This window comes from Amycolatopsis sp. (genome assembly GCF_036008905.1).
Taxonomy (GTDB): domain Bacteria; phylum Actinomycetota; class Actinomycetes; order Mycobacteriales; family Pseudonocardiaceae; genus Amycolatopsis.
The window spans coordinates 1-55,968 of record NZ_DASYMU010000024.1 but is presented as its reverse complement, the minus strand read 5'-3'; the positions used below and the strand labels follow the sequence as shown (position 1 = coordinate 55,968).

The following is a 55,968-nucleotide window of genomic DNA, read 5'->3' as shown; positions in this document are numbered from 1 at the left end:
CGACCAGTCAGCCGGTGAGCGCACTGCACGCGTTCGAAGTCTTCGAGGATCTCGCGCCGGGCACCACTCCGGAGGCGAGCGCGCTGTGCGACTGGCTGGGGGCGATCACGTTGCCTGACGGCGGCCTGCCTTTCGGGCTCCCCGTTCCCGACCCGGCCGGGTGCGCGCCCTTCTTCCTCGACGTCGACCCGAAGCAGTCGTCACTGCACATGACGAGCATGCTCGCGGCGATCGCCCACCGCGTCGGGCGGCACGACAAGACCGTGCGCGACCACGAATGGCTGGCCACGGCCAGCGACTACTCGCTGCGCCGGATCCGCGCCATCGACGGGCCCGGCCACGCACTCGAATTCCGGTATGCCCTCCAACTGCTCGACACCGTGCACGACCTGGTCCCCGGTGCGGACGCCGAACTGCGGCGGCTCGGCGGGTACATCCCGGCGTCCGGCTCGATGGCGGTGGAAGGCGGTACTGAGGGCGAAGCCATGAACCCGCTCGACTTCGCGCCGGAACCGGGCAGGCTCATCCGGGAGCTCTTCCCCGAGGCCGCCATCAAGGCGGAATTGGCTCGCCTCGCCGCCGAGCAGCGCGACGACGGCGGCTGGACCGTCGACTGGGGATCGTTCTCCGCCGCCGGCGAATTCGAGTGGCGTGGCTGGGCGACGGTCCGCGCGTGCAAGATCCTCGAGGTGAACGGTCAGTTCGGTGGCGAAGCGCGCCGCTGAGCGCGGAGCTCGCGGTACTCCCGCAGGACGAGCACGATGATCACCAGGTCGAGCGCGGCGAAGAACGGCAACGCGATCGAGTGGGTGTGCACCGCGCGGATGACCTCGTAGACCACGAAAGCGCCGAGCACCACCGCCGCCACCGGGTACGCCCGCACGATCTTGCGGCCCAGCGCGATCACCAGGCCCAGCTTGATCAGGCCGTGCGCGAGGAGGTACACCACGGCGAACGTCTTCGTGCTGCCGTCGGCGAAGTTCTCCGCGGCGGTCTGCAGATGCCGGGCCAGCACGCTGCTGGGATCACCGAGCAGGTCGCGCGTGATCACCGCGTGCGCCAGCCCGGTGATCGCCGAGGACGGCACGATCACCAGTAGCAGCGCGCCGAGCACCTGGGCGGCGCCGTCGATCCCCTTCAGGGCGATCGCGACGCGGAACAGCTTCTCGGTCCTGTCCGCCATGGCCTGGCCCCTTTCGATCGAGACCCAGCTTGCCCCACACTCCGCTTCCGCGCGAAAGAACGGTATCGTCGGCCGGGTGCGCGAGTACCGGTGTGACGTCGTGGCCCCGATCTACGGGGACCACTCCTACCGGTGCGATTTCCACGGTTAGCGACTGATTTCCGCTTCTTCCAAGAAAACGCGCGGGCTTTCGCCCGCGCGGGAATCGTCGCGCCGAACCAGAGGAATCAGTCATGACCACCGAAACACCCAAGAACATCACCGGCCACGCCGCGACCAACTGGGCACTCAAGCACATGCCGCTGACAGCTCAGGCTGTCGCGGAGTCGGCCCCGCTGCTCGACGGCAAAAGCCTGGCGATGTGCCTGCACGTCGAGCCCAAGACGGCCGCGCTCGTCGCGTTGCTGGCGCGGGCCGGGATGCGGATCACGCTCACCGGCTCGCCGGGCACGACCCACGACGACGCGGCCGACGCCCTGCGCGCGCTCGGCGTCACCGTGCACAGCAAGCGGGCCGACAGCGAAACCGATCACGCGGAGAACATCCGGCGGGTACTGGAAAGTGATCCCGATCTGACGCTGGACAACGGCGCCGACCTGACCACGGCGTTGCTGGCGGACGGCGTTTCCCCGCACTATCTGGGCGGAACCGAGGAAACGACCACCGGTGGGCTGAGGCTGCGCGCAGGTGCCACCCAGCCGGGCAAGCCGGTGGTCGTGATCAACGACTCGTACCTGAAACTGTTGGTGGAGAACGAGTTCGGCGTCGGCCAGAGCGTCGTGCAGGGTTTCATGAACGCCACCAACCTGATGGTCCCCGGGATGAACGCCGCCGTCCTCGGCTACGGCCCGTGTGGCAAGGGTGTCGCCGACACGCTGGCCCGGCTCGGCGCCCGTGTCTCGGTGGCGGACCTCGATCCGATGCGGATGCTCCAAGCGGTGATGAACGGCCACCGGGTCGGTTCGGTGACCGACGTACTCGCGGGCGCACAGCTCGTCTTCACCGCCACCGGGCACGAAGGCGTGCTGGGTGCGGACGAACTGGCCGCGCTCGCCGACGGCGCCGTGCTGGCGGGAGTCGGGCATTTCGCGTGGGAGATCGATCGCGCCGCGCTCGCCGCGATGACCACCGGCACCACCGAGTACGGCGATCCGGCTCGGCGGACTGGATACACCCTGACGGACGGGCGCGAGATCGTCATTCTCGAGCAGGGCCGCATGATCAACCTGACCGCCGCCAACGGCAATCCCATCCAGGCGATGGATCTCGGGCTGACGCTGCAGGTCCGCAGCCTGGCCGCGGTCTGCGCGGGAGGACTGGCCGCCGGTGTGCAGGCGGTGCCCACCGACATCGAGCACCGCATCGCCACCGATCTGGTCGCCCTGCTCAGCCGCTGACCGCTACCACCGCGCGGTTCCCCTGGCCGGTGGGAGCCGCGCGGTGGGCTAGCAGGGGTCCTTTGTGGACTTGTCCTCGGCGAGACGGCCGAGCACCCGATCGAAGACCGTGCTCAGGATTTCCTGTTCCTTCACCGACAACACGTCGAAGAAGTACCGGCGGACGTGCTCGACATGGGAAGGCGCGGCGGCTTCGATGGCCGCCCGGCCCTCGGGGGTGAGCCGGATCATCGAGCCGCGCGCGTCGGCCTCGCACTCCTCGCGGCTGACGAGCCCCCGTTTTTCCATGCGCCTGATCTGGTGGGAGAGCCGGCTGCGGTCCCAGTCGAGCTCCAGGCCGAGTTCGCGGGCGCGCAGCAGGCCGTCTTCGGCGTCGGACAGGGGCACGAGTACGGCGTATTCGGCACCGGAGAGGCCGGAATCACGGAAGTTCTGACGCTCCAACGCACCCAGTAACTCCCGCTGGGTGTCGACGTATCGTCGCCAGACGAGCGCTTCGCGTTCGTCGAGCCATCGTGGTCCGGCCATAGTGGTCAGTATACCGACTTTGTTGACGAATCAGCAAACTGATTTCGCAGGTCAGCGCGAGGATTTGAGATGACACGTCAACGCACCGGTACGATGCCGACCGTGACCGACGACCCGTGGCTCGGCGAAACCGAACAGCTCGCGTGGCGTAAGTACCTGCGGATGCACCGGCTGCTGTTCGCCCATCTCGTCCAGCACCAGCAACGGGAATTCGGTCTCTCCGCCGCCGACTACGAAATCATGGTCAACCTGTCCGAGGCGCCGCATGCGCGCCTTCGAACTCGGCGAATCGACGCTATGGGAGAAAAGCCGGCTGTCCCACCATCTCAAGCGGATGGAGCAGCGCGGGCTCGTCTGCCGTGAAGCCACCGGCAACAGTCGTTCGCCGGATATTTTGCTGACCGACGCGGGGCGCGCGGCCATTACCGAGGCCGCTCCGGCCCATGCCTCTCATGTCCGTGCCTGGTTCACCGAGGTGCTCGGCCCGGAGCGGCTCGCCGTACTCGCCGAAAGCTCCGACGCGGTGCTCGCGGCCCTGGAAAGCCACGACTGCCCGCTATCCGATTAGCGGCTTCGCCGGGAAAGTGTCGACGTTTTCCCGCAGGGTGGTCAGGTGGGGGTCGTGAGTGGCAACAAGTGTTCTAACACTCGTAAACACTCACGAGTTGGTTGGTCTGGAGCTTTCCGGCGGTGGATCCGTCGCGGGAAAGGCCCAGCAGTACCCCTGCCGGGAATCGAACCTGGATAACGGCGTGTGGCCGCGCTCTACCCGGTGAGCTACAAGGGTTTGTTGCGAAAAGCGTAAGGGGGAAGGGGAAGGCGGGGCAAATTCTTTTCGAGAATGGCGTGGGTCACAGAGCTGCGCAAGCATGTCGAAGAGCTGCTTTTCGCCGTCATCGCCGATCCCGCCAAGCGGTTGTATGCCGAGTTTGGTGTCGAGGCCGCGCCGCGCGCGGGCGTGAGCGGCTGGCGTCGAGAAATCCGCGCGGCGGCAGACTTGGCCTCCCGCCGACTTCCTGATCGGAAGCGGCGGTCGCGTCCTCGTCGCCAAGTACGGCGAGCACGCCTACGACCAGTGGCCGGTCGACGAACTCCTGCGGCTGGTGTCCCGCGTCGAAACGCGTTGACACGGATCGCGATGGGTATCTATCGTTGGGGTTGCCAATATTGGTGAGACCAACGGAGTTTGTCATGATCACGCCCTTCCGTATCGACATCCCGCAGGCGGACCTGGACTACCTGACCGAGCGGCTGACCCGCACGCGCTGGCCCGACGAACTACCCGGCGCGGGCTGGGACTACGGCATCCCGCTCGGGCGGGTACAGGAGCTGGCGGAGTACTGGCGCACGGCCTACGACTGGCGGAAGCAGGAAGCCGAACTCAACGCGTTTCCCCAGTACACCACCGAAATCGACGGTCAGAACGTGCACTTCCTGCATGTGCGGTCCGCCGACCCGGACGCGTTGGCGCTGATCCTCACGCACGGCTGACCCGGTTCGGTGGTGGAGTTCCTCGACGTCATCGGCCCGTTGTCCGAGCAGTTCCACCTCGTCATCCCGTCGATCCCCGGGTTCGGGTTCTCCGGCCCCACCCGGGAGCGCGGCTGGGACATCCGCCGCGTCGCCCGCGCCTGGGCCGAGCTGATGCGCCGACTCGGTTACGACCGGTACGGCGCCCAGGGCGGCGACCTCGGTTCGAACATCTCGCGTGCGCTGGGTGCCGCCGCGCCGGACAACATCGTCGGCGTGCACCTCAACTACATTCCTTTGCTGCCGCCCGAGGACGGGGAAGCCGATCTGTCCGAAAAGGACACCGCGAGACTGGCGGGCATCAAGCGGCACGTCGCCCACCGGCCCGGATACCAGATACTGCAGGCCACCCGGCCGCAGTTGTTGGCGTACGCGCTGACCGATTCCCGGGCCGGGCAACTGGCCTGGATCGCGGACAGGTTCGCCGGCTGGGTCGACCCGCGCTCCGAGATCACCACGGACCGGTTGCTCACCAACGTCATGCTCTACTGGCTCACCGGCACCGCGGGTTCCTCCGCGCGCCTCTCCCGCGAAACCGCCCCCGGGCAGGTCCCGTGCCCGGCGCCGGTGGGCGTGGCCGTCTTCCCGCACGACATCACCTTGCCCGTCCGCGCCTTCGTCGAGCGGGCGTACAGGGTCACCCACTGGACCGAATTCGAGCGTGGCGGCCACTTCGCGGCGATGGAGGTGCCGGACCTGTTCGCCGACGACGTGCGCGCGTTCTTCCGGGACCTGCGCTGACCTCGCCGCGCGTGCCGGGCGCCACGAGATGTCGGCATCACGTGATAGCCGTCGCCATCTGTCGACAGATGGCGAAGGTGTTGACGCCCGTTCACGAGAAAGCGTTGACGCCGGTGAGTTCGGCCGAGAGTGCCCACAGGCGCGCGGCCTGTTCGGGGTCGGTCGCGTAGTCGCGCACCCCGGCGCGCACGGTGCCGTCGGAGGGTTCGGCGATGTCGCAGTCCTCGCAGTAGACGCCGCCCATTTCCGCCAGCTGCGGGGAAGTCGCGGCCCAAGTCTGCGTCGCGGCGCCTTGTTCGGGCGTCTTGATGGAGTCGTTGACCTGGTTGCCCGCTTCGTCGATCCAGCCGATGGCGATCATCTCCTCTTTCGGGAGGTGCCGCTGCAACGGCGTGAGGATGCCGCCGGGGTGCAGCGAGAACGCCCGGACGCCGGCGTCGCGGGCGAGCGTGTCGAGGTGCAGGGCGAACAGCGCGTTGGCGGTCTTCGCCTGCCCGTAGGCCTGCCACTTGTCGTAGCCGCGCTCGAAACCCAGGTCGTCCCAGCGGATTCCGGAGTAGTGGTGCCCGGCGGAGGACACGGACACGACACGCGCTCCGGGTTTGATCGCCGGCCAGAGCCGGTTGACAAGGGCGTAGTGGCCGAGGTGGTTGGTCGCGAACTGCGCTTCCCAGCCCGGGCCGACGCGGGTTTCGGGGCAGGCCATGACCGCCGCGTTGTTGACGACGAAGTCGACGCCGCGGCCCGAAGCGACGAACCGCCCGGCGAACTTGCGGACGCTGTCGAGATCGGCGAGATCAAGGCTCGCGACCTCGACGCCGTCGAACTCCGCGAGCGCGGCTTGCGCTGTTTCGGGCCGCCTGGCCGGGACGACGACGTGCGCGCCGGCGCGGGTGAACGCACGCGTGGTTTCCAGGCCAAGGCCCGAGTAGCCACCGGTGATGATCGCGAGCGTTCCCGAAAGGTCGGTTCCCCGCAGGATTTCGTCCGCGGTGCTCCGCTCACCGAACCCCGAGCCGATCTTGTGCTGTGGCGTTGTCATGGTTCGCACGCTAAATGCTGGAGTGCGGTCCAGGTCAACTCCGGGACGCCGCGTCGAGCTTCCGCCGGATGGCCTCGACGCTGTGCGCGCGGTGCTGGGCCTGGTAAAGCTCGAGCGCCTGCTGCCAGGCTTCGCGTGCTTCGCCGTGTCGGCCGAGTGCGTGCTGGGCCTCGCCCATGTTGTCCAGGATGCCCGCTTCGTCATAGGTGTCATCGGTTTCGCGGGCCAGTTCGAGCGCGTCGCGGTAGTAGCCCAGCGCGCGGGCGTGGTCGCCGTGCCGTTGCGCGATGAAACCGAGGCTGTCCAGCGTGACGACCTCGCCGCGATGGTGATCGTGCTCGCGGCACAGGACCAGTGCCCGTTCGCAGTCGGCGACGGCCTGCGCATGGTGGCCGAGCCGGGCGTGCAGCCAGCCCGCCGAATTGAGCGCGTCGGCTTCCCGCATGGGGTTGCCCGTCGCGCGGAAGAGCCGGAGCGCGTGCTGGGTGTGGTTCAACGCCCGCTCGACGTCGCCATCCTGTTCCAGCGTCCAGCCGAGCGCGCGATGGACGTCGGCCAGCACGGTCACGGCTTCCGCCCGCTCCGCCAGTGAAAGGGCCCGGCGCAGGTGGTCCACGGCTTCGGTGTGGTCGCCGACCCGTGTGCAGGCGTCGCCAAGGAACATCTGCGCGACGGCCTGGGCGACGGGTTCGTCGAGCTTCCGCGTCGCCGCGACCCCCGCACGCCAGGCGGCGAGGTCGTCGCGCACGTGTCCCCGCATGACGTGGAACGCGCTGAGGGTCCAGGCCAGTTTCCACGTCGAGTCGTGCCAGTCGTTCCGGGCGGCGGCGTCCAGTGTCGCGAGCAGGCAGGCGTGTTCGTCGGTGAACCACACCGCGGCCACCGCCCGGTGCTCGAGCGGGAGCGGGGTACAGCCGGGCATCGTCGGGAGCAGCTCGATCGGCTGACGCTCGGGGCGCAGCAGATGCGCGGCGGCGCGCGCGGTGTGGAGATAGAAGTCGGTCAGCCGGCGCAGTCCTGACCGCTCGTCGCCGGCGAGTTCGGTGGCGTAAAGCCGGAGCAGGTCGTCCATCCGGTAGCGGCCGGGGACGTACTCCTGGAGGAGATGCGCGTCCACCAGCACCCGCAGCACCGCGCGCACGCGGGAGCCGCTGAGCCCGGTGAGGGCCGCGGCGGCGGGCAGGCTGATGTCCGGCCCCGGTGCCGGGCCGAGCAGCAGGAACACCTGCGCCGGCTCGCGGTCGAGGGCGCGGTACGACCAGGAGAACACCGCGCGGAGGTTCGCGTTCAGGTCGCCGGCGTCGAGCGCGTCGAGCCTCGCCGAGGAATCCCGCAACTCCTTCGCCAGCACGTCCAGCGGGAACCCGGGCTGGGTCGCGGCCCGCGACGCCACGATGCTGAGCGCCAGCGGCAGCCCGGCACACCAGTGGACGAGGGCGGCGACGGCGCGGGGTTCCTCGGCGATCCGCTGGGCGCCGATGTGGTGGGTCAGCAGTTCGCGCGCGTCTTCGTCGGCGAGGACGTCGAGGTGCAGCAGTTGCGCCCCGCGAACTCCCAGGCCGCCCAACCGGTTGCGGCTGGTCACGAGCACGGTGCAGGTCTCGCTCCCCGGTAGCAACGGCTCGATCTGACCGGCGTCACGCGCGTTGTCCAGCATCACGAGCAGGCGTTTGCCCGCGACCAGGCTGCGGTAGAGCGCGACCTGGCTGTCTTCGTCGGCGGGGATCGCGGCGGGGGCGACGCCCAGCGCGTCGAGGAACCGGCGGATGGCCACCGCGGGCGGCATCGGCGCCCCTGACGGGTCGAAACCGCGCAGGTCGACGTGCAGCTGCCCGTCCGGAAACCGGGTGACCCCGCGATGGGCCCACTTGAGCGCGAGCGAGGTCTTGCCGATCCCGCCCGGCCCGGCGATCGCGGAGACCATCACCGTGCCGCCCTGGGTGTCCATCGCTTCGGTGAGTGCGGCCAGTTCACTGTCCCGCCCGACGAACCACCGTGGTGGCGCCGGGAGCTGGCGTGGCACCGTGCCCTCGCTCGACAGCTCCAGGTCGGCGTCGGTGACCAGGATCTTCTGGTGCAGTTCGCGCAGCGCGGGCCCGGGATCCGCGCCGAATTCGTCGGCGAGCCGCAACCGGGTGCGCTGATAGTGGTCGAGGGCGTCGGCCTGCCTGCCGGCGCGGTACAGCGCGAGCATCAGCTGACCGGCCATCCGCTCGTCGAACGGCGAGGCCGCGGCACGGGCGGCGACCCCGGCCAGCACCGAGTTGTGCGCGCCGAGCCGCAGCGCGATGTCGGTCCGGTCGAGTTCCGCCGCCACCCGTTCGGCGTCCAGGGTCTGCCGCATCGCGTCGCACCACTGCGTGTCCACCCCGGCGAACGCCTCGCCGCGCCACAGGTCCAGTGCCTGGTCGAACAGTCCCAGTGACTGCCGCTCGCGGGCACGCGCGACCAGGGTCCGGAATCGGTGCAGGTCAATGGCTTCCGGGTCGACCCGGATCAGATAGCCGCCCGCTCCGCGCAGGATGTCGACGTCGTCGGCTCCGGCCAGCGCGCGGCGCAGACGGGACAGATAACTGGCGATCGAGCGAGGTGCCCGGTGTGGCGGGCGGTCCGCCCACACCCGCTCGGTGAGCTGGTCGATCGATACCGGGCGGTTGGCGTCGGCCAGCAGTGCCGCCAGCACACTCCGTTGCCGGGCATGCCCGAGCTCGATCGGTCGGCCATCGACAAAAGCCTCGATGGTGCCGAAAAGAACGAACCGGACAGCCAAGGTGCCCCCTTTGCCCCTTTGCCCGCCCAGTGTGCCAGTGCATTCACCAACTGTTCAATATTCCGCCCGATCAAGCCTCTGACCTGCGGATTCAACAAGTGCGCAGCTTTTGCTCATCGCCTCGCTCCTACCGTTGAACCCGATCCACCGAGATCCACGAACCCAGCGAGGAGCACCACGATGAAGAGGATCGTTTCCGGCGCACTGGCCGCCGCGGCGGTACTGGCGGGCCTCACGGCCATGGCTTCCCCGGCGTCCGCCGTGGGCAGCTGTGACAGCGGCAAGTTCTGCCTGTTCGAGAACAACGACTTCAACCAGGGCAACACCAACCACTGGCTCGACCTGACGCGCGACGACTTCGACCTCCGGAACAACTACTGGACCGGCAGCAACGACAGCATCGACAACGAGACCAGCTCGGTGAAGAACCGCATCGGCTGCAACGTGCAGCTCTGGCAGGACGTCGGCGGCACCGGCGCGCACACCAAGTCGATCAGCGGCACCGACGACGGTTTCCTGGCGAACAACGCCATCGGCGACAACAGGTTGAGCGCCGTGGACATCTGCGCCTGACGACTACCGCAGGTGGCGCCCCGGCCGATTCCGGGGCGCCACCTGGAAAGGCTCCTCCCATGGCATCTCCCAGCCGAGGCCTCGCCGCGGCCGCCCTGCTGCTCACCCTCGCCGCCTGCGGCACCACGGCGGAAGCCGGCCCCACCGGCCCGGTCGCGACCGAACTCGCCCTGCCCTTCGACGTCTACCGGCTCGGCCACGCCGACGAGTCTCGGATCAAGCAGGCGCAGAGCCTGCTGGTCCAGCGCTGTATGCGAAGCCGTGGCCTGGAAATGAGCCTGCCGGACAGCGTCACCGCGCCGGGCCCGCTCGACCTCTCCCCGAACATGCGGCGCTACGGCGTGCTCGACGACGCCACAGCGCTGCGCTACGGCTACCACTTCCCGAAAACCGCGGACGAAGCCGCGAGCTCACGGGAAATCCAGAACTGGTCGTCGAAACTGACCGACCAGCAGCGCGCGGCGTTGTACAGCGAGGACGGGAAACCGGGCTGCGCCGACCAAGCCGACACCGACATCGCCAAAGGCGTTCCCGACGGTGACGGCGATTTCCTGACCTCGCAGGACTTCGACTCCTTGGACGAGTCGGCGAAGAACGCGGATGTCGTGCGGGCAAAGGCTTCTTGGCAGGAGTGCATGGCGTCGGCCGGTTTCCGCTACGCCGACCCGAAAGCCGCGATTTCGGACCCGCAGTGGGATCTCGACTCGGCCACCGTCCCGCGCGCCGAGGTCGACACCGCGCGAGCCGACGTCCGCTGCAAGGAGTCCTCCCGGTTGGTCGGTGTCTGGCACGATGTCGAAGTTTCCCTGCAACACCAGGTCGTCGAGCGCGAGGCCGCGCAGTTCCAGCGGCTCGAAACGGACAAGCGGACGCGCCTCGCGAACGCCGACCGAATCCTGGCGCCCTAGGTCGTGTCTGGCCCTCCCCGGGGGATATGTCGACACTTTCCCCAGGGACGAGTTCTAGGTTCCCGACGCGCCGAATGCGCCGGTGTTCAACGCGGGAACGGCCGAAGCCGAGGAGTATGTCCGCCGGGTCGCGCGGGCCTACCGGCGCTCGCCGGTGGTCGCGGCGGTGCTCGCCGAGACCACCCCGGTTACGGTCTAGTCCTGGTTGCGCGGCGGCAGGCCCTCGAGCTTGCGGACCTGCGCGATCATGCCGCCGATCGAGTCCAGGCTTTCGCTCGACAGCCCGGCCGCGCGCAACGCCACGGCCCGACCCCCGCGTCCTGCAACGCGGTGAGCAGGGCGAGTTCCGCTTCCACCCGCTCGCCGGTCGGCTCGTCGACGAAGTACGCGGTGGGCACGCCGAAGAACTTCGCCAGGGCGTTGAGATGCTTGATGGTGGGGTTGTCCCGCTGCCCGGTGCGCAGGTACCAGATGTAGGAGGCGGAGATCGCCTCCTTTTGGTCGCGCGCGATCGCGGTGGCGACGTCCTCGTAGCTGTATTCGCGCTGGCCGGGCCGGCGCACCGTCTGGAACAGGTAGTCCAGCTTCTCGGCCAGCGTTTTCCGGACGGTGGCGGGAGCGTCGTCGGGCATCGGTGCACCTCGTGTCAACTGCGATGAATGCACTGGGGTCTGTTCATCACAGTTGACATGGAGACGTCGGTGCCGGGGCTGTTCGGCCCCGGCACGTCGGACCCGGTCACAAACTGAAGGCGACCGACCGCAGGATCAGTACCACGACGAACACCACCGTGAACGCCAGATCCAGCCCCACCGCGCCGAACCGCACGGGCGGCAGCAGCCGCCGCACCGGCGCGATGATCGGTTCGGTCGCGGCATGGGTCACCACGCGCGCCCTGCCTGTCCACCGGGGACGGTTGGCGAGCATCGTCGTCCAGTCGAGCACCATCCGGGCGATAAGCACCACTAAGAACACCGTCAAGACGTAGCCGAGAAGCGTTCCGATCAGGCTCATGGCGAACTCCTCCGTGACGGCCACTTCGGCCGTCTTACCCGTACCAACGCTCGAAGCCGGGTCGGAAGTGTCGCGTTCGCCCGGGTTCTCAGCCGATTATCAGATCTTTCGCTGTCCGTGTTCGGTGACGGCTCCGCTCACGACGGACACGACCACATTCAGGGCGATGATGACCTCGGCCCACAGGAAGGCCGCGTAGTCCAACAGCGAGCCGATCGGCGGCAGTCCCGGGGCCAGATTGCGGAAGCCCGCCAAGGCGAACAGCGTCGCCGCCATGAAGCCGAACGCGGGCCAGACCAGCCCGCTCGAGCCGTCGGCGCCGATGATCGAGTACGCGAACAGACTGTCCACTTTGTCCACCGTGAGCAGCACCGGCACCTGCACGCCGCCCTGCGCCGCCGCGAACTGCACGCTCACCTGGTAGCTGTCGAACGGATAGTCGGTCACCGTGCCGCCGGACAGCGCTATCGGCAGATCGATACTCGAAATACGCTGGTGTGCCGGGAAAACCTGGTCCCCGCGGAGGCTGGAGGAGTTCAGCAGTCTCAACTCGGCGGCCGGCGCGAGCCCGCCGTCCTCACCGAGCTCGCCGCGCGGCGTGACCAGCACCCGCAGTACGCCCGCAGTACGACCTCCCGCGCGCCCGCGTCGACCCGCTGAACCGACGCGGGCACCTCGATCCGGTCCGGGTCGTCGGTGCCGACCGAATGCCAGGTGTCGCCCGCCGTCCGGTCCGCCGCGTGCAGCAGCACTCCCACCCCGGCCGCGAGCGCCACCAGGACGAGGACCGCGACGGTCTTGACCGGACGCGCCGATCTGATCCTCGACGGACAGGCTGGAAGGTCCGGGTGGGTGGGTGCCACTCACGACCCACCCACCCAAGCCGACCTGTTCGCCTACCCGTTCGCCTTTGCCCGTCGCTAGACGACGCCGGCGGCGATCAGCTGTTGCCAGATTTCGCCCTGGTCGACGACGTCGACGCCGAGTTTCTCGGCCTTGGTGAGCTTGCTCGCGCCGACACCCGCGCCGGTGATGAGCAGGTCGGTGCTCGCCGAGACCGACGACGCGGCTGTCGCCCCGGCCTTCTCGCACAACCGCTGGAAGGTCGGGCGGGCGACCTTCTCGCCGGAGCGCGGGTCGCTGATCGCGCCGGTGATCACCACCGTCTTGCCCGCCAGTGGCGCGCCGGCCGCGACGACCGGCGGGAGGTCCTCTTCGCGCACGTCCAGGGAGACGCCGCGCTGCCGCAGTCTCTCGAGTTCGGGCCGCAGCCGGGTGAGGTGCTCGATGAGCGAGGCGGCGACCTTCGGCCCGATGTCCTCTACGGCCACCAGCCCGTCGACGTCCGCGTCGGCGACCTGTTCCAGTGAGGCGAATCCCGCCCGGCACAGGCGTGCGGCGGTGCCCTCCGAGGCCATCGGGATCGCGAGCCCGATCAGCGCCCGGCGCAGGCCGACTTGGCGGCTGGCGTCGATCGACTCGATCATGCGCGCGGCCGAGATCTCACCGATGCGGTCGAACTCCAGCAGTCGTTCTTTGGTGAGCTGGTAGAAGTCCGACGGGTGCTCCAGGATCCCCGCCTCGGCCAGTCGTTCGATCCACACCCCGCCGATGGCGTCGATATCCGCCGCCGCGCGCGAGGCCCAGTGGATCAACCGCCGCACGGTTTGGGCGGGGCAGGCGACGTTGGTGCAGAACAGTTCGCGGCTGTTTCCCTGCTCGGTCAACGGCTGCTCGCACGACGGGCACACAGTGGGCGGCACGATCTCCCGCTCCGCGCCCGTGCGCTTCGAGGCGTCGAGCACGCCGGCGACGAACGGGATCACGTCGCCGGCGCGGCGCACGAGCACCGTGTCGCCGATCCTGATGCCGCGGGCGCGGATCACCTCCTGGTTGGCCAGCGTCGCGCGGGTGACCGTCGTGCCGCCCACGAACACCGGCTCCAACCAGGCGACCGGGGCGATCTTGCCCGTCTTGCCGACGTCCCAGACCACATCGGACAGCACCGTGGTCTTCTCCTCCGCGGCGAACTTGAACGCCAGCGCGCCACGGGGTGAGCTCGACCGGGTTCCGGCGGCGGCGTAGGCGTCGCGATCGGCCAGCCGCAGCACGGCGCCGTCCAGGTCGTAGTCCAGGTCGTTGCGCCGCTGCTCGATCGCCGTGATCACCGTCTGCGCCGCGTCCGCGTCGGCGCAGTGACGCATGTCGGCGGCGGCGAACCCGAGTGTCCGCAGCGCGCGGTCCAGGTCGGTCTCCGCGCTGTCGGGGTCGGTGTCCAGATCGAAGGCGAAGAACTGCAGGCGTCGTTCGGCGACGGTGGCCGGGTCCTTGGCCCGCAGGGTGCCCGCGGCGGCGTTGCGCGGGTTGATCAGCGGCTTGTCCGGGTGCGCGAGGTTGTAGGCGGCGAAGGTGGAGCGCAACATGACCGCCTCGCCGCGCACCTCGACCCGGCCCGGCGCGTCGACCCGCTCCGGGATCCCGTCGATCAGCGCCCGCACCAGCATGGTCACGTCGTCGCCGGTCGTCCCGTCCCCGCGGGTGATCGCCCGTGCCAGCCGCCCGTTGTCGTAGACCAAGGCCAGCGACAGGCCGTCCAGCTTCGGCATGACCACCACCGGCTGGCCGGGAAAGCGGTCGAAGAACGCCGCGACCTGCTCGGGCCGGGTCGCCTTCTCCAGTGAAAGCATCGGGCGCGAGTGCCTGATCGGCGCGTGCAGCACCGCGGGCGCGCCCACCTGCTCCAGCGGATTCGGGTCGGGCGCCAGCTCCGGGTTCGCCTCGATCAGCCCTCGTAACTCGTCCTCGATCGCGTCGTACTCGGCGTCCGCCACCGACGGTGAACCCCGGTAGTAGGCGTCGCGCAGCACGACGATCTGGTCGGCGAGTTCCTGGATGCGTTCCCGTGCGTTCACGGCACAGGACGTTACCCGTGCTCACCGACACAAACCGACATCCGGCGAACCCCTGCCTCGCTCGCCGGTTCAATTCGGTTCACTATCCACTCGGGATTCATTACACTGCCCAAGAACCACGTGCCGCCACGACATCCGCGGCGCGCCGCGACGAGTGAGGGAGCCCGGCCATGCGCAGTCGCAACGCCGTCGTTGTTCCCCGGTCGCGATATGAGGTCCTTCTGGTGTCTTCGTACGCCCGGTGAAAGCCGCGCGGTTTTCACCGGAATCCGTGACGTACAGCTGATCTTCGCCGCCGAGCCGACTGGCCGGTCCCGTTCCTCTCGAGGCCATGGGACGGCCGGAGGTTTCCGCCTGCGCGGAAGGTGAGCCGTCCGTCCCGTGCATCGCGCAGCCATATTCTTCGGATCACCCCGAAAGGGACCTGTGCCGTGCGTACCGACCTGCACCTACCGCTGACCGGCGTTCGAAACCTGGGCATCCTCGCCCATGTCGATGCCGGCAAAACCACTGTCACCGAACGGATTCTCTATGCCACTGGAACCATCCACCGGCGGGGCGAAGTCCACGACGGGACGACTGTCACCGACTTCGACTCCCAGGAACGCGACCGCGGGATCACCATTTTCGCCGCGGCCGTCAGCTGTACCTGGGACGGCCACCGGATCAACCTGATCGACACTCCCGGTCACGTCGACTTCTCCGACGAGGTCGAGCGTTCGCTGCGTGTTCTCGACGGCGCCGTCGTCGTGTTCGACGCCGTGGCCGGGGTCGAGTCCCAGAGCGAATCGGTGTGGCGGCAGGCCGATCGCCACCGGGTGCCCCGGATCGCCTTCGTCAACAAGCTCGACCGCGCCGGTGCGGAACTGGACAAGGCCGTGGCGTCGATCCGGGATCGGCTGCACCCGGCGCCGCTCGTCGTCCAGCTGCCGATCGGTGCGGAGAACGCGTTCACCGGACTGGTCGACCTGGTGCGGATGCGGTCGCTGGTCTGGGCCGGCGACAGCGAAACGTTCGAGGCGGGACCGGTGCCCGGTGCGCTGCTGGAAGAGGCGCGGCGACGACGTCGGCAGCTGGAAGAGGCTGTCGCCGAACTGCATCCGTTGGCACTGGAGGAGTTCTGCGCGGAGTCGGCCGTTTCCGCGCCGACGCTGGCCTCCGCTCTGCGCGACCTGACCCGCACCGGCGAGGGACTGGTGGTGCTGTGCGGTTCGGCTTACCGGAACCGCGGGATCGAGCCGTTGCTCGACGCCGTCGTGGCCTACCTGCCGTCGCCGCTGGACGTGCCCGCGGTGCGTGGCGTTCAGGACGGCGAGGAGCACGAACGGATCGCCGATCCGTCGGCGCCGTTCGCCGCGCTGGTGTTCAAGGTGGTTTCGGCCAGCACCGGCAGGCTGGTCTATCTGCGGGTGTACTCGGGAACGATCCGGAAAGGGGAGGAGGTGGTGGACGTGGGTCCGAGGCGCACCGAACGGATCTCGCGGATCCTGCTGGTCCAGGCGGACCGGCACACCGAGCTGGACCAGGCGGTGGCCGGGGACATCGTCGCGGTGATCGGGGTGAAGTCCGCCCGTGTCGGGGCCACCCTTTGCACGCCGGCGGCCCCGGTACTTCTCGAGCCGCCGCCGGTGGCCGCTCCGGTCGTCTCCGTCGCCGTCGAAGCTCGCCGGACCACCGATACCGAACGGCTGGTGTCGGCGTTGACGCGGCTGGTCGAGGAAGATCCTTCGCTGGTGGTCAGGAACGACCCCCAGACCGGTCAGCTCGTGCTGTCGGGGATGGGCGAGCTGCATTTGGAGGTGGCGGTGGAGAAGATCCGCCGCAGCCGTGGACTGGATGTCGCCCTCGGCCGGCCGAAGGTGTCCTACCGGGAGACAGTCGGCCGTGGTGTCTCGGGGCTGCTGTACCGGCACGTCAAGCAGGACGGCGGCGCCGGTCAGTTCGCCCACGTCGTTCTCGACGTCGAGCCGCTGGAAGCCGTGGCGGACTTCGTGTTCCGTTCGGCCGTCGTCGGTGGCCGGATGCCACGCGACTACGTCCGCGCGGTCGAGGCCGGTTGCCGTGACGCGCTGTCCGAGGGGCCGCTCGGTGGTCACCCGGTGACCGGGCTGCGGGTCACGTTGACCGACGGCGTCACCCATTCGAAGGATTCGTCGGAAATGGCGTTCCGGACGGCGGGCCGGCTCGGGCTCCGGGAAGCATTGCGCGCCAGCGTGATGGTGCTGCTGGAACCGGTGGCCGAGGTCGCCATCACGGTCCCCGAGAACGCGATGGGCGGCGTGCTCGGTGACCTGGCGGCACGGCGTGGCCGGGTTTCGGCGTCGGTCGCGACGGCGGGCACGGTGGTGCTCACCGCCGCCGTGCCACTGGCCGAGTTGTTCGGTTACTCGGACCAGCTGCGCAGCCGGACCCAGGGCCGGGGGATCTTCACCACCCGGCCGACGGGTTACGCCCCGGTGCCTGCCGGGGCGCGTTCCCGGTAGGCACCACGATGGCCCCGCCGTTCGCGGCGGGGCCATCTCCGGGTGTCCGGGCAGGGCCGAACTTCGACCTCATCTTTGCCCAGTCCAGACGCGTATGGTCATCGGCGCGCCTGTGGGGGTCCGCAGAAGTCGGCGCGATGGAGGTGCACCGTGGTTTGTCTTGCTGACCTCGGTTGCGATGTTTTCCGATGAGCGGCGACCGGACTTCGCCTGAGCGGATGGGCTCCGTGCGTACGGCGGTGATGTCCGCGTTGCGTCAGGACATCAGCGGGGTCGAAGCGCTGGCACAGGTGTGCCGGGCGTGTGTGGATCTCGTCCGGGTCGACGGCGCTTCGGTGTCCCTGATGAGCGATTCCATGCATCAGCACACCTTGTACACCAGTGACGGCGTCAGTGCCCGGATCGAAGCGCTGCAGTTCAGCCTGGGGGAAGGGCCGTGCTTCGAAGCGTTCGAGACGCACGGGCCGGTGCTGGTCCCGGACCTGTCGGAGACCGTCACGGAGTCGTGGCCGGTGTTCGCGACGGAGATCGTCACCATGGCGGTGGGCGCGATCTTCGCGTTCCCGTTGCAGAGCGGTGCCATCCGGCTCGGCGCGATCGACCTCTACCGGGTCCGGCCCGGCTGGCTTTCGCCGGCGGAACTGGCCGCCGCACTGGAGATCGTCGAGCTGGCGACGCTGGTCCTCCTGGGGGTCCAGTCCGGCTGGCTGTCCGCGATGCACCGGGATCGTGAGCGGGTGCACCAGGCCACGGGGATGCTGCTCGTCGAGTTCGAAGTTTCGGCGGAACAAGCCTTGGCCCTGTTGCGGGGTTACGCGTTTTCGGCGGGCCGGTTGGTCGACGATGTCGCCCGCGATCTTGTGGCACGCCGGATCCTGCCGTCGGAACTGGGACCATGAGCGGTGGGCTTACCCTCGTCAGGAGAAGGCAGGAGTGTGCTGATGAACGACGACACGTCACCGGATGCCGTGCGGGAACCCCAATTGCTGCAGGCGTTCGTCCAGATGGCTGACACCCTGGTCGACGACTACGACGTCGTCGACGTACTCCACCAGCTCGTCGAACACAGCCTCCAGTTGTTGCCCGTCGCCGCGGCCGGGATCATGCTCTCGGACCAGCGAGGACATCTGCAGGTGCTGGCGTCTTCGACCGAGCAGGCCCGGCTGCTGGAACTGTTCCAGGTGCAGAACGACGAAGGTCCGTGTCTCGACTGTGTCCGCACCAGGGAATCGGTACTCGTCGCGGATCTGTCCGAGACGGCGTCGAGGTGGCCGCGATTCGCGCCCCAGGCGCTCCGGGAGGGGTTTTCCGCGGTGCACGCGGTGCCCCTGCGCCTGCGTCGCGAAACCATCGGCGCGTTGAACCTCTTCGGCCGCGAACCCGGCCTTCTCGGTGAGCGAGACCTTCAGGTGGCCCGCGCGCTCGCGGACATCGCGACCATCGGGATTCTGCAGGAACGCGCGATCCGGCGTGGCGAGGTGCTCACCGAGCAGCTGCAGACGGCGTTGAACAGTCGTGTCGCCATCGAGCAGGCCAAAGGCGCACTCGCCCACGCCGGGAACCTGGATATGGATCAGGCTTTCGCGGTGTTGCGGTTCTACGCACGGAAGAACAACGCCAGGCTCAGCGAAGTCGCCCACCAGATCGTCACCGGGGCACTTCGCCTGCGGAACGTCCTCGATCCCCAGCACATCTCTGGTTGCTGAGACACCAGCGCACCGAGCAGAGTGATGCCGATCAGCTGTCGTCGCGCCCCGGAGCGGAGGAGCCCGCCTGATCGGAGGAGTCGTGGGCCCGTTCCGGCAACGCCCTGGCCGTGACCCGAGCCAGGTCGATGAGCTCGTCGACCGGGCGACCGGTCGTCTCTGCCAGCGCCCGGACCTCCCGGTACTCCGGCTGGACCGTCACCACCCGCCCGCCCAGCAGGCCCCGTTTCACCGGGACCGTACCCAGCCCGATGTCAACGGTGACCTCGTCCCGGTGCAGGGCGCGTCGCTCGATCTCGGAAACCCGCACGCCGAGCGTCGGCGTCGTCTCGGCGATGCGCACGACGACGGCGTCGACCAGTGCCGGAGGCACCAGCACGGTGAGGACGTGCCCCGGCCTGCCCTTGCGCATGAGGACCGGTGTCAACCAGACATCGAGCGCTCCGACGTGCTGGAGGCTCTCCAGCACGTCGGGCCATTGGCGGGGATCGAGATCGTCGATCGTGCTCTCGACGACGCACAGCGCGTCGCGTCGCCACAGTTGCGCACTGCTGGTCGCCGCTGGCCTGCTCGACGCCGAGACCCCCGCCGGTGACCTGCTCGACGCCTGGAGCGCCGGCCACGACTTCCTCCACCAAGGCTCCGCCATGCTCGCCGCACTGAGCCGCGCCGGCTCGGATCTGACCACGGTGGCCACGGCCATGCTGTGGCGCTTGGTCGACGGCCGCGGCGGTGCCTGGACCGAGCCAGCCACCCGCGCCCCCGACGCCCTCAACGCCATCCGCCAAGCCGAGGAACGCCGCATCGCCGCTGACACGCTCCCCCCAGTCGGCCTTCTCGCGTCCATCCGCCGATGATGCCGCGTGCGTTCGACGTCGCATCCATCATGGCGCGGCAGCCGCTACATGATCAAAGACTCCGCCTGGCGCTGCGGGGCCGCTGTCCTGTCCAGCGAACCTTGCGGTGTCCGGATCTACGGCAGAGCCGGCCCGCATTTCCGCAAGGTTTCGCTCGAACGGACAAATTCCGGCGATGAGCGGCCGACGATCTTCTTGCCTGTGGAACGTCGGGTGACACCTATCTCGGCCAGCTGGTGACAGCCATCGTGGCCACCGTGGCGAAAGATCGTGCTCACGGGGCTCGTCGCTGGATACCTGATCGATGTATCCGGCAAAACAGGCTTGGCCCGGGTTGTCGAGATACGGTCGGCCTGTTCGTCATCCTTTCGACCGACATGGCTACCGGTGAGTGGAGGATCTTGTGCAGTACATGCTGCTGATCTACAACTGCGAGCGGCCCGGCCCCGCTGACCAGGGGTTCGCCGAGGCGCTGGCCGCGGTGAACGCCTTCGCCGACGAGTGCCGCCGCCGGGGAGCGCTCGTGGGAGGCGCCCCGCTGCAGCCGGAAAGCACCGCGACCACCCTCAGCGTCCGGGATGGCCGGACGCTGATCACCGACGGCCCTTTCGTGGAAACCCATGAACACCTCGGTGGCTACTACGTCCTGGACTGCCCGAGTCTGGACGAGGCGCTCGAGCTGGCGGCGTTGTGCCCGATGGCAGCGGTGGGCTCGATCGAGGTGCGGCCGCTCGCGGGAGTGCCGGGCCTGGACCACAGGCCCGTGGATTTGGCGACCACCGGCGAATGACCGTCTCACCCGCACCTGTGGTGGAGCGGGTGTACCGCGAACATCGGGCACGGATGCTCGCGGCGCTGGTGCGTGCGCTCGGCGATTTCGAGCTGGCCGAGGACGCGTTGCAAGACGCGTGCGCGATGGCGCTGCGCCGGTGGGGCGACCTGGTCCCCGACGACCCGGTCGCCTGGCTGCTGACGGTGGCCCGCAACCAGGCGATCGACCGGCTCCGGCGCGCACGCCTGGGCCGGGACAAGCAGGAGCAGATCGAGCAGGGGCCCCGCGCGGACACGGTGACGACGATGACCGACTTCGGCGAGGAAAGCCTGCTCACCGTGGGCGACGAACGCTTGAGCCTGATCTTCACCTGCTGCCACCCCGCCCTGGCCGAACAGGCACGGGTGGCGCTGACGCTGCAAGCCGTCGCCGGGCTGACCGCGGGACAGATCGCGCGGATGTTCCTGGTCGGGGAAACCACGCTGGCGCAACGTCTGGTGCGCGCCAAACGAAAGATCCGCGACGCCGGCATCAGCCTCGAAGTCCCGGCCGATCACCTCCTGCCCGAACGGCTTTCCGGCGTGCTGGCGGTGGTGTACCTGATCTTCACCCAGGGCTACACAGCCACCCCCGAGCACCACACACTGCGCCAGGAAGCGATCCGGCTCGGCAAGCTCGTCGCCACCCTCATGCCCGACGAACCCGAAGCGCTCGGACTGGTCGCGTTGCTGCTGCTGCACGACTCGCGGACCGCCGCCCGTCACACCACCACCGGTGACGTGATCCTCCTGGATGACCAAGACCGCACGCGGTGGGACCGAACCGAAATCACCGAAGCGGTCGGGTTGCTGGGCCGAGCGTTGCGCCATGGGACGCCCGGGCCGTACCAGCTCCAGGCCACGATCGCCGCGCTGCACGCCCAGGCCGCGACACCCGGCCAGACAGACTGGCCCCGTATCGCGACCGTGTACGCCGAGTTGCTCATGGTGGCGCCGTCGCCGGTGATCGCGCTGAACCACGCGGTCGCCGTCGCCATGGCCAGGACACCCGCCGACGGGCTGGCGCTGATCGACCGGATCGACGGGCTCGAGCAGTACCACCTGCTCCACGCCGCACGGGCCGACCTGCTGCGCCGCCTCGACCGGCCGGAGGAGGCCGCGGTCGCCTACCGGCGCGCTCACGAACTCGCCGCCAACCCGGCGGACCGCCGATTCCTCGCCGGGCGACTGCTCGCCCTCGATACCCCGGAGTCCACATGAGACTGTCCATCCTCGACGACGGCCACCGCCGCCGTGCGAAGCTGTTCCTCACCGCCACCTCCGCTCTGTCCCGTGTGGACAGTCCGGACATCGTGAAGATGCTGCTGTACCGGCCTGACTTCTTCGCGCGCCCGCTACTGGTCATCACGGCCGATGCCATGCGCGGGCCGTCGTACTGGACGGCGGGGGAGCGTGAGTACCTGGCGATGAGTACCGCGCAACTGCACGAGTGCCCGTTCTGTGTCGTCACCCATGCCGAGCTCGTCCGGATCGCCGGCCACGGTGAAATCGATCCGGACGATCCCGCCTCGGCTCGCCCCGAACTGCGCCAGGTGCGTGACTTTCTCGGCACGGTTTCCCGGACACCGGATCACGTCGACGGCAGTGGTGTCGCGGACCTTCCCGAGCAGGCACTGTTGGAGGCGCTGCGCGTCAATCTCGTGTGGAATGTGGTCAACCGCCTGGCCAACGCGTTCGGTTTCGTGTTGCGTGACGGCCAATTGCACAGTGGTACCCGTTCCCTGCACCGGTTCGGCTACCGGTTCCCCGGTTTCCTGCTCGCCGGCGGGGACGGCACCGACAGCGGTGACGTCGTCGAGAACCTGCGGCATGCGGTGCTCGACGCACCCGCGGCCACCGAACCCGCTCTGCGCGCGGCCGCCGCGTCCGGAGGCTCGCTCCCCGAACCCTGGAAGTCCTACACCGCGACGGTCCGCGACACGTCGTACCGGGTGACCGACGCCGACATCGACCGCCTCACCGCGGAACACTCCGAGGAGGAGATCTTCGAGATCACCGTCGCGGCCGCTGTCGGCGCCGCGCTGCGCAGTCACGATGCCGGACTGCGCGCCGTCCGAAACAAAAGCGCGGACTGATCCCGGGAACCTGTCGAGAACAGGCGCGGTTGTTCGTCCTTCGTGTGTCAGCCGACAACTACCGAAAGGATCTCCGCCATGCCTGGACAGATCAACTGGTTCGAGCTACCCGCCGCCGACACCGCACAGGCCCGCACCTTCTACGGACAGTTGTTCGGGTGGGGCACCAGTGAATTCGGCGGCGACTATCACGTGATCGAGAACGGCCCCGCCGGCGCGATCGCGCCCCGCGAAGAAGGTTTCACCCACCCGCGGGTCTACTTCGCCACCGACGACATCGACGCCTCGGTCAAGCGCCTCCACGAGCTCGGCGGCACCAGCGAGGAGGTCCAGATCGTGCCCGGCATCGGGCGGATCGCGCACTGCCAGGACAACCAGCACACCCCGTTCAGCCTCTACGAACCCGCCTCGCGCGACTGAACCACCGGTTGTGGGAGATGCGCCGCGCGGGCGCCTCCCACACCGCAGGTCGCACCGCAACTGGCCACGCGGCCGACGTTCGCCAATGGGGTCGAAGACGAGTGGTCTGCTGTGCCCGCTGCGGGAGCAACAGGGATCTCGACCCCCTGATCCCTGGCGGTGGTCACCGCGGTGGTGGCGATCCTGGTCCTGGTGAACCGGCCGGACACGCCGCCCGCCGCCGCCTCGGCCGGTCCCGAGGGCGGGCAGCCCCGCGGTGCCCTCGTCGGTTTTGGTGCGCCTGGACAGTCACCGCTTGTCGACTGCCGCCGACGGCAAGGTGACCGTGGTGGAGTTCCTCGACCTGGAATGCGAGGCGTGCGGAGCGGCATTCCCCGGCGTGGAGCAGCTGCGCCGAATACGGCGACAAAGTCACCCATGTACCGCAGGATGTACGAAACTCAGTCGCAGTGGGGCGACCAGGACGTGTCCCACGCCGAGACGTTCCGCGGGTTCGCCCGTGAGCTCGGTCTGGACATGGCCAGGTTCGAGGCGGCGTGGAATGACCCGGCCACCACCGCCCGAGTTGTCGCTGACCGCACGGACACCTGCCGGTTCCGGCGTCCTGGCGACCCGGTGTCCAGCTCCTCGTCAGGTACCACACCGTCGTCCTGATTGTGGTACCTGGCTGTCGCACTGGCCGCCCTGCAAGCGTTCTGGACGTACTGGATCACTGTCCTCTGAGTGATCGCATGCCTTAACGACAACGCGGCCCCCACCCCGCGGAAACACCCAGCGGACCCCCGGGAACGCCGTGAAGGCCTCCTTCGCAGCGTCTGACGCCGTGAAGGGGGCCTTCATAACCTCGGGCGCCAAGCCGAGCGGCACTTTCTCACCAAAGTGCGAAACTTCGCTTCCGAGCGACGCCACCTTTGACCTTCCCATCAATACTTGTCGGCGGGTGATCGGCCGCGGCTGCCGAGAACCGCGCCGAATGCCACCACCGCGAGGATCCCTACAGCGATGAGGATCCATGCCCAGGCCGGCAGGCCGCCGCTACCGCCGGCATCGGAAGCCGGTGCCGCCACCGCTGGCGACGAACTGTTCACAGGCAGGGCACTGGGTTGCGAGGACGGCGCGGTGGACGGAGGCGGGGACGTCGTGCTGGGAGCGACCGGTGCGGTGAGGGTGAACGCGACAGTGCCGGTGATCGTGTCGCCGTCGTCGGCGGTCACCTTGTACTTGATCGAGTACTCACCCGCAGGGCCCGCGGGTGTCACCGGTGCGGTGATGACGGCTCCGGCTGCGGACGCCTTCCCGACGGCCCAGGCGGTGCCGTCCGGGCCCTGGACCGTGATCGGATCCGCGGGCAGGCCCACGGCCTCATTGAACGTCAGCTCGATCTGCGTCGGAGCGGCCGCGAGCGAGGCACCCTTCGCCGGGTTGCTGCTTTTCAGTGAGGTATGCGCCGACGCCGGTGCGGCGGTGGTCACCAGCGCCACACCGGCCAGCAGCAGTGCGGCGGACAAACGTCGGAAAGTCATTCTGGAACCCATCGTCGTGAGCTGATACAGCTCATAAGTCGCGTTCCGCGAACAGAAAGTTCCCGCACGCTAATCTGAGCAGGTACTCGCGTTCGTCACGGGACAGATCGGGGAGGGTGATGTACGGGCTCGGTGATCTCGAAACCGCGGTGATGGGGGTGCTGTGGGACTCGGCGGAGCCGGCCAAGGTCCGCGACGTGCTCGATCGGTTGCGGACACCGAAACAGCTCGCCTACACCACCGTCATGACCGTGCTCGACAACCTGCATCGCAAAGGCTGGGTACGACGCGAGCTCGACGGCAAGGCCTACCGTTACGAACCTGAGATCAGCCGTGAGGCCGCGGCGGCGCGCGCGTTGCGAGAAGTGCTGGAGTCGTCTGGAAATCCCGAAGGTGTGCTGTTGCACTTCGCCCGGTCCGCTTCGGACGAGGAATCCGAACTCCTGCGCAAAGGCTTACGTGCCAAGGGACGTCGGCGATGATCGTGGCCTTGGGCTTGCTCGCGGGAGCCGCCGCCGCTGCCTGGGTGATTCCCCGTGGACTGGGCGCCGCGGACACCCGGTGGTGGGATCCGGTCGTGCTGATCGTGTGCTGGCTGCTCTCGATGCTCGGCGTCGTGGTCGCCGCCGTGACCGGTGTCGCCTTGTTGCTGACGCCGACCCACGGCGTGCTGGGAACCATGCTGATCGCGGCGCACGACTGCCTGGATTCCCTGCAGCACGGAGCGGTACCGAGCGCCGAGGAAACCGGGGGAGTTCTCGGCGTCGTCGTCCTGCTCGCACTCGGGACAAGGCTGGCTGTCGTCGGAGTCCGGGGAATGCGCGGCCGGTCGCGGGTCCGGCGGCGGCATCTGTCCGCGCTCCGGATCGCCGGCCGTCAGGACGCCACGTCACCGACGACGCTCTGGCTCGCGCATGATCGACCACTTGCGTTCAGTATGGCGGGCAACCCCGGCCTGGTGGTGGCTACCGATGGGCTCACCCGCCATCTCGATCCCGCCGGGGTGGCCGCGGTGCTGGCGCATGAGCGTGCGCACCTCAATGGCCGTCACCATCAGTTGGTCTCATCGGTGAGCGCGCTGCGGACCGTGCTGGCGTTCCTGCCGCTCTTCGAGCGCGCCCCGGCCGCGATCCGCGAACTCGTCGAACTCGCGGCCGACGTGAGCGCTGTGCGCCGGCACGGGGTTTCGGCGGTGCGGACGGCGTTGCTGGGTGTATCCGGCTCCGGCGTTCCGGATACGGGGCTGGCCATGGGCCGGGACGCCGTCGACGTGCGGCTCGAACGACTGGACTACGGCACGCCTGTCCCGATGGGTCCGCGCCGGGTGTTGTCGTGTGCCGCTGCCGGGCTCACCGCGGCGGTACTCCCGCTCGCGACCGGCGCGACGATGCTGTTCGCGTTCGGTTCGATCGTGTGCGTGGCCGCCGGTTTCTGATCGGCGGGCCGTCAATCCTGGCCGACGGCGTCGACCGGTTTGACCGCGGCGACACGTTCGACAGTGCCAGCCTTCAGCCGTTCCTGCCGTCGCACCACCAGTCCGGCCTGTTCGAGCAGCAGTGACGTGCCGCCCGGCCGCAGCACCCGGTGCCTGAGCGTCTGCTTCCCGCAGAATCACCTCATGCCCCAGTTCGGCGGAGCGCCGACGGGCGATCTCCAGCGTGGCTGGGCTGAAATCGATCCCGGTCAACGGTAAGGCTCGGACCCTTCTCGGAGCTTGAACGTCCGGCTGTGACCCAGCACCCCACAGCGCACCCGCGAACGACATCCGGCGCAGGGCTGAGGCCTGGGGTAAGGATCAGGCGACCAGTCCACTGATCGGTGCCGATCAATATTCGTACGGATCTGCTGGAACGGGGATGGGCTGGGCGGTCTGGACCCGCACGAGCGGGGTGCAGCGGTTGGCTTCGGTCGCGGTGTACGGCTCGACCTTGCCGGTCACGGTCATCGGTGGTGCTCTCCTTCGTCAGGCTGTTTGCCCAAACATATCAACGCCCGTTAGATTGTTGGTATGAGTGACGACCGCTGTGACCTGCTGTGCATCGACTTCGACCACGCCGAGGCCCTGCGCGCGGCGCTGCCGTCGGCCGAGGAGATCGTCCTGCGCGCGGAACGACTGCGGGCGCTGGGCGACCAGACCCGTTTGCGGATCGCGCATGCCCTGCACGTTGGGGACGAGCTGTGCGTCTGTGACCTGGCGTGGATCGTCGGGTCCTCCCAGGGGCTCGTCTCCCATCACCTGCGCCAGCTGCGCTCGGCCGGGCTGGTCGACTCGCGCCGCGACGGCAAGCTCGTCATGTACCGGCTCAACCCGACCGGCCACCAGCTGCTCGCCGCCGCCGTCGGCGCCACCGCGAACGGAGAACTCGCGTGAGCGACGCCTGCTGCGGCCCCGGCCATGACGACCACCACGACGACGACACTTCGCTGAGGCTCTGGCAGGTACGGGAACTGCAGTTCGCCGCCGTCGCCGGGATCCTGCTCGCAGCGGGCTTCCTCGCCCAGCTCGCGGGTTCGGCCACCACCAGCGTCGTCCTGCACCTCGTGGCCGCCGCGATCGGCGGGTGGACCTTCGTCCCCGGCACCCTGCGCTCGCTGGCACGCCGCCGCATCGGCGTCGGCACCCTGATGACCATCGCACTGGTCGGTGCCCTCGTCCTCGGCCAGTTCGCCGAAGCCGCCGCGCTCGCCTTCCTCTTCTCCATCAGCGAAGCCCTCGAGGACTACTCGCTGACCCGCACCCGCCGCGGCCTGCGCGCACTTCTGGCGCTGGTCCCGACGCAGGTGACCATCCTGCGCGGCGGCCTCCAGACCGTCATCGCCGCGGCCGAACTGCGCGTCGGCGACCGGATGCTGGTGCGCGCCGGGGAACGTGTCGCCAGCGACGGCATTGTTCTCGACGGACAATCCTCTGTGGACACATCGGCGATCACCGGCGAGTCGATGCCCGTCGAAACCGGCCCAGGGGACACTGTTTTCGCCGGATCCATCAACGCCAACGGCGTGCTCACCATCCAAGCCACCGCGACCGTCGAGGACAACTCGCTGGCCAAGGTCGTACGCATCGTCGAAGACGCCCAGCAACGCAAAGGCACCCGCCAGCGCCTCGCCGACCGCATCGCCCGCCCGCTGGTGCCCGCGATCATGGTCCTCGCGGCGCTGATCGCCGGACTCGGCGCCCTCCTGGGCGACCCGGCGACCTGGATCGAACGGGCACTGGTCGTACTGGTGGCCGCCGCGCCGTGCGCGCTGGCGATCTCCGTGCCGGTCACCGTCGTCGCCGCGGTCGGCGCGGCCACCCGGCTCGGTGTCCTCGTCAAGGGTGGTGCGGCACTGGAAACCCTCGGTGCCGTCCGGGTCGTCGCACTGGACAAGACCGGGACCCTGACTCGCAACCAGCCCGTCGTCACCGGCATCGTCCCCGCCGGCGGCACGACCGCACCGCAGGTCCTCGCTGTCGCCGCCGCACTGGAAGCCCGCAGCGAACACCCGCTGGCCGCCGCGATCCTCGCCGCCGCACCGGAATCCCGCCACGCGGACGACGTGTCCACTGTGCCCGGTGCCGGACTGGAAGGCACCGTCGACGGCGCTCCCGCGCGGCTGGGCAAGCCGGGCTGGATCGACGCGGGATCACTGCGCGACGACGTGACCCGCCTGCAGGACGCCGGCGCGACCGTCGCCGTCATCGAACACCGCGGAACCGTGCTCGGCATCATCGGCATCCGCGACGAACTGCGCCCCGAAGCCGCCGAAACCGTCAGCGCGCTGCGTGCGTCCGGGGTCTCGGTCAGCATGCTCACCGGCGACAACATCCGCACCGCCACCGCGCTGGCCGCCCGGGCCGGCATCACCGACGTCCACGCCGAACTGCTCCCCACCGACAAAGCCGCCCTCGTCGAGAAGCTCCGCGCACAGCGCCGCGGCGCGGTCGCGATGGTCGGCGACGGCGTCAACGACGCCCCCGCGCTGGCCACCGCCGACGTCGGTATCGCCATGGGAGCCATGGGCACCGACGTCGCGATCGAAGCCGCCGACGTCGCGCTGATGGGCACCGACCTGCGCCACTTGCCCCAAGCGCTCGCGCACGCGCGCCGTGCCCGCGTCATCATGCTGCAGAACATCGGGCTGTCGGCGTTGATCGTGCTCTCTCTGGTTCCCTTGGCCGCCTTCGGCATCCTCGGCCTCGCCACGGTCGTGCTGATCCACGAAGTCGCCGAGGTCTTCGTCATCGGCAACGGTGTCCGCGCGGGACGACTCCGCCCGCTGGCCGGTTCGGCCAAGCCCGAACCCGTTGCCCTGCAGCAGATCCCGCTCGCGCCGGTGACGACCGTGGTAGAGGAAGGATGCGCATGCTGTGCTCCTGCCGCGAAACCCCTTACGCACACGGCGCGCACGACGACATCACTGCCGCTCACGGCCCGCAAACCCTGACAATGCCTCGGCGTCGCTGACGCAGAGCAACGACGTGATTGCTTTGCGGTAGCAGGGAAACAGTCCTCTGGTCTCACGTCTTGTTGTGACGAAACCTACTATCTGCCACGTACTAGGCTGGATAGTAGACACGGCTGGAGATTTTCCTTACCCTGGCGCAATCCGACAGGTCACGAACCCGCAACGGCGGGTTTCAGAGGAGATATTGCACTCGTGCGCCCGAACCACTCTCGCATTCTGATCAAGGCACTTGCCACCTGCGCTGTCCTGACCATCGCACTGGGAGGGACGCCGAGCATCGCTCAGCCTTCGCCACCGGGCGGCACCAGCGACCCGATGCAGCGCTACCTGGAGCTGGGAACGCAGGCCGCCAAAGCAGACGAAGACTTCCTGCAAGCGCAGGACACTGTGACGAAAAGCCAAGCCGCTCGGCGGCGAGCCGATGCCGACGTCTCCGCCGCGGTCAAGGTGCTGGAACAAGCCAAAGGCGCCGAACAGCGGTTTCAGGGTCAAGTGGACGCTTTGGCCGGCGCCGCGTTCACTGGCGCACAATTCGCCAGGGTAGGCGCGATGCTCACGAGCGAGTCGAGCCAGGCGTTCCTGGAACGGATGGCCATGCTCGGCGTCGTCGCGAGCAACAACGCCGACTCGATGGGCAAACTCCGAAGCGCTTCGGGCGACGCCGATGCGGCGCGGAATATCGCTGCGGAGACACAAAAACGCGCCTTCGAGGCAGCTGACGCGGCCCAGCGTGCGGTTGACGACGTACGCACCCGCAAGACCGATCTCGAAGCGCAGATCAAGGAAGTCAGGAAGGCGATCAACCGCCTGCCCTCGGCCGACAAGGCCGCCCTGGGCAAGGTGCAGGATTCCGGCTCGTACCTCGGTCCGCCCGGAGCCGCCAACGACGCTCTGCAAGCCGCCTTGTCCAAGCGCGGTTCGCAATACCAGTGGGGCGCCACCGGGCCGGGCGAGTTCGACTGCTCCGGCCTGACGAGCTGGGCATACAAGCAAGCCGGAGTGACGATCCCACGAACCAGCAGGCAGCAGTTCGGTGCGGGTAAATCGGTGCCATTGAACGCTTTGCAGCCGGGCGATCTCCTCTTCTACGACGACGGCACCGGCAACGCGGGAGCCATCCATCACGTCAGCATGTACGTCGGCAGCGGCAAAATGGTCGACGCGCCAACGGAAGGGCAACTTGTCGACGTGCGTCCGATGAAGGGTGACGGTCATCTGATGGGTGCGCGCCGCATGGTCGGTTGACCACCCCGAGGTATCGCCAGAGCTGGCCTGATCTCCTGATACGGCGGACACTGCAGGCATGGACAAGCGAGCCGTGCACGACGACATGGAACGGGCTCGCGACGCCTTTCACCAGCTCGTCGACGGAGCAAGTAAGGCGGACCTGCTGCGGTTGTCGGACGGCACGCGCTGGACCAATAAGCAGTTGCTGTTCCACATGCTCCTCGGCTACCTGATCATGCGTGCGCTGCTGACGCTGGTGCGGGTGTTCGGCCGGCTCCCCGCCCGAGTCAGCCGGGCCTATGCACGACTGCTGAACGCGGCGACGGCGCCGTTCGACGTCGTGAACTACGCAGGTTCGTGGCTGGGCGGAACATTTCTCGGCTGCGAACGCATGGCCGTGATGTTTGATCGGGTGATCGCGAAGCTGCACCACCGGCTGGACGCCGAAACCGACGCCGACCTCGCCCGCGGCATGCATTACCCCGCCCGGTGGGATCCGTTCTTCGAAGACTTCATGACCCTGGCGGACGTCTACCGCTTTCCCACCCAGCATTTCGACTTCCACCGTCGACAGCTCACGCTGCACGACGGTGGAAGCGGTCAGGTCTGATGGGGTGAGGTACTGCGGAAGCGGCGCAGCCGCAGGCTGTCGGACGCCACGAAGACGTAGGTGGTCGTGATCATCAGCATGCTCACCGAACCAGGAGAACATCCCTTGAAGTAGCCGCCTGCCGCTTTCGGCGACGTTGTGGTCAGGGGCGATGCTGATCGGTCGCTCCTGGCTGGCCTTCCGTGGCAGTCTGGGGCGGCTGGTGCTCTTGCTGGGTGGGCCCCTCGGGCGGTCCGCCCATCATCCGGAGCATGGCGAGCCCGCCGGTCTGGAAGAACCGGACGACGAGCACGGCAGCCACGATGAGGAAGACGATGTTGAGCCAGGTGGTGTAGTTCCACGAGATCCCCTCCTGCATCACCGTTGCGGATCGCTCGGCGGGGATGAGCCCGGTGACACCGAAGATGAGTTCGACGAGGTAACCCGCGCCGACCATCGCGGCATAGAAGGTGCCCAGCAGCACGAGGGCCATTTTCGCGCCGTAGTACTTCCGGTAGATGTTGAGGATCGGCAGGATCAGCAGGTCGGCGAAGATGAACGCGACCACGCCCCCGAAGCTGATGCCGCCGTTCCACAGCACCGCGGCGAGTGGCACATTCCCGATCGAGCACACGAACGACAGGATCGCCACGACCGGTCCGACGATCGGGCCCCATACCGCGGACAACACCGGGTGGTCGGTCAGGAAAAAACCGTGCCAGAACTCGTTCGGCACCCACGCGCCGATCGCTCCGGCGATGAGCAGGCCGATCACCAGGTCGCGCAGAATCGCCGCCCACTCCATCACGAACACATGCGCCACCGCGGTGAATCCCTGGGCTGAACCCAGTCTTCGCCAGAACGATCCCTCGCCCCGCACGGACATGTCCATGGCCGCGTGGCCTTCCATCGAGCCGGCCAGGCCCTTGTCCGCCTGCTCCCGGGCCTTCTCGATGAGCCGCCCGCGGACGAACAAGCGGAACAGCACCGCCAGCAGAACGATCATGATGGGACCGCCGACGAACTCCGCGACGGTGAACTGCCAGCCCATCAGCAGGGCCATGATGACGCCCAGTTCCACGACCAGATTGGTGGAACCGATCTCGAACGCCATCGCGGCCGTGAAATTGGCGCCCTTACGAAATAGGGACCGGGCCAAGGCGACTGCGGCGTAGGAGCACGACGATGACGCAGCGCCTAATGCGGAGGCCAGCGCCAGGGTGCGGGGCCGGTCGTCGCCGAGCAACCGCACGATCGTCGACTTCCTGACAACGGCCTGAACGACCGCCGACAACGTGAAGCCGAGAATCAACGCCCACAGGATCTCCCACGTCATGGACCCGGCCAGGGCCAGTGCGTGTCCGATTGCTTCCACTGCGACCACCTCGTCCGGAATACCCGCGAGGGGTATTGTCGCTCGGCAATGTAGCCCGCCGAAATGGTTCTGTCATGGTGCTTTGCACGTTAGATGTACATCAATGGTGCACATCGTGCGAGTTGGCCGAAAGACGCGTCGGCCGGTGAGTAGTAATCGTCCTGTTGTCAGACACGTCATAACAACTGATACCAACGCCACAAGCTTGCTGTGCAAATCGGCTACCGGTGATGACGCGGCATCGTCAATTGAATCGCCGCTGAAGAGCGTCCCGGCGGGAAGCCCACCGTGGCGACTCGTCGTCACCGCCGTCGCGCTCGGTCCAGCCCCACGAGCGGTAGAACGACCGCAGTGTCGGCAGGTCGCGCGTGCCGAGGGTGACGAAGGAGATCGCTCTGCCACTGTCCACGCGACCAGTCTCACCTGCTCTGGCTCGGCCGCCGGCAGCGTCACCAACCGGTGCGGCTCAGCGGGTCCGGTAGCGCGCGTAGATCAGTCCGCTGTCGAAGGCACGCTCCTCGACCAACGCGAGATCGAGGCGCACGCCGTCGGGGAAGAACCGCTTGCCGCCGCCGACCACGCTCGTGGTGATGAACAGGTGGTACTCGTCCACCAGGCCGGCCGCGATCGCCTGGGCCGCGAGGTTCGGGCCGTCGACGGAGAGGTCGTGATCAGCCTCGGCCTTGAGCTTGCGCACCGCGTCCGGGTCGAAGGTCCGCTCGATCCTGGTCTTCGCGCTGGACACCGACTCCAGCGTCGTGGAGTACACGACCTTCTCCGCGGCCCGCCAGTCGCGGGCGTACTGCAGGATGTGCGGCGGGAGGTCGGGCTCGGTGTGCACGGTCTCCCAGTAGACCATCGTCTCGTACATCCGCCGGCCGTAGAGATACGTGCCGACGGAGCGGAAGAGATCGTTGATGAAGGTATGCACCTCCTGATCCTCGGCCCCGGTGCCGAGGTCGCCCTCCGCCGCCTCGGCGTAGCCGTCGAGCGAGGTGATCATCGAGTAGATGAGCTTTGCCATGCGTCTCCTTCGGGTACGAGCACGTCAGTCTGTTCCACCGACCCGGCCAGCACGGTAGTCGGGCGTTGGGTCCAGAGGTCGCTTGCCGCCTCCTCGCACGCTCCTGCGACCAGGAACCAAGGAGCCACCTCGCTGGTCTATGCGCGGAGCTGGTCCGGACGTGGTGCTGCCGAACGGCAGTGATCACCGGACCGTCCAGGTGGATCTCGCCCCTCGGTAGCACGCGCGCCGGTTTTGCCGGTGGTCGCTGCTTCTGGTCACCGCAACCCGACGATCTGTGATCGGTGCCCATCAGCCGGCTGGTAGGTGGTGTACCCGACGACCGCGCCGAAGACCGCTTCGCTGACGAACGGGTCCAGAGGGCGGGTCTGCACGGCGAACGGTCCGCCCAGGGAAACCGTCAGCGGACGGACGGCGGTCTCCCCGAACCGCACGATCGACAGCTTGGCCGTCCCATCCTTGACGTACGGTGTCACGGAACTGTCGGCGCACAGCAGCCCTCCCCGCAGCAAGGTCTTCTGGTCCAGCGCGCACCGCAGCACGTCACCGCTTTCGGTGGCGACCGGGTGGTTCGCGCGGACGTCCCACAGCTTTCGCCCGTCAGGCGCGTCCACGATGCCTATTCCGCTGGTCCTCAGGTTGAGGTCGAGGGGTGCGGGCACCACGGTTCCCGTTTCCGTGTCGAACACGGTGAACTGGGTCTCCGTGGTCGCGTCGGGCACGTACACCTGGACCAGCCGGCCGTCGGTGGCGCGGTCGATCCGCACGTCCACTTCGGTGTACTGCGGTTCGGGAACCCGCCATTCGTGCTGCCATTGGATCTTGCCGGTGGCGCCGTCGAGGGACACGTAACGCACTTCGCGGCCGCAGCCCAGTGCGAGCAGGAAACCAGTGCCATGCGCGAGAAACTGGTTGGAGTCGTTGACGATCCGGCAGTCGTCCGGTGCGGAGTACGTCCACAGCTCGCTGCCGTCGGTGAGCGAGTGGGCGGTGAACTTCGTCCGCTTCAGGTCTGCCCTGATGAAGGAGGTGTTCGTCATCCAGGCCTGCGTCCCCGAGAACGGGCGCCCGGTACTGGGCTCGGTGAACCGGAGCTCACCGGTGATGGCGTCGACGGCCTCCCACTGGAACGAGTCCTGGTCGTACGGGTTCAGCTGCACCAGCACGGTCCGGCCGTCGGGGCTCGCGTAGATGTTCTTGGCTTCGGAGCCCGCCCGGCGGCGGCTCCACCGGAGGTCGCCGGTGGTGCCGTCCACGCCGGCCACGCCGTCTTCGAACAGGACGACAGCGCCTGTGCCGCCCGCTACGACGTCCCGGACACGTCCGTCCACTTCGGTCGACCAGGCGACCTGGGTCACCGAGTCCGGGATCGGCGGGGGCGTGCCGGTCGCGGACGCGGTACCGCTCGTCACGGGCCATTCCGGTGCGGTCAGCACCAACGGCGTGGCGATCGCGGCCGCCAGCAGCACCGCGGCAGCGGCTGACAGTCCACTCCGGACCGGCGGAAGCCGCCACCGCCCAGGCGGAACCGGAAGGATCAGCAATGCGCCTGCGGCCACCGCGAGGCCGCCGATCACCGCGAGCAGCGAGCCGGTGCCCGGGAAACCGATCTTGTACTGGGCGACGAACCGGAGCACGGCCAGCGCCGTGAGGCCCAGCGAGACCGCCGCGAGCACCCAGCCCAAGGCCGGGGCCCGCCGGTTCCGCAGCCCGACGACGGCGATGACGCCCACCAGGACGCCGATCGTGAACGTCTGGAGCCAACCTGAGGTCGGGCCGCCCACGGCGAGGTCGTCCACTACCCAGGCAGCCGTGGTCACGGCCACGACGCCTGCCGCTATCAGTCCTACCGCGACTGCCAACGGCCGCCAGCGTCGCCTCTTGTCCTGCATGCAGCGTATCTAACAGGTCTACGCCGTTTGCGTCTGGCGAATGGCCGAAAGACCCGCAAGAGCAAGCCTCAGCTCGTGAGCCGTTCCACCGGCCGGAAGTCACCTCGATCGAAGCCGGCAACCGCTCTGTGCTGCTCGATGCGGGCCCGGAACCCAGTCCAATCCGCGCCGCCCGACCAGGCGTTCTCGGCGAAGCCGGAGACCAACGAGGAAACGACCGCCGAAGCGTCCGATGCCGAGGAGGCGGCACCGTCCTCAGCTGCGTTGACATAGCAGTACCGCAAGCCATCCGGGTCACCGTCGTCTGGCGGGGTGAGCCCGGGTGCGCCGCGCAAGTCTCTCTGCCGGGCCCAACACGGGAAACGCGCTGTCGTGTTCAACGCGATCGAATTCGCGGTGGAGAAGAAGCTGCTCCTGAAGGACCGCCTGCCCGAGGTGAAGGGGACTGCGCCCAAACGAGTGCGGGCGATCGATGCGCTCGTGGCCGTTTGGGCGCGGCAAGTGCCGCAGCTGCTGGCTGCGGTCGCCGAGCACGACGCACTACGGCGTCGACATCGCCAACGAGATCGGCACGCCGATTCGCGCGGTCGCGGGCGGCACGGTGATCGTCTCCGGGCCCGCGCCGGGGTTCGGGTCGTGGATGCAGGTCCGCCACGCCGACGGGACCGTCACCGTCTACGGCCACATGAACGCCATCGACCGGCCCCGTGGCAGTCACGTCGAGGCGGGGGAGCAGATCGCCACCATCGGCGTTCGCGGCGAGTCGACCGGCCCGCATCTGCACTTCGAGGTCTGGCCCCACGGGCAGCGCGCCCAGCGCATCGACCCGGCGGGGTGGCTCGCCGACCACGGCGCGCCCCTCACCTGACATCCCACTGCTACTCGTAAACCTGCGCCAGACCGGACATGTGTCTTTAACGGCGCGCGAGCAGATCCGCTTCCGTCGCCCACCGACAGGTCGGGCTGTCGTCCAGTCCAGGGAACGTCACGGCCATGCCACGCTCGGGCACCATCGACCACAACCGGAACTTGGCGGACTCCGCGTGCGACGACCACGAAGGCGACCACTCCGGCACATAACGTTCATAGATCCGTCGAACTCTCGACACATCCCGCTTCTCCAACCGTGCCGGTCCTACCGCACGAAACTGCCGCACATCGTCTGGAGGATCGAAAGTCGCCACCATCACCGCAACGTCGTGTGCCTCGCCTGCCGCCCGCAGAAACGGTGCGGGCTGATCCTGTTGTGCCTCCGGACTGTTAAACCACAGTCGACCGTCCTCCAACAGGAACCACATCATGGCCAACGCGGGTCGTCCGCGCGAGGTGACTGTCGCAACGCTGGCCACGTGCGTCGGCTCGTTCAAGAATCCCAGGACATCAAATAGCGGTCGCTCCACGGGCCCCATGATGCAACCTCTACCGCAGTCGAGGTCAACAGGCTGCCCATCTGCCACCGCGGCCATCACCGACGACCAGATCAGCCGCGCCACCGAAGCCGACACCCGCGCCAAGCAGCCAGCAGCACCGCAGCCCGCCTGACGGCCCTCGGAGACCGGCTCACCGCGCTGACCGTCAAGTACGAGCGAGCCGGGGGTGATCAAGGTTAATCGCTCCGAAAACCCGTGCCACCGACCGAAAGGACATCGCGTGAGCAGCACCCAGACACGACCACGCCCGGCTCCGACGCGGCGTCACCGTTGCTGCGGTGGGCGCTTCACCTCGCTGGCAGAGGGTGGGCCGTGTTCCCGCTTCGCCCGCTGACCAAGGACAGGCCGATGGTCAAGGACTGGGAACACTGCGCCACCACCGAAACCGCCACGATCCACGCGTGGTGGATGGCCACACCGACCGCGAATATCGGGCTCGCGTGCGGACCGTCGAACCTCTACGTCGTGGACTGCGACGTCCTCAAACCCGGTGAGCCGATGCCCGCCGGCCACCCCGCCGGACGCGTCGAGAGCGGGTTGCAAGTGTTGCGGGCACTGGCCGCGCGCCGCGGTGATCTCATCGCGGCGACCTACGCGGTCACGACCGCCTCGGGTGGCTGGCACCTCTACTACACCAAGCCCGCCGGGGCGGCACTGCGCACCGCCGGGAAGCTCGGGTTCAAGCTCGACACCCGCGGGCACGGCGGCTACGTCGTCGGACCGGGATCCGTTTTGCCACGCGGAGGTACGAGCTCTACGACGACCGCGCCACCACCGCGCTGCCCGGCTGGATACACCAGGCCGTCACTCCAGTGCTCGCACCGGCCAGCGCAGCGCTGCCCCAGTCGGCCGGTGTGCGGCTGACCGGCTACGTCACCGCGGCGCTGCTGGCCGAAACCACCAACGTCATCAATGCCCGACAGGGCAGCGCAACGCCATTCTGTCGCGCTCGTCCTACGCACTCGGGCAACTGGTCGGCGCCGGTGTTCTCGCCCCCCCGCCGCACCGCACTGGAACGGGCCTGGGCGACCTGGAACCCGCCCGGCTCTGCCAGCAAAGACCTCGGACCCGGTGGTGTCATCGACACCAGTCTCACTGCCGGTGCCGCCAACCCTCGCCGCATCGCTGGACGACAGGAAGCCCTCTGATCGCTGTTCTCGTGAGCACTTAACCTGGTTGGTCTCTCAGTTGATCGATGCTCCGCAATGCAGATCAAACCGCCGAAACCCGTCAGTGGCCGCGGGGGTTCCCTCGACGCAGGTAGCCGAATGGGCCGGCCACTCGGTGGAGGTTCTCCACAAGATTTACGCGAAGGTAATCGCGGGACAGGGGAGAACGCCCGAAGGCGGATCGAGGACCACCTCAACAACGACGGCGCTGCCGACTGAGCCGGGGAACAGATAGGGAACGGGTCCCCGTATCTGACCGGGTGCAGCCGGGAACACGAAAGATGCCCCTCGCCAGACTTTTGGCTGGTGAGGGGCATCTAAACGCTGGTCAAACGTGGTGCCCCCGGTGCGACTCGAACGCACACTGGACGGTTTTTGAGACCGTTGCCTCTGCCGATTGGGCTACGGGGGCGCGGCAGCGAACATTACGGGATCGCCGCCCGGGCACTGGCATCGGGTGGTCCGGAATGTGCCGGTGGTCTGGGTCACCCACGTGGCGAACGCCATCTGGCCGTCCCGATCGTTCCCGGTAGGCTTTGGACTCGCGGTTCGCCGCGAACTGACCCATCCCTTCGAGCTCACAGGAGGACCCCGGTGACCGAAGAGGCTGCCGAGGCCAACGGTGTCATCACCGTGCCGCAACGTCGGGTGCTCGTCGCAGAGGACGAAGCACTCATCCGGCTGGATCTCGTAGAGATGTTGCGCGAGGAGGGTTATCAGGTAGTCGGCGAAGCCGGCGACGGCGAGGAAGCCATCAAGCTCGCCATCGACCTGAAGCCCGATCTCGTGATCCTTGACGTCAAGATGCCCAAGCTCGACGGCATCGAGGCGGCATCCAAGATCACCGGCGACCGGATCGCTCCGGTCGTCATCTTGACCGCGTTCAGTCAGCGGGACCTGGTGGAGCGGGCGCGGGACGCCGGCACCATGGCGTATTTGGTGAAGCCGTTCGCCAAGCGTGACCTGGTTCCCGCCATCGAACTCGCGGTCAGCAGGTTCGCGGAGCTGCAGGCTCTCGAATCCGAAGTCGCGGGCCTGACCGACCGGCTCGAGACCCGTAAGGTCATCGACCGGGCCAAGGGCCTGCTCATGAGTGAGCAGAGCTTGAGCGAGCCGGAGGCGTTCCGCTGGATCCAGCGGACGGCGATGGACCGCCGGACCACCATGAAGGCCGTAGCAGAGGCTGTTGTCGACAGCATGGGCTGACGAATTACCCAAGTGTGTGAAAAACGCTGTCCCAGCGTACATATACTACTCACCGTTATCACCCTATTGTTGCAATCGGACAATGGGGTGTGAAACGTTGGGTAACGCCGGTGACGACCGTCACGATGTGGATACAACACCGTGTGTAACTCTGGGCAACCCATCCGCGGGCGGCTACGTTCAGCGCCCAAGTCAGGTCCCGACCTGGGACAGCCGCTGCAGTAGCGGCTTGTCGGCATTTGGAGGAACGAGTGTCAAAAGCACGACTCACGAGGGTCATCGTGCTGGCAGCGGTCGCATCGCTCGCCGTAGGTGCATGTTCGGCGCGCGATACGGGAAGCACCGGCAGTGGCGCCCCGACGTCCGCCGCTGCGGCCCCGCAGCAGGCGGCCGACGCAGCCGACCCCAAGGGTGACGGCAAGGCGGTGTGCTCGGGCGCCACTCTCGCGTACGCCGGAACCATCAACGGCGGAAGTGCCGCGCTCGGTCAGAACATCCTTTACGGTGTCGACCTCGCGGTGAAGCAGCACAACGAAGCCAACCCCGGCTGCCAGGTCACGTTGAAGCAGTTCGACACCGAGGGCAAGCCCGACAAGGCGCCCGGCATCGTGACGCAGGTCGTCAACGAGCCCGCCATCCTCGGCGTCGTCGGCCTCCCGTTCTCGGGTGAGTCGAAGGCGACCGGCGACCTGTTCGAGCAGGCCGGCCTGGTGCACATCACGCCGTCGGCCACCAACCCGGCGCTCGCCGACCACGGCTGGAAGACCTTCTTCCGTGGCATGGGCAACGACGCCGTGCAGGGTCCCGCCGCGGCCAAGTTCGCCACCGAGACGCTCAAGGCCAAGAAGGTCTGTGTCATCGAGGACGACTCCGAGTACGGCACCGGCCTCGCCAAGGAGGTCACGTCGAAGCTCGGCGCGGCCGGCGGCTGCTCCGACAAGGTGAAGACCGGCCAGACCGACTTCTCCGCCGTCGTCAACAAGATGCTGACCGAGAAGCCGGACGTCATCTTCTTCGCGGGTTACTACCCCGAAGCCGGCCCGTTCGCGCAGCAGCTCAACGACAAGGGCATCACCGCCAAGTTCATCGGCCCGGACGGCGTCAAGGACACCGAGTTCCTGAAGGGCGCCGGTGCGGCTGCCGCCAACGCGTACTTCACGTGCCCCTGTGTCCCTGAGGACAACTTCAAGGACTTCACCGCCGCCTACAAGTCGGTCGAGGGCCGTGACCCGGGTACCTACTCGCCCGAGGGCTACGACGTCGCGACGATCCTGCTCAAGGGAATCGACTCGGGTGTCAAGGACCGCGCGGGCCTGCTCGACTTCGTCACGAAGTACAGCGGCCAGGGCCTGACCAAGAAGTTCAAGTGGGACGCCAAGGGCGAGCTTTCCGACACGCCGGTCTGGGCCTACAAGGTCGAGAACGGCAAGATCGTGAACGCCGGCCAGATCAGCTAATTCCATCAAACAACCTCGCCTGCCTTTGGCGGGTGACTCGGGCATGCAGGAGGGGACAAACCGTCCCCGCCTGCATGCCTGAGCCATACCTGGAGAACGAGTGAATCCGTGCACCCCACGCTGACTCCGTTCCTTGCTCAATCCGACCAGTGGATCCGTTTCGACGTCGGCGCATTCGCGGAGCAGTTCTGGAACAACACTGTCGATGGGCTCACCCAGGGCGGGATCTACGCGCTGATCGCCCTCGGTTACACCCTTGTCTACGGTGTCCTCAAGCTCATCAACTTCGCCCACTCTGAAGTCTTCGTCGTCGGTACCTTCGCGACCTGGCTCGTCTTCTACGGCCTGGGTTTCCGCTCGGGCGGCTCGATCGAACTGGGCATCGGCGAGATCGTGCTCTATCTCGGCATCGCCCTGATAGCCGCCGCGGCCACCTCCGCCGGTACCGCGGTAGCGCTCGAAAGAGTGGCCTATCGGCCGCTGCGCAAGCGGAACGCCCCGAAGCTGGCCTTCCTCATCACGGCCATCGGCGCGTCCTTCGCCATCCAGTACATCCTGCGTCTCGACATCTTCTTCGGGCTCAACCAGCGGCCTGCCATCCGGTTGCTGAACCCCGAGGTGCTCTTCGAGATCTTCGGCGCGCCGGTCACCAACATCCAGGTGATCATCGTGCTGGCGTCGATCCTGCTGTGGTTCGTCGCGGACTACTTCGTCAACCGTACCCGGCTCGGCCGCGGTATCCGCGCGGTCGCGCAGGATCCCGACACGGCCACGCTCATGGGCGTGAACAAGGAACGCGTCATCGTGATCACCTTCCTCGTCGGTGGTCTGCTCGCCGGCGCGGCGGCGCTGTTCTACATGATGAAGATCCCGCAGGGCGCGATCTTCAACGGCGGGTTCCTGCTCGGCATCAAGGCTTTCGCGGCCGCGGTGCTCGGCGGTATCGGTAACCTCCGCGGCGCGCTGCTCGGTGGTCTCGTGCTCGGCCTGATCGAGAACTACGGCCAGTCGCTCTTCGGTGGGGAGTGGAAGGACGTCGTCGCCTTCGTCGTGCTGGTGCTGGTGCTGATGCTCCGGCCTACCGGACTTTTGGGCGAGGCTCTCGGAAAGGCAAGGGCATGACGACTTCAACAGTGGAACCTCAGGTTTCCCCTCGCCCGGCCATCCGTGAGCGGTGGAACAACCTGAGCCGCCCGGCCCAGTGGGCCATCCTCGTCCCGCTCGTCGCCGTGATCTACCTGCTGCCGTGGTTGAACCCGCCGCTGCTGGCGACCACGGGCACCGACTTCGCCAACGCGATGTTCGAGGTGGCCCGTTACGCGCTCGTCGCGGTCGGCCTGAACGTCGTCGTCGGGCAGGCTGGTTTGCTGGACCTCGGTTACGTCGGCTTCTTCGCCGTCGGTGCCTACGTTTCGGCGCTGTTCACCAGCCCCGACTCGATGCTCTCGAAAATCCCGTACCTCTGGACGCTCCCGCTGGCCATGGTGATCACCATGATCTTCGGGGTCATCCTCGGCACACCGACGCTGCGGCTACGAGGCGACTACCTCGCGATCGTGACGCTCGGCTTCGGCGAGATCATCCGGCTTATCGCGGACAACGTCGGCCCGCTGCGCGGCCAGTCCGGCTTCTTCGCGGTCGGCAAGAGCTCGGACGGTTCGTCGATCCTGCCGAACGCCAGCGCCTGGTACGTGCTCACGGTGACGATCATCGTCATCATCCTGTTGTTCGTCGGGAACCTCGAGCGCAGCCGCGTCGGCCGCGCCTGGGTCGCGATCCGTGAGGACGAGGACGCCGCCGAGATCATGGGCGTGCCGACCTACCGGTTCAAGATCTGGGCGTTCGTCATCGGTGCGGCGATCGGCGGGCTTTCCGGCGCGCTGTTCGCCGGCAAGCAGGGCTTCGTGAACACGCAGTCGTTCGACATCGTGACCTCGATGCTCTTCCTCGCCGCGGTCGTGCTCGGCGGTGCCGGCAACAAGGTCGGTGTCCTGCTCGGCGCCGTCGTCGTCGCGTACCTGCCGCTGCGTTTCGTGGAGCTGCAGAAGTACAACTACGTGATCTTCGGTATCGCGCTCATCGTCCTGATGATCTTTCGCCCCCAGGGCATTCTCGGCGCGCGTCAGAGGCTTCTGGCGCGGGGCCGTGAGGCGTACCAGCGCCTGCTCGGCAAGGGTGAACAGATCAGCGGTGACAGCGCGCTCACCCCGGAACCGAACGCAGGGGGCAAGTCATGACGCAGCCCGGTGGCGCGCACGAAGCGCCGATCGAAGGCGGCCTCGTGGCCGAGGTCGAGCACATGACCGAGGAGCAGCGCGCGGAGCACTTCGCCGAGGTCGCCGAGGCCGTCGCACCGGACCGCGAAATCGCGGTCGGAGTCGGTGAGACACTGCTCGAGGTCCGCGACCTGACCGTGAAGTTCGGTGGTCTGACCGCGCTGGACGCCGTGTCGTTCAAGATCCAGCGTGGCGACATCCTCGGCCTGATCGGGCCGAACGGTGCCGGCAAGACGACCTGCTTCAACGCGATGACCGGGGTGTACCGGCCGACCTCGGGGCAGGTCCTGCTCGAGGACAAGGCGCTCGGCAACGCGCCGCGGCACAAGATCACCCAGCTCGGCATCACGCGGACGTTCCAGAACATCCGGCTCTTCGCCGAGATGACGGCACTGGAGAACGTGGTGGTCGGCGCGGACGCGCGGGCCAAGACGAGCGTGCTCGGCGCGCTGCTCCGGCTTCCCCGCCATCACCGTGAGGAGAAGCTGGCCGTCGACAGGGCTATGGCGCTGCTCGAGTTCGTGGGTATCGCGGACCGCGCGGCGGACAAGGCGAAGAACCTGCCGTACGGCTACCAGCGGCGCCTGGAGATCGCGCGGGCGCTCGCGACGGAACCGAAGCTGCTGTGCCTCGACGAGCCGGCCGCCGGCTTCAACCCCGCGGAAAAAGAAGACCTGATGGGGTTGATCCGCACGATCCGCGACGACGGCTACACCGTCCTGCTGATCGAACATGACATGAAACTGGTCATGGGTGTGACCGACCGGATCGTGGTGCTGGAGTTCGGCAAGAAGATCGCCGAAGGACTGCCGGCCGAGATCAGGGAGAACCCCGCTGTGATCGCCGCCTACCTGGGAGTGCCAGACGATGACGTTGCTTGAGCTCTCGGATGTTTCCGTCCACTATGGACGGATTCAGGCCGTGTCCGGGCTGACCATCTCGGTCGAAGAGGGCGAGATCGTCACGCTCATCGGTGCCAACGGCGCCGGGAAGTCGACCACGATGCGGGCCATCTCCGGCATCCGGCCGATCTCGAACGGGTCGATCAAGTTCGCCGGCGAGGACATCTCGAAGCTGCGCGCCGACCTCCGGGTCGTCCGCGGTATTTCGCAGGCGCCCGAAGGCCGGGGGATCTTCCCCGGGATGACGGTGATGGAGAACCTGGACATGGGGGCGTACGCCCGCAAGGACAGGGGAAGCCTGAAGCCGGACCTCGATCGCGTGTTCGAGCTGTTCCCGCGGCTGGCGGAACGCAAGAGCCAGTTCGGCGGGACGATGTCGGGTGGTGAGCAGCAGATGCTCGCCATCGGCCGCGCGTTGATGGCGAAGCCGAAGCTGCTGCTGCTGGACGAGCCGTCGATGGGGCTCGCGCCGCAGTTCATCCAGCAGATCTTCCGGATCATCACGGAGATCAACAAGCAGGGCACCACGGTGCTGCTGGTGGAGCAGAACGCGCAGCAGGCGCTGTCGCGGGCGCATCGCGCCTACGTGCTGGAGACCGGACGTATCACCAAGTCCGGCACCGGCGCGGAACTGCTCGCCGACAACAGCATCAAGGAGGCCTACCTCGGCGTCGGCTGAGCACAACCAACGGTTGTCCTCGGCGGCCGAAAGGCTGTTGGACCGGAACCCCGCCTGCGCGGAATGCTTTGTCGCAGGCGGGGTTCCGGCGTTTCGGAGCTCCTCGACACTGGGAGTGACCATGGGTATCACGGGTATTGCCGCCGGAGTTCCGTTCGTCGCGCTGGAGCCGGAGAACGTGACCGGACCGGCGCCGCTGATCGTCACCTGGCACCTGATGGACGCGCCCGCGAGTGAAGCGGCCATGGCAGCGGCGATCCCGATGGCCGGCGTGCCCGCGTGCCCGCGTGGAGAGTCCACTTCGGACTCCCGATGAGCGGCAAGCGGCTTCCCGACGGCGGTTACGACGAGTTCTTCCGCCTGGCGGGTGAGGACTACGTGCTCAACGTGGCCGAGCCGGTGACCGACCAAGGCGCTTCGGAATTCCCGGCCGCGCTGGCGGAGCTGCGTGCGCGGTTCTCGATCGCGGACGGTCCGATCGGCGTCGTGGGCGGCTCGGCGGGCGGCGCGGTGGCGCTGGAAGTGCTGGCACGGGGTGACGTCGAGATCAACGCCGCGGCGTTGATCAACCCGGTGACCCAGCTCGCGCCCGCTGTCGCGGCGAACGAGCGCCGGTACGGCGTGGTGTACCCGTGGACGGACCGGTCGCGGAAGGTGGCGGAGCGGTTCGACTTCGTGCGGCGCTCGGGTGAGATCACCGCCGAGGTGCTGCTCGTGCTGGGCGAGGACGACGACATCGCGATCGTCGAGCCCGCCGCCGCGCTGGTCGCGGCGCTGGGTGACCGCGCCGAGCTGCTGTCGATCCCGGGGATGGGGCACGCTTTGGCGGAGGCGCCGGGGATCGAACCGGCTCCGCAGAACGCCGACGCGCTGCGGGTGGACGCCGCGCTCACCGAGTGGTTCCTGAAGCGGCTCTAGGTGCCCCCGGCTAAAGCGCTATGAACGGACCTTTCCTTGCACAAGGCGCTAGGAAAGGTCCGTTCATAGCGCTTTAGGGTTCCCCAGCACGTCGCCCTCCGGAGCCCAGCAACGCGCGGGGTCGTAGTCGCACCAGCCCTCCTCGCGGCTGACCTGGCCCGCCAGCGCGAGGAAGCGCCGCAGCGCCGGACGTGGTTTTTCCTTGCGCCAGACGACCGACCACGCGAACAGCGGCGACGGCTCGAACGGCAGGACCCGCAGGTTGAGGTCGGCGGAGAGCTCCATATCGGCCCCGGCGAGGGTGACCCGCGGCTTGCCGTAGCGGGTCTGCTCCAGGGTGTGCCGCAGGTCGTAGCTGACGCCGGAATCGTCGAGCGGGACGTCCAGGCTTTCGCTCATCCGCCGCAGGTAGCTCAGCCATTCGACGGGCCCGCCGAGCGACGGCAGCCAGATGCCCTCGGGCCGCAGGTCCGCCATCCGGACGGTGTCAGCGTCGGCCAGCGGATGCTCCGGCGGGAGCAGCGCGACCAGCGGTTCGAGCCGGACGACACGATGGTCGAGCGCGTCGGGCAGCTCACGGCCCAGGTCGTGCACGCGGCCGAAGGCGAGGTCGATCTCGCCGAGCAGGAGCGGATCGAGCGCCGGGGCAAGCCCGCGCCTGCTGCTTCGCTCGACCCGCAGCTCGGGGACGCGTTCGGCGAGCCGCCGGAGCATGAACATCGGCGAGAGGCGGTTGTCGATCAGGTCGACGCGCAGGGGCTGCTCGTCGGCGCCCATCGCCGCTGTCGCCGCGTCCGCGACCCGGATCAGCTCACGCGCGTGCGGCAGGAACCGCTCGCCGTCCTCGGTCAGCTCGACAGCGCGGTTGGTCCGCAAAAAGAGCTGCACCGAAAGCGCGTCTTCCAGCTTCCGGATCCGCTTCGACAGCGCTTGCTGGGTGAGGAACAGCTGTTCCGCCGCGCGGCTGAAGTGCCGGTGGTCGGCGGTGACCAGGAAGGCGCGGACCTGCGCCAGGTCGAGATCCACTTTACGCGCCTGGCGGCTTGTCCCGGACGACGCAGGTGAGCCGTGCGGTGCAGGTGCGCCGGCCCTGGTCGTCGGTGATGACGATCTCCGTGGTGATGGTGCCGCGGCCGACGTGCAGCGGGGTGGCGACCCCGGTGACCAGGCCGGAGCGAACGGCCCGGTGGTGCGTGCACGACAGTTCCAGGCCCATCGCCGCGCGGTCCGCACCGGCGTTCAGGGCGGCGACCGTCGAGCCTAGTGCCTCGGCGAGTACGGCGTTGGCGCCGCCGTGGAGCAGGCCGTACGGCTGCAGGTTGCCTTCGACGGGGATCGTGCCGACCACTCGTTCGGGGGTCACCTCGAGCAGCTTCATGCCGACCTTCTCGTTCAGCTGCTGGTCGGCGACAGCGGGATCGACACCGGCGTACTGCTCGAGTGCCTCCTTGGTTGCTTGGTCGGTCAAGGTTTTGCTCCATCTTTCACGGGACAGGGATGCTGACAGCCGAGGTGACACGTAAGAGTGTCGGCCCCTCACCCTAGACTCGCTGGCGTGAGCCCGATCGAGAACCAAACCGTAGGCAAGAACACAGGCGCGACAGACACGGCCGAGCGGCCGCGGCTGCTGCTGATCGACGGCCATTCCATGGCCTACCGGGCGTTTTTCGCGGTGCCCGCCGACCGGTTCCGAACCTCGACCGGCCAGGTCACCAACGCGGTCTTCGGCTTCACCTCGATGCTCATCAACCTGCTGCGCGACGAAGCGCCGACCCATCTCGCGGTCGCCTTCGACCTCTCGCGCAAGACGTTCCGGTCGGAGGCCTTCGCCGGGTACAAGGCGACGAGGTCGGCCACGCCCGATGATTTCAAGGGCCAGGTCGCGCTGATCCAGGACGTGCTCAAGGTGCTGGGCATCCCGGCGCTGACCAAGGAGAACTTCGAGGCGGACGACGTCATCGCCACGCTGACCACCCAGGCCGTGGTCGACGAGTTCGACGTGCTGATCTGTACCGGGGACAGGGACGCGTTGCAGCTGGTCAACGACCATGTGACGGTGCTCTACCCGAAGAAGGGTGTCTCAGAGCTGACCCGGTACACGCCGGAGGCGGTCGAGGAGAAGTACGGCCTGACACCGACCCAGTACCCGGACTTCGCGGCGCTGCGCGGCGACCCGTCGGACAACCTGCCCGGTATCCCCGGGGTGGGGGAGAAGACGGCGGCCAAGTGGATCAAGCAGTTCGGCACCCTCAATGAGCTGATCGACCGGGTCGACGAGGTCAAGGGCAAGGTCGGGGACGCGCTGCGCGCGAATCTCGACGCCGTGATGCTGAACAGGCACCTCACCGAGCTGATCCGCGACGTCGAGCTGGAGCTCGTGCCGAGTGGGCTGGAGCTGCGCCCATGGGATCGGGACGCGGTGCACCGGCTGTTCGACGAACTCGAGTTTCGCGTGCTGCGGGATCGGCTGTTCGCGACGCTGTCCAGCTCCGAGCCGGAAGCCGACGAAGGCTTCGACGTCACCGGCGCGTTGCTGCCCGTCGGGGCCCTGGGCACCTGGTTGGCGGCGCACGCCGGGCCGGGCGAGCCCGTCGGGCTTTCCTTCCGCACCACCGGCGCGTCGGTCCAGGCCGACATACAGGCCATCTCGTTCGCCACGCCCGACGGCGAGGGCGCCTACCTCGATGTGTCCACAATGGACGAGTCGGACGACAAGGCGCTCTCGGCCTGGCTCGCCGACAAGAACGTGCCGAAGGTCGGGCACGCGATGAAGGTCGCGCTGCACGGGATCCTGGCACGCGGCTGGACGTTGTCCGGTCTGGTGATGGACACGGCGCTGGCGGCGTACCTGGTGCGTCCGGGGCAGCGGTCCTTCGAACTCGACGACCTTTCCTTGCGGTACTTACAGCGTGAGCTGCGCTCCGAGGCCGACAGCGGTGACGGTCAGCTGTCGCTGCTCGACGGTGGCGCCGAAGACGAAGACCTCAAGGCCGTCCAGGTCGAACTGGTGCGAGCACGGGCGATCGCGGAGCTGGCCAGTGCGCTCAAGACCGAGCTGACGGAGATCGGCGCGGTCGAGCTGCTCGGTGCCATCGAGATGCCGCTGCTCGAGGTCATCACCGAGCTCGAGGCCGCCGGGATCGCGGTGGACGTCGAGCAGCTGACGTCGCTGGAAGAGCACTACGCGGTGCGGGTGCGGCAGGCCGCCGATGAGGCGTACGCGGTCATCGGCAAGCAGATCAACCTCGGGTCGCCGAAGCAGCTGCAGGTGGTGCTGTTCGACGAACTGGCCATGCCGAAGACGAAGCGCACCAAGACCGGGTACACGACCGACGCCGAGGCGTTGCAGGGGCTGTTCGAGAAGACCGAACACCCGTTCCTGCAGCACCTTTTGGAGCATCGGGACGCGACTCGGTTGCGGGTGACCGTCGAGGGCCTGATCAAGGCGATCGCCGACGACGCGCGGATTCACACGACGTTGCAGCAGACGATCGCGGCGACCGGGCGGTTGTCGTCGGTGGATCCGAACCTGCAGAACATCCCGGTGCGGACCGAAGAGGGGCGTCGGATTCGGGACGCTTTTGTGGTGGGCACCGGGTATGCGGATCTGATGACAGCGGACTACAGCCAGATCGAGATGCGGATCATGGCGCATCTTTCCGGCGATGCCGGGTTGATCGAAGCCTTCAACACCGGCGAGGACCTGCACACGTATGTGGCTTCGAAGGCGTTCTCGTTGCCGCCTGAGGAAGTTACGCCGGAGCTTCGGTATCGGGTGAAGGCGATGTCGTACGGGCTGGCGTACGGGTTGTCGGCTTATGGGCTGGCTCAGCAGCTGAAGATCTCCAACGAAGAGGCCAAGGACCAGATGGAGGCGTACTTCTCCCGGTTCGGGGGAGTGCGGGACTATCTGCAGTCCGTGGTTGTCGATGCGGCGAAGGTTGGCTATACGGAGACGATCTTTGGCCGCCGCCGGTATTTGCCGGATTTGAACAGTGACAACCGGCAGCGGCGGGAGATGGCCGAGCGGATGGCGCTGAACGCGCCGATCCAGGGGAGCGCGGCGGACATCATCAAGGTCGCGATGCTGAACGTGCACACGGCGTTGGTCGAAGCCGGTCTCCGCAGCCGGGTGATCCTCCAGGTGCATGACGAACTGGTGCTCGAGGTTGCCGATGGGGAGCACGAGCAGCTGGAAGCTTTGGTACGCAAGGAAATGGGCTCGGCTTACAAGCTCGCCGTGCCGCTCGAAGTCTCGGTCGGCTACGGGAAGTCTTGGAATGAGGCTGCGCACTAGGCGCGGCTGGGTGGGTGGCTCGTGAGTGGCTACGAGTGTTAGAACACTTGTTGCCACTCACGAGGGTGACCAGGCGCTTTGCTGCGCGGATGGCTTTGGGTGGGTGCGGCTCAAAGCTGCGGGGTTGGGCTCTGGCTTGTGCGGCTCAGAGCTGCGCGGTGCGTACAGAGGCACGGTTAGAAGCCTGTGTTTATTGGCAGGCGCGCGATCAGGTTTGCGTGACCAGGGCGTGGCATGGGTGGGTATGGCAAGCAGGTGTCGGGGGCGCCCTGCTCCCGCAAACCTGGCCTTCGGCGAGCGCGCGGTGAAGACTTCCGGCCGTGGCCGGCCGTAAGTCGCTGTGTCTGGGTCTAGGGATCTAAAAGCCCGCGTGGTTGCGTCTAAAACCCGCGTGGTTGTGTTTTTGGGGTGGGGTTAGCGGGCCATGCCTTTTATTAGGAGCATGACGGAGTCTCGGACGTCGGCGCGGGTTCGGGTGGGCTGGAAGGTTTGCCAGTCCAGGGAAACGACCAGCATGGTGCCGAAGAGGCCTGCGGCGGCGGTGGTGATTTCCACGCCGTCGGGGAGGCGATTGTCGTCGGCCAGGCGCTGTAGCTGTTCCTTGACGATGGAGATGATCTCTTCGCGAAGCAGCGTAAGGGTTTCGTGCCACTGGCCGGGGGTGCGCCACATTTCGCTGACGAGGATCTGTGAGAAGCCCGGGTATTCGCTGATGAACTCCAGCGCGGTGTCCACCTGGGATTCGATGGTTTCCAGGGGGGCGCCGCCGGTCGTCGCGGCGCGCAGGCGTTCGGCCAGCAGGCCGACGCCGTAGCGCAGCAGGGCGTCGACCAGGCCGTCTTTGCTGCCGAAGTTGTAGTAGACGGTGCCTTTGGCGACACCGGCTTCGGTCGCGATGTCGTCGACGGTGAGGCCGACGAGACCGCGGCTGGCCGCCAGCCGCAGCGTCGCCTCGAACAGCTTCTGCTTCGTCGCCTCGCCACGGGAACTCACAACGCCAACTCCGGTTTGAGATGCTTGACCGTCCACACGCGACGCTTGCGGGCGGCCAGCGTGGAGACCAGGATCCCACCGATGAGATACGCCAGCAGCACACCGATGTCGCCCACGATCTTCATGGAAGCGCCGCTGTAGAGCAAGTGCCGAAAGCCGTCGATCGCGTAACCCATCGGCAGCACGACGTGCAGCGGGTACAGCGCGTCGGGAATCGTCTGCCACGGGAACGTGCCGCCCGCGCTCACCAGCTGCAGGACCAGCAGCACCAGTCCGAGGAACTTCCCGATCGCGCCGAAGAACGCGTTGAGCGCGTGCACCACCGCGGTGAAGGTGAGCGAGACGAGGATCGCGAAACCGATGGCGCCCACCGGATGCGCGATGTGGATCCCCACCAGCCAGGTCACCGCGCCGAACAGCACGACCACCTGTGCCGCGCCCAGCAGCGCTGAGGCGAACCAGCCACCCAGGGCGACGCGCAGTGGTGACGCACCGGCGGTCAATGCCCGCGTCGACAGTGGCCGCAGCAGCAGGAACAGCACGAACGCGCCGATCCAGGTCGCCAGGGAGATGAAGAACGGAGCCAGCCCGGCGCCGTACGTCCCGGCGGAGGCGACGCCGACGGAGTTCACCGCGACCGGGTCGGCGAGCGTGTTGGCCGTGGCCGTCCGGGTCGGGTCATCGGGGTTCGGGATCTGCTTGAGGCCGTCCTTCAAGCCGTCGCGGAGCTGGGCCGCGCCGGTGGCGAGGTCGGTCGTCCCGGTCACCGCGGTCTTCTCACCGTCGTTGAGCTTCGCCGCGCCCGCGTTCAGCTGGTTCGCGCCGTCGGCGGCCTTCGCGATGCCGTCGGCGAGTGCCGGAGCCGACGCCGAGAGCTGGGCGGCGCCGTCGGACACCTTGCGCGAGCCATCGGCCAGTGCGGCGAGCTGGCCGTTCGCGTCCTGGATCTTGCTGTTGGCGTTGTCGATCGGGGAGCGCAGCTGTCCCAGCGAGGAGAGCACCTGCTGGACCTGCGCTTCGGTGAAACCGTCGGCGCGCATCCGCTGCGCGAGCGCGCTGTTGGTGTCGTCGAGGCTCTTCTGGAGATCGCTCGAACCGCCCGCGAGCAGCGTCCCGGCCTGGGCGACCTTGGTGTTGCCCGCGGCGACCTGGCTCGCGCCTTCGGCCAGTTGCTTGGCCTGGGACGGAAGCTGGGTGGTGCTGCTCTTCAACGTGTTGAGGCCGGAGGACAACGGGCTCAGCCCACCGGCGAGGTGCTCGGCTCCGCTGGCCAGTTGTTGTTGCCCCGCCTTGAGTTTCTCCGAACCGTCGGCGAGTTTCACCGCGCCGTCGGCGGCTTCGGTGATCTTGCCGTAGATCGTGGAGAAGCCGAGGAGGAAGCGATCGGCCGCGGCACCGCCGACCTTCTCCGCGATCGTCTTGCGGACCTGTTCGGCGACCTGCTTGGCGATCGTGCCGGACAGATAGTTGTTGGCGTCGTTGGTGGTCAGCGTGATCGTCGCCTGCTGCGGCCGGAAGTCGCCGGCGGCCAGCAGCGCGGCGGAGAAGTCCTGGGGGATGCCGATGGCGAACGAGTACTTGTCGTCTCGGACACCGGAAAGCGCGTCGGCGGCCGAGACCTCGTGCCACTGGAAGGTGCCGGACTTGACCAGCTCGTCGGTGACCTCACGGCCGACGTTGCGCTGCTGGCCGTCGGCGGTCGCGCCGTTGTCACTGGTGACGACCGCGGCCGGGAGCTTGTCGAGACGGCTGTACGGATCGAAGTTCGCGTAGAGGTAGAAGGACGCGTACAGCAGCGGCACGAGCACCAGCGCGACGATCGCGAGCTTCGGCAGCGTGCCGGAGCTCAGGCGGCGCAGCTCGTTCAGGGCGATGCGGAAGCTGGTCATGCGCTTTCCTCTGTGAAATCGGTGGTTTCGGTGGTTGCGGTGTCTTCTTCGGCGGGCTGCTGACACACCAGCGGCTCGGGTTGCTCCTGCTCACCGATGCGCGCGGGCGGCGCGGCCAGCGCGCTCAGGGGAGTGGTCGCGGTTAGGACGACCACGGCCACGCCGCGTTCGGCGTGTTCACGGGCGAGCACGGACCAGCTGTCGACGTCGCTGGTGTGCCGGTCCGGCGTGTCCAGCACGAGCATCTTGATGCCCTCGCGGCTCGCGGCCAACGTCGTCAGCAACCGCGTGCGCATCTGGGCGGTGAGGCTTTCGAAGCGCATGTTCGCGAAGGCCGCGGCGTCGTTTTCGGTGAGCCAGCGCGCGACGGCGTCCTTGCTCGCGGGCCGGTGGGCCAGCGCCAGTTCCTCACCGACGACGACGCGTACCGGCAGCGCGTCGTCGGGCTCGCTGACCCCCGGGGCGTCGACGACGGCGACGAGGTCGCGCAGCTTCGTGGCGCCCATGGCGTCGTCGAGGGTGACCGTGCCGGTCGTGGGCTTGATCCGCCCGGCCAGTGCCAGCCCGAACGCGGTGATGCCGACGCCGGGCTCGCCGTGGACGATCGTGAGCCGGCCGCTTTCGACGGTCAGCGAGGTCGGGGGCAACAGCGTTCCGTGAGGTCCGTCCACGGACACCTGGTCGGCTCGAACCTGCACGGGAACTCCTGCTTGTGAACTGACACTTTTGAACTGACTGGTCAGTGCAAAAACCTACTCCCGTCAGAAAGCGACAACAAGCCGGGGGAGTGTGATTTCACCCTCTCGGGTGGCGGTTCAGCGCAGCGCGGAGGCCGGCTGAACCTCCCAAATCGTCCAAAGTGGACGATACCCTTGCCGGTGCCAGAAAACCGACGAAAGCGGATTGGGCGGGTTGTAGTAGAGGTACGTGCCGATCGCGCCTTCGCGGTGGAACTCGTTGTGCACCAACGACATCAACGCCTGGCCGACCCCGCCGCCGCGGACGTGCGGAGCGGTGACGACGTTGTTTACGTACCCCCAGCGGCCGTGGGGGAGCAGGTCGGCCGCCCAGGAGTCCGGAGTGGACTCGATCCAGCCGCATTCGGCGAGCCCGGCCACCTCGCCGTCCCGCTCCGCGAGCCAGATCGGCCCGCGGTCCCGGAGCTTCTGTTCCAGTTGCGGCGTCAGCAGTTCGGCGGTGTTCGCCCGTTTCCGGCTGCCGACGAGATCGGTGTAGGCGAACGTCGCCGTCGCGAGCGCGACCACGTCCTCGAGGTCGGACGGCTCCGCGTGACGCAGTGTGACGCCGCATGCGGGCACGGGCTGGGGTGGCGACTTGCGCACCGCGAGCGTGGAGATCGGGACGAACCCGTGGTCCAGGAACGCGCGGATGGCCTCGGCGTCCTGGCTCGGCCAGTTCACCATGCACGCCGAGTCGGCGCCGGGGGTTTCCCCGGCGAGCCTTGCACGCCACGCCCGCAGCAGTGTGTCCAACCCGGCCGTGCCGGTCTCGCCGATGAACGGGAACAGTTGCCACACCTCGGCGGCCGACCAGAGCAGATCGGCCGCTCCGGTCGGATACGCCTGGTGCTGCAGGATTCCGCTGACCTGGCGGCCGTCGGCGGTCACCGCGTCCAGGCGTTCGCCTTCGGGCGGGACGGGAGCCGCGGGCAGCATGGCGTCGATCCGGGCGAAGCGTGCCTTCTGGGCGGGGTACAGCGGGGCAGGGACGTCGGTCACGACTTGGGCTTGGTGGTACAGAAGATCGCGGTACCCGGGAAGAGCTTGCCCCGCAACGGACTCCACTGACCCCACGTCCGCGTGTGCCCGGCGGGCCACTCCGGCTCCAGCATGTCGCTGAGCGCGAACCCGGCGCCCGCCAGCGCGCGGACGTAATCGCCGACCGTGCGGTGGTACTCGACGTAGGTCGCGGTGCCGTCGTCGCCGATCTCGACGTACGGCGTGCGGTCGAAGTACGGCTGGGTGACGGTCAGCCCGCCCGGGCCGGGGTCGTCGGGGAAGATCCAGCGCATCGGATGGGTCACCGAGAACACCCAGCGCCCGCCGGGCCGCAGGATCCGGTGCACCTCGGCGAACACGGCGTCGATCGAGGTCACGAACGGGACGGCGCCGAACGCCGAGCACGCCGCGTCGATGCTCTCCGACGCGAACGGCAGGCTCTCCGCAGTCGCCTGGACCAGCGGCACGGCGATCCCGGTACGGGTGTTGCCCTCGCGGGCGTGCCGCAGCATGCCCGCGGACAGGTCCATCGCGACGGCGTCCGCGCCCTTGCCCGCCAGCCAGCGCGCGGAAGCGGCCTGGCCGCAGCCGATTTCGAGCACCCGCTTGCCCTCGACGTCGCCGAGCAGGCCGGCCTCGGCCTCGCGCACGCCTTCCGGGCACCAGACGAAGTCGGCGTCGCCGAGGAACTCGCCATGGGTCGCCTGGTAGTCGTCGGCGTCGGCGTCCCACCACGCGAGGTTCGCCGCGGTGGCCTCACCAGCGCCGACCGCGCGATAGGCGACACCCGCGGTGCCGAGCCGCTCTTCCGCGCGCGCGTGCCTGTCTTCGTCGGGTTCGGGGGTGCTGGTCACTGTCGGCTGGTTCAAGCCGCTATCCTTTCCCCAGGTCAGAGCTTCACGGCTCAGCCTAGCGGCCTGGCTTTTCAGCGGTGCGCACCCTGTTTGTGCCGCGTAGCAGTGACCGCGTAGGATACTTGTTAGCGCAGTGGGTTCGCGCTGCCTCTCCTCAGCGGGGTTCTGCTTCAGTTCAGCAGGGTTGTGCCGGGAAGTCGGGCCGCGCACCATTTGTGGTGATGCTCGCGGTCGTTCCCTGGTGGACGTTTGCTTCGCAGTCGCCTCATGCCTACGGCGCGCACAAACTACAAACCCACTAATCCCCCCAGCCATAACCGGAGCAACCCGCCAAATGACCATCGACACCGCCACCGCCCCGACTGCGTCACCGCAGGTCGCCATCAACGACATCGGGTCGGAGGAAGACTTCCTCGCTGCCATCGACAAGACGATCAAGTACTTCAACGACGGCGACATCGTTGAAGGCACGATCGTCAAGGTTGATCGGGACGAGGTCCTGCTCGACATCGGGTACAAGACCGAGGGTGTCATCCCCTCGCGTGAGCTTTCCATCAAGCACGATGTCGACCCGGCCGATGTGGTCAAGGTCGGTGACGAGGTCGAGGCTCTCGTTCTCCAGAAGGAGGACAAGGAAGGCCGGCTGATCCTGTCCAAGAAGCGCGCTCAGTACGAGCGCGCCTGGGGCACGATCGAAGAGCTCAAGGAGAAGGACGAGCCCGTCAAGGGCACCGTCATCGAGGTCGTCAAGGGTGGTCTCATCCTGGACATCGGCCTCCGTGGCTTCCTTCCCGCCTCCTTGGTCGAGATGCGCCGCGTCCGCGACTTGCAGCCGTACGTCGGCCGCGAGCTCGAGGCGAAGATCATCGAGCTGGACAAGAACCGCAACAACGTGGTCCTGTCCCGCCGGGCGTACCTGGAGCAGACCCAGTCCGAGGTCCGCAGCGAGTTCCTCAACGCGCTGGCCAAGGGACAGGTCCGCAAGGGCGTCGTCTCGTCGATCGTCAACTTCGGTGCCTTCGTGGACCTGGGCGGCGTCGACGGCCTCGTGCACGTTTCCGAGCTTTCCTGGAAGCACATCGACCACCCGTCCGAGGTTGTCGAGGTCGG

The 55,968-nt window shown here is 67.9% G+C and carries 56 protein-coding genes, 2 tRNA genes and 2 pseudogenes (1 of these 60 only partly in view); 33 read left to right on the top strand and 27 right to left on the bottom strand.

What is annotated here, in order from left to right:
* Positions 1-725, top strand: partial view of a hypothetical protein gene (locus VGP60_RS04855; protein WP_327546624.1) — the 3' portion only. The gene continues 178 nt to the left of window position 1, outside the view; 725 of the gene's 903 nt are visible here — the last part of the coding sequence; the start codon falls outside the window, past its left edge; its stop codon occupies positions 723-725.
* Here the strand turns inward: VGP60_RS04855 and VGP60_RS04850 are convergent.
* Positions 698-1,183, bottom strand: a complete 486-nt coding sequence (locus tag VGP60_RS04850; RefSeq protein ID WP_327546623.1) for a DUF2127 domain-containing protein — start codon at positions 1,181-1,183, stop codon at positions 698-700. The genes VGP60_RS04855 and VGP60_RS04850 overlap by 28 nt on opposite strands.
* Before the next feature lie 233 nt (positions 1,184-1,416).
* On the opposite strand from VGP60_RS04850, the gene VGP60_RS04845 reads away from it, so the two are divergent.
* Complete coding sequence (locus VGP60_RS04845; RefSeq protein WP_327546622.1) at positions 1,417-2,580, top strand: adenosylhomocysteinase; 1,164 nt, start codon at positions 1,417-1,419, stop codon at positions 2,578-2,580.
* 48 nt (positions 2,581-2,628) lie between these two features.
* Here the strand turns inward: VGP60_RS04845 and VGP60_RS04840 are convergent, their stop codons facing one another.
* Together VGP60_RS04840 and VGP60_RS04835 are read right to left on the bottom strand one after the other, a co-directional pair.
* Positions 2,629-3,108, bottom strand: coding sequence for a MarR family winged helix-turn-helix transcriptional regulator (locus VGP60_RS04840; protein WP_327546621.1), 480 nt, complete (start codon positions 3,106-3,108; stop codon positions 2,629-2,631).
* A 51-nt stretch (positions 3,109-3,159) separates the two neighbouring features.
* On the bottom strand, positions 3,160-3,375 hold the full coding sequence (locus tag VGP60_RS04835) for a hypothetical protein (protein ID WP_327546620.1): 216 nt from the start codon (positions 3,373-3,375) through the stop codon (positions 3,160-3,162).
* On the opposite strand from VGP60_RS04835, the gene VGP60_RS04830 reads away from it, so the two are divergent.
* Entirely contained in the window at positions 3,374-3,676 is a 303-nt protein-coding gene (locus tag VGP60_RS04830; RefSeq protein WP_327546619.1) for a MarR family winged helix-turn-helix transcriptional regulator, read from the top strand. The genes VGP60_RS04835 and VGP60_RS04830 overlap by 2 nt on opposite strands.
* A gap of 151 nt (positions 3,677-3,827) precedes the next feature.
* Here the strand turns inward: VGP60_RS04830 and VGP60_RS04825 are convergent.
* A tRNA-Cys gene (locus VGP60_RS04825) sits at positions 3,828-3,895 on the bottom strand.
* A 404-nt stretch (positions 3,896-4,299) separates the two neighbouring features.
* On the opposite strand from VGP60_RS04825, the pseudogene VGP60_RS04820 reads away from it, so the two are divergent.
* Positions 4,300-5,379: pseudogene (locus VGP60_RS04820) on the top strand (epoxide hydrolase family protein).
* 91 nt (positions 5,380-5,470) lie between these two features.
* Here VGP60_RS04820 and VGP60_RS04815 read toward each other — a convergent pair.
* The gene (locus VGP60_RS04815) at positions 5,471-6,421 is read right to left on the bottom strand and encodes an SDR family NAD(P)-dependent oxidoreductase (protein ID WP_327546618.1); all 951 of its coding nucleotides are present in this window, start codon (positions 6,419-6,421) and stop codon (positions 5,471-5,473) included.
* A 34-nt stretch (positions 6,422-6,455) separates the two neighbouring features.
* On the bottom strand, positions 6,456-9,191 hold the full coding sequence (locus tag VGP60_RS04810) for an AfsR/SARP family transcriptional regulator (protein WP_327546617.1): 2,736 nt from the start codon (positions 9,189-9,191) through the stop codon (positions 6,456-6,458).
* A 180-nt stretch (positions 9,192-9,371) separates the two neighbouring features.
* Between VGP60_RS04810 and VGP60_RS04805 the strand changes: the two genes are divergently transcribed.
* Together VGP60_RS04805 and VGP60_RS04800 are read left to right on the top strand one after the other, a co-directional pair.
* Positions 9,372-9,764, top strand: a complete 393-nt coding sequence (locus tag VGP60_RS04805; protein ID WP_327546616.1) for a peptidase inhibitor family I36 protein — start codon at positions 9,372-9,374, stop codon at positions 9,762-9,764.
* A gap of 59 nt (positions 9,765-9,823) precedes the next feature.
* Positions 9,824-10,672, top strand: a complete 849-nt coding sequence (locus VGP60_RS04800; protein WP_327546615.1) for a hypothetical protein — start codon at positions 9,824-9,826, stop codon at positions 10,670-10,672.
* A 245-nt stretch (positions 10,673-10,917) separates the two neighbouring features.
* On the opposite strand, the gene VGP60_RS04795 is transcribed toward VGP60_RS04800, so the two are convergent.
* The 5 genes from VGP60_RS04795 to ligA all read right to left on the bottom strand — a co-directional run bounded on the left by VGP60_RS04795 (position 10,918) and on the right by ligA (position 14,598).
* Positions 10,918-11,304, bottom strand: a complete 387-nt coding sequence (locus VGP60_RS04795) for a helix-turn-helix domain-containing protein (RefSeq protein ID WP_327546614.1) — start codon at positions 11,302-11,304, stop codon at positions 10,918-10,920.
* A 106-nt stretch (positions 11,305-11,410) separates the two neighbouring features.
* Positions 11,411-11,686 carry a YggT family protein gene (locus VGP60_RS04790; RefSeq protein ID WP_327546613.1) on the bottom strand — a complete coding sequence of 92 codons (276 nt, stop codon included), beginning with the start codon at positions 11,684-11,686 and terminating at the stop codon, positions 11,411-11,413.
* Positions 11,687-11,785: 99 nt separating this feature from the next.
* Positions 11,786-12,295 (bottom strand): DUF4436 family protein, encoded by a 510-nt coding sequence (locus VGP60_RS04785; RefSeq protein ID WP_327546612.1) that lies wholly within the window; start codon positions 12,293-12,295, stop codon positions 11,786-11,788.
* Entirely contained in the window at positions 12,232-12,549 is a 318-nt protein-coding gene (locus VGP60_RS04780; protein ID WP_327546611.1) for a hypothetical protein, read from the bottom strand. The genes VGP60_RS04785 and VGP60_RS04780 overlap by 64 nt, the downstream gene beginning before the upstream one ends.
* A gap of 57 nt (positions 12,550-12,606) precedes the next feature.
* Complete coding sequence (gene ligA / locus VGP60_RS04775; RefSeq protein ID WP_327546610.1) at positions 12,607-14,598, bottom strand: NAD-dependent DNA ligase LigA; 1,992 nt, start codon at positions 14,596-14,598, stop codon at positions 12,607-12,609.
* Between the two features lie 431 nt (positions 14,599-15,029).
* Between ligA and fusA the strand changes: the two genes are divergently transcribed.
* From fusA to VGP60_RS04760, 3 genes are all read left to right on the top strand, one after another.
* Positions 15,030-17,081: an elongation factor G gene (gene fusA, locus VGP60_RS04770; RefSeq protein WP_327546609.1), complete on the top strand. Its 2,052-nt coding sequence runs from the start codon at positions 15,030-15,032 to the stop codon at positions 17,079-17,081.
* Between the two features lie 188 nt (positions 17,082-17,269).
* On the top strand, positions 17,270-17,980 hold the full coding sequence (locus tag VGP60_RS04765) for a GAF and ANTAR domain-containing protein (protein WP_327546608.1): 711 nt from the start codon (positions 17,270-17,272) through the stop codon (positions 17,978-17,980).
* A gap of 42 nt (positions 17,981-18,022) precedes the next feature.
* Entirely contained in the window at positions 18,023-18,787 is a 765-nt protein-coding gene (locus tag VGP60_RS04760) for a GAF and ANTAR domain-containing protein (RefSeq protein ID WP_327546607.1), read from the top strand.
* Between the two features lie 31 nt (positions 18,788-18,818).
* Here VGP60_RS04760 and larC read toward each other — a convergent pair whose 3' ends face one another.
* Positions 18,819-19,289, bottom strand: coding sequence for a nickel insertion protein (gene larC, locus VGP60_RS04755; protein ID WP_327546630.1), 471 nt, complete (start codon positions 19,287-19,289; stop codon positions 18,819-18,821).
* Between the two features lies 1 nt (position 19,290).
* On the opposite strand from larC, the gene VGP60_RS04750 reads away from it, so the two are divergent.
* The 6 genes from VGP60_RS04750 (at position 19,291) to VGP60_RS04725 (ending at position 23,624) form a co-directional block, all read left to right on the top strand.
* Positions 19,291-19,644, top strand: coding sequence for a hypothetical protein (locus VGP60_RS04750; protein ID WP_327546631.1), 354 nt, complete (start codon positions 19,291-19,293; stop codon positions 19,642-19,644).
* A gap of 403 nt (positions 19,645-20,047) precedes the next feature.
* Complete coding sequence (locus VGP60_RS04745; RefSeq protein WP_327546606.1) at positions 20,048-20,434, top strand: YciI family protein; 387 nt, start codon at positions 20,048-20,050, stop codon at positions 20,432-20,434.
* Complete coding sequence (locus tag VGP60_RS04740) at positions 20,431-21,675, top strand: RNA polymerase sigma factor (protein WP_327546605.1); 1,245 nt, start codon at positions 20,431-20,433, stop codon at positions 21,673-21,675. The genes VGP60_RS04745 and VGP60_RS04740 overlap by 4 nt, the downstream gene beginning before the upstream one ends.
* A complete protein-coding gene (locus VGP60_RS04735; RefSeq protein WP_327546604.1) occupies positions 21,672-22,550 on the top strand; it encodes a hypothetical protein in 879 nt (292 codons plus the stop codon). Before VGP60_RS04740 ends, VGP60_RS04735 begins: the two co-directional genes overlap by 4 nt.
* A 78-nt stretch (positions 22,551-22,628) precedes the next feature.
* Positions 22,629-22,970, top strand: coding sequence for a VOC family protein (locus VGP60_RS04730; RefSeq protein WP_327546603.1), 342 nt, complete (start codon positions 22,629-22,631; stop codon positions 22,968-22,970).
* A 429-nt stretch (positions 22,971-23,399) separates the two neighbouring features.
* A complete protein-coding gene (locus VGP60_RS04725; RefSeq protein WP_327546602.1) occupies positions 23,400-23,624 on the top strand; it encodes a hypothetical protein in 225 nt (74 codons plus the stop codon).
* A 269-nt stretch (positions 23,625-23,893) separates the two neighbouring features.
* On the opposite strand, the gene VGP60_RS04720 is transcribed toward VGP60_RS04725, so the two are convergent.
* A complete protein-coding gene (locus VGP60_RS04720; RefSeq protein WP_327546601.1) occupies positions 23,894-24,493 on the bottom strand; it encodes a copper resistance CopC family protein in 600 nt (199 codons plus the stop codon).
* Positions 24,494-24,612: 119 nt separating this feature from the next.
* Between VGP60_RS04720 and VGP60_RS04715 the strand changes: the two genes are divergently transcribed.
* Entirely contained in the window at positions 24,613-24,975 is a 363-nt protein-coding gene (locus tag VGP60_RS04715; protein WP_327546600.1) for a BlaI/MecI/CopY family transcriptional regulator, read from the top strand.
* Entirely contained in the window at positions 24,972-25,928 is a 957-nt protein-coding gene (locus VGP60_RS04710) for a M56 family metallopeptidase (protein WP_327546599.1), read from the top strand. The genes VGP60_RS04715 and VGP60_RS04710 overlap by 4 nt, the downstream gene beginning before the upstream one ends.
* 11 nt (positions 25,929-25,939) lie before the next feature.
* On the opposite strand, the gene VGP60_RS04705 is transcribed toward VGP60_RS04710, so the two are convergent.
* Entirely contained in the window at positions 25,940-26,074 is a 135-nt protein-coding gene (locus VGP60_RS04705) for a hypothetical protein (protein WP_327546598.1), read from the bottom strand.
* Between the two features lie 427 nt (positions 26,075-26,501).
* Between VGP60_RS04705 and VGP60_RS04700 the strand changes: the two genes are divergently transcribed.
* The 4 genes from VGP60_RS04700 to VGP60_RS04685 all read left to right on the top strand — a co-directional run bounded on the left by VGP60_RS04700 (position 26,502) and on the right by VGP60_RS04685 (position 30,779).
* The gene (locus tag VGP60_RS04700) at positions 26,502-26,864 is read left to right on the top strand and encodes a metalloregulator ArsR/SmtB family transcription factor (RefSeq protein WP_327546597.1); all 363 of its coding nucleotides are present in this window, start codon (positions 26,502-26,504) and stop codon (positions 26,862-26,864) included.
* Positions 26,861-28,921, top strand: coding sequence for a cation-translocating P-type ATPase (locus tag VGP60_RS04695; RefSeq protein ID WP_327546596.1), 2,061 nt, complete (start codon positions 26,861-26,863; stop codon positions 28,919-28,921). The genes VGP60_RS04700 and VGP60_RS04695 overlap by 4 nt, the downstream gene beginning before the upstream one ends.
* A gap of 213 nt (positions 28,922-29,134) precedes the next feature.
* On the top strand, positions 29,135-30,187 hold the full coding sequence (locus VGP60_RS04690; RefSeq protein WP_327546595.1) for a C40 family peptidase: 1,053 nt from the start codon (positions 29,135-29,137) through the stop codon (positions 30,185-30,187).
* Between the two features lie 58 nt (positions 30,188-30,245).
* Positions 30,246-30,779: a DinB family protein gene (locus VGP60_RS04685; protein ID WP_327546594.1), complete on the top strand. Its 534-nt coding sequence runs from the start codon at positions 30,246-30,248 to the stop codon at positions 30,777-30,779.
* 142 nt (positions 30,780-30,921) lie between these two features.
* Here the strand turns inward: VGP60_RS04685 and VGP60_RS04680 are convergent, their stop codons facing one another.
* The 4 genes from VGP60_RS04680 to VGP60_RS04665 all read right to left on the bottom strand — a co-directional run bounded on the left by VGP60_RS04680 (position 30,922) and on the right by VGP60_RS04665 (position 35,049).
* Entirely contained in the window at positions 30,922-32,133 is a 1,212-nt protein-coding gene (locus VGP60_RS04680; protein ID WP_327546593.1) for a permease, read from the bottom strand.
* Between the two features lie 244 nt (positions 32,134-32,377).
* Positions 32,378-32,542 (bottom strand): hypothetical protein, encoded by a 165-nt coding sequence (locus VGP60_RS04675; protein WP_327546592.1) that lies wholly within the window; start codon positions 32,540-32,542, stop codon positions 32,378-32,380.
* A gap of 57 nt (positions 32,543-32,599) precedes the next feature.
* The gene (locus VGP60_RS04670) at positions 32,600-33,157 is read right to left on the bottom strand and encodes a dihydrofolate reductase family protein (protein ID WP_327546591.1); all 558 of its coding nucleotides are present in this window, start codon (positions 33,155-33,157) and stop codon (positions 32,600-32,602) included.
* Positions 33,158-33,414: 257 nt separating this feature from the next.
* Positions 33,415-35,049 carry a PQQ-binding-like beta-propeller repeat protein gene (locus VGP60_RS04665; protein ID WP_327546590.1) on the bottom strand — a complete coding sequence of 545 codons (1,635 nt, stop codon included), beginning with the start codon at positions 35,047-35,049 and terminating at the stop codon, positions 33,415-33,417.
* Positions 35,050-35,521: 472 nt separating this feature from the next.
* On the opposite strand from VGP60_RS04665, the gene VGP60_RS04660 reads away from it, so the two are divergent.
* Positions 35,522-35,917: a M23 family metallopeptidase gene (locus tag VGP60_RS04660; protein WP_327546589.1), complete on the top strand. Its 396-nt coding sequence runs from the start codon at positions 35,522-35,524 to the stop codon at positions 35,915-35,917.
* Positions 35,918-35,963: 46 nt separating this feature from the next.
* Here the strand turns inward: VGP60_RS04660 and VGP60_RS04655 are convergent, their stop codons facing one another.
* The gene (locus VGP60_RS04655; RefSeq protein WP_327546588.1) at positions 35,964-36,542 is read right to left on the bottom strand and encodes a pyridoxamine 5'-phosphate oxidase family protein; all 579 of its coding nucleotides are present in this window, start codon (positions 36,540-36,542) and stop codon (positions 35,964-35,966) included.
* A gap of 132 nt (positions 36,543-36,674) precedes the next feature.
* Here VGP60_RS04655 and VGP60_RS04650 point away from each other — a divergent pair, with 132 nt between their 5' ends.
* Positions 36,675-37,343, top strand: a complete 669-nt coding sequence (locus VGP60_RS04650) for a bifunctional DNA primase/polymerase (protein WP_327546587.1) — start codon at positions 36,675-36,677, stop codon at positions 37,341-37,343.
* Positions 37,334-37,627 (top strand): hypothetical protein, encoded by a 294-nt coding sequence (locus tag VGP60_RS04645; protein ID WP_327546586.1) that lies wholly within the window; start codon positions 37,334-37,336, stop codon positions 37,625-37,627. The genes VGP60_RS04650 and VGP60_RS04645 overlap by 10 nt, the downstream gene beginning before the upstream one ends.
* A gap of 356 nt (positions 37,628-37,983) precedes the next feature.
* Here the strand turns inward: VGP60_RS04645 and VGP60_RS04635 are convergent.
* Positions 37,984-38,060, bottom strand: a tRNA-Leu gene (locus tag VGP60_RS04635).
* Between the two features lie 182 nt (positions 38,061-38,242).
* Here VGP60_RS04635 and VGP60_RS04630 point away from each other — a divergent pair.
* The 7 genes and pseudogenes from VGP60_RS04630 (at position 38,243) to VGP60_RS04600 (ending at position 45,086) form a co-directional block, all read left to right on the top strand.
* Complete coding sequence (locus VGP60_RS04630; protein ID WP_327546585.1) at positions 38,243-38,854, top strand: ANTAR domain-containing response regulator; 612 nt, start codon at positions 38,243-38,245, stop codon at positions 38,852-38,854.
* Positions 38,855-39,135: 281 nt separating this feature from the next.
* Complete coding sequence (locus tag VGP60_RS04625; RefSeq protein ID WP_327546629.1) at positions 39,136-40,311, top strand: branched-chain amino acid ABC transporter substrate-binding protein; 1,176 nt, start codon at positions 39,136-39,138, stop codon at positions 40,309-40,311.
* Positions 40,312-40,419: 108 nt separating this feature from the next.
* Positions 40,420-41,433, top strand: coding sequence for a branched-chain amino acid ABC transporter permease (locus VGP60_RS04620; protein ID WP_327546584.1), 1,014 nt, complete (start codon positions 40,420-40,422; stop codon positions 41,431-41,433).
* Positions 41,430-42,548, top strand: coding sequence for a branched-chain amino acid ABC transporter permease (locus VGP60_RS04615; RefSeq protein ID WP_327546583.1), 1,119 nt, complete (start codon positions 41,430-41,432; stop codon positions 42,546-42,548). Before VGP60_RS04620 ends, VGP60_RS04615 begins: the two co-directional genes overlap by 4 nt.
* Complete coding sequence (locus tag VGP60_RS04610) at positions 42,545-43,468, top strand: ABC transporter ATP-binding protein (RefSeq protein ID WP_327546582.1); 924 nt, start codon at positions 42,545-42,547, stop codon at positions 43,466-43,468. The genes VGP60_RS04615 and VGP60_RS04610 overlap by 4 nt, the downstream gene beginning before the upstream one ends.
* Positions 43,455-44,168 (top strand): ABC transporter ATP-binding protein, encoded by a 714-nt coding sequence (locus tag VGP60_RS04605; RefSeq protein WP_327546581.1) that lies wholly within the window; start codon positions 43,455-43,457, stop codon positions 44,166-44,168. Before VGP60_RS04610 ends, VGP60_RS04605 begins: the two co-directional genes overlap by 14 nt.
* A gap of 121 nt (positions 44,169-44,289) precedes the next feature.
* Positions 44,290-45,086 (top strand): annotated as a pseudogene (locus VGP60_RS04600) (prolyl oligopeptidase family serine peptidase).
* A gap of 63 nt (positions 45,087-45,149) precedes the next feature.
* Here VGP60_RS04600 and VGP60_RS04595 read toward each other — a convergent pair.
* Both VGP60_RS04595 and VGP60_RS04590 read right to left on the bottom strand, forming a co-directional pair.
* A complete protein-coding gene (locus tag VGP60_RS04595; RefSeq protein WP_327546580.1) occupies positions 45,150-46,112 on the bottom strand; it encodes a LysR family transcriptional regulator in 963 nt (320 codons plus the stop codon).
* Between the two features lies 1 nt (position 46,113).
* Complete coding sequence (locus VGP60_RS04590; protein WP_327546579.1) at positions 46,114-46,554, bottom strand: hotdog fold thioesterase; 441 nt, start codon at positions 46,552-46,554, stop codon at positions 46,114-46,116.
* Between the two features lie 87 nt (positions 46,555-46,641).
* Here VGP60_RS04590 and polA point away from each other — a divergent pair, with 87 nt between their 5' ends.
* A complete protein-coding gene (gene polA, locus VGP60_RS04585) occupies positions 46,642-49,383 on the top strand; it encodes a DNA polymerase I (RefSeq protein WP_327546578.1) in 2,742 nt (913 codons plus the stop codon).
* Between the two features lie 414 nt (positions 49,384-49,797).
* Here polA and VGP60_RS04580 read toward each other — a convergent pair whose 3' ends face one another.
* The 5 genes from VGP60_RS04580 to VGP60_RS04560 all read right to left on the bottom strand — a co-directional run bounded on the left by VGP60_RS04580 (position 49,798) and on the right by VGP60_RS04560 (position 54,873).
* Positions 49,798-50,376: a TetR/AcrR family transcriptional regulator gene (locus VGP60_RS04580; RefSeq protein ID WP_327546577.1), complete on the bottom strand. Its 579-nt coding sequence runs from the start codon at positions 50,374-50,376 to the stop codon at positions 49,798-49,800.
* Positions 50,373-52,265, bottom strand: coding sequence for a YhgE/Pip domain-containing protein (locus VGP60_RS04575; protein ID WP_327546576.1), 1,893 nt, complete (start codon positions 52,263-52,265; stop codon positions 50,373-50,375). The genes VGP60_RS04580 and VGP60_RS04575 overlap by 4 nt, the downstream gene beginning before the upstream one ends.
* Entirely contained in the window at positions 52,262-52,963 is a 702-nt protein-coding gene (locus tag VGP60_RS04570; protein WP_327546575.1) for an ATP-binding cassette domain-containing protein, read from the bottom strand. Before VGP60_RS04570 ends, VGP60_RS04575 begins: the two co-directional genes overlap by 4 nt.
* Positions 52,964-53,080: 117 nt before the next feature.
* Complete coding sequence (locus tag VGP60_RS04565) at positions 53,081-53,941, bottom strand: GNAT family N-acetyltransferase (RefSeq protein ID WP_327546628.1); 861 nt, start codon at positions 53,939-53,941, stop codon at positions 53,081-53,083.
* Positions 53,942-54,000: 59 nt separating this feature from the next.
* On the bottom strand, positions 54,001-54,873 hold the full coding sequence (locus VGP60_RS04560; protein WP_327546574.1) for a class I SAM-dependent methyltransferase: 873 nt from the start codon (positions 54,871-54,873) through the stop codon (positions 54,001-54,003).
* Positions 54,874-55,192: 319 nt separating this feature from the next.
* On the opposite strand from VGP60_RS04560, the gene VGP60_RS04555 reads away from it, so the two are divergent.
* Positions 55,193-55,968, top strand: a 776-nt coding sequence (locus tag VGP60_RS04555; protein ID WP_327546573.1) for a S1 RNA-binding domain-containing protein, incomplete at its 3' end; no start/stop codon positions are given.

Bases quoted from the DNA above. Each gene is read 5' to 3' on its own strand.
- VGP60_RS04850 (WP_327546623.1), bottom strand. From the start codon at position 1,183: ATGGCGGACAGGACCGAGAAGCTGTTCCGCGTCGCGATCGCCCTGAAG.
- VGP60_RS04845 (WP_327546622.1), top strand. From the start codon at position 1,417: ATGACCACCGAAACACCCAAGAACATCACCGGCCACGCCGCGACCAAC.
- VGP60_RS04840 (WP_327546621.1), bottom strand. From the start codon at position 3,108: ATGGCCGGACCACGATGGCTCGACGAACGCGAAGCGCTCGTCTGGCGA.
- VGP60_RS04830 (WP_327546619.1), top strand. From the start codon at position 3,374: ATGCGCGCCTTCGAACTCGGCGAATCGACGCTATGGGAGAAAAGCCGG.
- VGP60_RS04835 (WP_327546620.1), bottom strand. From the start codon at position 3,375: ATGCGGCGCCTCGGACAGGTTGACCATGATTTCGTAGTCGGCGGCGGA.
- VGP60_RS04815 (WP_327546618.1), bottom strand. From the start codon at position 6,421: ATGACAACGCCACAGCACAAGATCGGCTCGGGGTTCGGTGAGCGGAGC.
- VGP60_RS04805 (WP_327546616.1), top strand. From the start codon at position 9,372: ATGAAGAGGATCGTTTCCGGCGCACTGGCCGCCGCGGCGGTACTGGCG.
- VGP60_RS04800 (WP_327546615.1), top strand. From the start codon at position 9,824: ATGGCATCTCCCAGCCGAGGCCTCGCCGCGGCCGCCCTGCTGCTCACC.
- VGP60_RS04795 (WP_327546614.1), bottom strand. From the start codon at position 11,304: ATGCCCGACGACGCTCCCGCCACCGTCCGGAAAACGCTGGCCGAGAAG.
- VGP60_RS04790 (WP_327546613.1), bottom strand. From the start codon at position 11,686: ATGAGCCTGATCGGAACGCTTCTCGGCTACGTCTTGACGGTGTTCTTA.
- VGP60_RS04765 (WP_327546608.1), top strand. From the start codon at position 17,270: ATGAGCGGCGACCGGACTTCGCCTGAGCGGATGGGCTCCGTGCGTACG.
- VGP60_RS04760 (WP_327546607.1), top strand. From the start codon at position 18,023: ATGAACGACGACACGTCACCGGATGCCGTGCGGGAACCCCAATTGCTG.
- VGP60_RS04740 (WP_327546605.1), top strand. From the start codon at position 20,431: ATGACCGTCTCACCCGCACCTGTGGTGGAGCGGGTGTACCGCGAACAT.
- VGP60_RS04735 (WP_327546604.1), top strand. From the start codon at position 21,672: ATGAGACTGTCCATCCTCGACGACGGCCACCGCCGCCGTGCGAAGCTG.
- VGP60_RS04730 (WP_327546603.1), top strand. From the start codon at position 22,629: ATGCCTGGACAGATCAACTGGTTCGAGCTACCCGCCGCCGACACCGCA.
- VGP60_RS04725 (WP_327546602.1), top strand. From the start codon at position 23,400: ATGTACGAAACTCAGTCGCAGTGGGGCGACCAGGACGTGTCCCACGCC.
- VGP60_RS04720 (WP_327546601.1), bottom strand. From the start codon at position 24,493: ATGACTTTCCGACGTTTGTCCGCCGCACTGCTGCTGGCCGGTGTGGCG.
- VGP60_RS04715 (WP_327546600.1), top strand. From the start codon at position 24,613: ATGTACGGGCTCGGTGATCTCGAAACCGCGGTGATGGGGGTGCTGTGG.
- VGP60_RS04710 (WP_327546599.1), top strand. From the start codon at position 24,972: ATGATCGTGGCCTTGGGCTTGCTCGCGGGAGCCGCCGCCGCTGCCTGG.
- VGP60_RS04700 (WP_327546597.1), top strand. From the start codon at position 26,502: ATGAGTGACGACCGCTGTGACCTGCTGTGCATCGACTTCGACCACGCC.
- VGP60_RS04685 (WP_327546594.1), top strand. From the start codon at position 30,246: ATGGACAAGCGAGCCGTGCACGACGACATGGAACGGGCTCGCGACGCC.
- VGP60_RS04670 (WP_327546591.1), bottom strand. From the start codon at position 33,157: ATGGCAAAGCTCATCTACTCGATGATCACCTCGCTCGACGGCTACGCC.
- VGP60_RS04665 (WP_327546590.1), bottom strand. From the start codon at position 35,049: ATGCAGGACAAGAGGCGACGCTGGCGGCCGTTGGCAGTCGCGGTAGGA.
- VGP60_RS04660 (WP_327546589.1), top strand. From the start codon at position 35,522: ATGCGCTCGTGGCCGTTTGGGCGCGGCAAGTGCCGCAGCTGCTGGCTG.
- VGP60_RS04615 (WP_327546583.1), top strand. From the start codon at position 41,430: ATGACGACTTCAACAGTGGAACCTCAGGTTTCCCCTCGCCCGGCCATC.
- VGP60_RS04610 (WP_327546582.1), top strand. From the start codon at position 42,545: ATGACGCAGCCCGGTGGCGCGCACGAAGCGCCGATCGAAGGCGGCCTC.
- VGP60_RS04605 (WP_327546581.1), top strand. From the start codon at position 43,455: ATGACGTTGCTTGAGCTCTCGGATGTTTCCGTCCACTATGGACGGATT.
- VGP60_RS04575 (WP_327546576.1), bottom strand. From the start codon at position 52,265: ATGACCAGCTTCCGCATCGCCCTGAACGAGCTGCGCCGCCTGAGCTCC.
- VGP60_RS04565 (WP_327546628.1), bottom strand. From the start codon at position 53,941: ATGCTGCCCGCGGCTCCCGTCCCGCCCGAAGGCGAACGCCTGGACGCG.